Origin of the sequence: Rhodococcus sp. APC 3903 (assembly GCF_030407755.1) — a bacterium.
Classification (GTDB): Bacteria; Actinomycetota; Actinomycetes; order Mycobacteriales; family Mycobacteriaceae; genus Rhodococcus_F; species Rhodococcus_F erythropolis.
Genome location: NZ_JASDCV010000032.1, coordinates 1 through 52,265, shown reverse-complemented (window position 1 = coordinate 52,265; position 52,265 = coordinate 1). Strand labels below are relative to the sequence as shown.

General features: G+C 62.5%; 46 protein-coding genes and 4 pseudogenes. 30 read left to right on the top strand and 20 right to left on the bottom strand.

All coding sequences use genetic code 11. The features are described 5' to 3' along the window. Nucleotides 1–359: pseudogene (locus tag QMA15_RS29370) on the top strand (transcriptional regulator); the annotation flags it as partial. 58 nt (nucleotides 360–417) lie between these two features. Here QMA15_RS29370 and QMA15_RS29365 read toward each other — a convergent pair. The 6 genes from QMA15_RS29365 to QMA15_RS29340 all read right to left on the bottom strand — a co-directional run bounded on the left by QMA15_RS29365 (nucleotide 418) and on the right by QMA15_RS29340 (nucleotide 5,892). After that, nucleotides 418–1,659, bottom strand: a complete 1,242-nt coding sequence (locus QMA15_RS29365) for an IS110 family transposase (RefSeq protein ID WP_290287903.1) — start codon at nucleotides 1,657–1,659, stop codon at nucleotides 418–420. Between the two features lie 634 nt (nucleotides 1,660–2,293). Beyond that, a complete protein-coding gene (locus tag QMA15_RS29360; RefSeq protein ID WP_290287900.1) occupies nucleotides 2,294–2,695 on the bottom strand; it encodes a hypothetical protein in 402 nt (133 codons plus the stop codon). Between the two features lie 94 nt (nucleotides 2,696–2,789). Beyond that, on the bottom strand, nucleotides 2,790–3,425 hold the full coding sequence (locus QMA15_RS29355) for a TetR/AcrR family transcriptional regulator (RefSeq protein ID WP_290287897.1): 636 nt from the start codon (nucleotides 3,423–3,425) through the stop codon (nucleotides 2,790–2,792). Nucleotides 3,426–3,506: 81 nt separating this feature from the next. Further along, the gene (locus tag QMA15_RS29350) at nucleotides 3,507–4,604 is read right to left on the bottom strand and encodes a DUF2637 domain-containing protein (protein ID WP_290287895.1); all 1,098 of its coding nucleotides are present in this window, start codon (nucleotides 4,602–4,604) and stop codon (nucleotides 3,507–3,509) included. Between the two features lie 97 nt (nucleotides 4,605–4,701). Beyond that, nucleotides 4,702–4,989, bottom strand: a complete 288-nt coding sequence (locus QMA15_RS29345; protein WP_064074493.1) for a hypothetical protein — start codon at nucleotides 4,987–4,989, stop codon at nucleotides 4,702–4,704. A gap of 129 nt (nucleotides 4,990–5,118) precedes the next feature. Beyond that, nucleotides 5,119–5,892: a ParA family protein gene (locus QMA15_RS29340; protein WP_290287888.1), complete on the bottom strand. Its 774-nt coding sequence runs from the start codon at nucleotides 5,890–5,892 to the stop codon at nucleotides 5,119–5,121. Between the two features lie 432 nt (nucleotides 5,893–6,324). Between QMA15_RS29340 and QMA15_RS29335 the strand changes: the two genes are divergently transcribed. The 3 genes and pseudogenes from QMA15_RS29335 (at nucleotide 6,325) to QMA15_RS29325 (ending at nucleotide 8,764) form a co-directional block, all read left to right on the top strand. Then, the gene (locus tag QMA15_RS29335) at nucleotides 6,325–7,692 is read left to right on the top strand and encodes a cytochrome P450 (protein ID WP_290287911.1); all 1,368 of its coding nucleotides are present in this window, start codon (nucleotides 6,325–6,327) and stop codon (nucleotides 7,690–7,692) included. 73 nt (nucleotides 7,693–7,765) lie between these two features. Beyond that, nucleotides 7,766–8,047, top strand: a pseudogene (locus QMA15_RS29330) (GAF domain-containing protein); the annotation flags it as partial. Nucleotides 8,048–8,086: 39 nt separating this feature from the next. Then, nucleotides 8,087–8,764: a hypothetical protein gene (locus tag QMA15_RS29325; protein WP_290287918.1), complete on the top strand. Its 678-nt coding sequence runs from the start codon at nucleotides 8,087–8,089 to the stop codon at nucleotides 8,762–8,764. A gap of 69 nt (nucleotides 8,765–8,833) precedes the next feature. On the opposite strand, the gene QMA15_RS29320 is transcribed toward QMA15_RS29325, so the two are convergent. From QMA15_RS29320 to QMA15_RS29310, 3 genes are all read right to left on the bottom strand, one after another. After that, nucleotides 8,834–10,117, bottom strand: coding sequence for a replication protein (locus tag QMA15_RS29320; protein ID WP_290287909.1), 1,284 nt, complete (start codon nucleotides 10,115–10,117; stop codon nucleotides 8,834–8,836). Nucleotides 10,118–10,363: 246 nt separating this feature from the next. Next, a complete protein-coding gene (locus QMA15_RS29315) occupies nucleotides 10,364–10,660 on the bottom strand; it encodes a hypothetical protein (RefSeq protein WP_290287886.1) in 297 nt (98 codons plus the stop codon). 98 nt (nucleotides 10,661–10,758) lie between these two features. Beyond that, nucleotides 10,759–11,253, bottom strand: coding sequence for a helix-turn-helix transcriptional regulator (locus tag QMA15_RS29310; RefSeq protein WP_290287884.1), 495 nt, complete (start codon nucleotides 11,251–11,253; stop codon nucleotides 10,759–10,761). 1,039 nt (nucleotides 11,254–12,292) lie between these two features. Here QMA15_RS29310 and QMA15_RS29305 point away from each other — a divergent pair. The 17 genes from QMA15_RS29305 (at nucleotide 12,293) to QMA15_RS29225 (ending at nucleotide 31,873) form a co-directional block, all read left to right on the top strand. Beyond that, nucleotides 12,293–13,486, top strand: a complete 1,194-nt coding sequence (locus QMA15_RS29305) for an insoluble domain protein (RefSeq protein WP_290287881.1) — start codon at nucleotides 12,293–12,295, stop codon at nucleotides 13,484–13,486. A gap of 76 nt (nucleotides 13,487–13,562) precedes the next feature. Then, a complete protein-coding gene (locus tag QMA15_RS29300) occupies nucleotides 13,563–14,198 on the top strand; it encodes a hypothetical protein (RefSeq protein ID WP_290287879.1) in 636 nt (211 codons plus the stop codon). Beyond that, nucleotides 14,195–16,282: a cutinase family protein gene (locus QMA15_RS29295; RefSeq protein WP_290287876.1), complete on the top strand. Its 2,088-nt coding sequence runs from the start codon at nucleotides 14,195–14,197 to the stop codon at nucleotides 16,280–16,282. Before QMA15_RS29300 ends, QMA15_RS29295 begins: the two co-directional genes overlap by 4 nt. A gap of 150 nt (nucleotides 16,283–16,432) precedes the next feature. Continuing rightward, nucleotides 16,433–18,076 (top strand): peptidoglycan DD-metalloendopeptidase family protein, encoded by a 1,644-nt coding sequence (locus QMA15_RS29290; protein WP_290287874.1) that lies wholly within the window; start codon nucleotides 16,433–16,435, stop codon nucleotides 18,074–18,076. 80 nt (nucleotides 18,077–18,156) lie between these two features. Next, nucleotides 18,157–18,804: a hypothetical protein gene (locus QMA15_RS29285; RefSeq protein ID WP_192713714.1), complete on the top strand. Its 648-nt coding sequence runs from the start codon at nucleotides 18,157–18,159 to the stop codon at nucleotides 18,802–18,804. Next, nucleotides 18,801–19,412 carry a hypothetical protein gene (locus QMA15_RS29280; protein WP_290287870.1) on the top strand — a complete coding sequence of 204 codons (612 nt, stop codon included), beginning with the start codon at nucleotides 18,801–18,803 and terminating at the stop codon, nucleotides 19,410–19,412. Before QMA15_RS29285 ends, QMA15_RS29280 begins: the two co-directional genes overlap by 4 nt. Nucleotides 19,413–19,462: 50 nt before the next feature. Continuing rightward, nucleotides 19,463–20,827 carry a ParA family protein gene (locus tag QMA15_RS29275; protein ID WP_290287867.1) on the top strand — a complete coding sequence of 455 codons (1,365 nt, stop codon included), beginning with the start codon at nucleotides 19,463–19,465 and terminating at the stop codon, nucleotides 20,825–20,827. Between the two features lie 80 nt (nucleotides 20,828–20,907). Beyond that, the gene (locus tag QMA15_RS29270) at nucleotides 20,908–21,264 is read left to right on the top strand and encodes a hypothetical protein (protein ID WP_290287864.1); all 357 of its coding nucleotides are present in this window, start codon (nucleotides 20,908–20,910) and stop codon (nucleotides 21,262–21,264) included. Between the two features lie 91 nt (nucleotides 21,265–21,355). Then, entirely contained in the window at nucleotides 21,356–22,066 is a 711-nt protein-coding gene (locus QMA15_RS29265; protein WP_290287862.1) for a hypothetical protein, read from the top strand. Between the two features lie 16 nt (nucleotides 22,067–22,082). Next, nucleotides 22,083–24,374, top strand: a complete 2,292-nt coding sequence (locus QMA15_RS29260; RefSeq protein ID WP_290287860.1) for a hypothetical protein — start codon at nucleotides 22,083–22,085, stop codon at nucleotides 24,372–24,374. Then, complete coding sequence (locus tag QMA15_RS29255; protein WP_290287858.1) at nucleotides 24,374–25,948, top strand: hypothetical protein; 1,575 nt, start codon at nucleotides 24,374–24,376, stop codon at nucleotides 25,946–25,948. The genes QMA15_RS29260 and QMA15_RS29255 overlap by 1 nt, the downstream gene beginning before the upstream one ends. A 17-nt stretch (nucleotides 25,949–25,965) precedes the next feature. Continuing rightward, nucleotides 25,966–27,474: an ATP/GTP-binding protein gene (locus QMA15_RS29250; RefSeq protein WP_290287857.1), complete on the top strand. Its 1,509-nt coding sequence runs from the start codon at nucleotides 25,966–25,968 to the stop codon at nucleotides 27,472–27,474. Then, nucleotides 27,471–28,670: a hypothetical protein gene (locus QMA15_RS29245; protein ID WP_290287855.1), complete on the top strand. Its 1,200-nt coding sequence runs from the start codon at nucleotides 27,471–27,473 to the stop codon at nucleotides 28,668–28,670. The genes QMA15_RS29250 and QMA15_RS29245 overlap by 4 nt, the downstream gene beginning before the upstream one ends. A 28-nt stretch (nucleotides 28,671–28,698) precedes the next feature. Continuing rightward, nucleotides 28,699–30,459 carry a TraM recognition domain-containing protein gene (locus QMA15_RS29240; protein ID WP_290287852.1) on the top strand — a complete coding sequence of 587 codons (1,761 nt, stop codon included), beginning with the start codon at nucleotides 28,699–28,701 and terminating at the stop codon, nucleotides 30,457–30,459. A 40-nt stretch (nucleotides 30,460–30,499) separates the two neighbouring features. Next, nucleotides 30,500–30,823, top strand: coding sequence for a hypothetical protein (locus tag QMA15_RS29235; RefSeq protein WP_290287850.1), 324 nt, complete (start codon nucleotides 30,500–30,502; stop codon nucleotides 30,821–30,823). After that, entirely contained in the window at nucleotides 30,820–31,413 is a 594-nt protein-coding gene (locus QMA15_RS29230; protein ID WP_290287849.1) for a hypothetical protein, read from the top strand. Before QMA15_RS29235 ends, QMA15_RS29230 begins: the two co-directional genes overlap by 4 nt. Nucleotides 31,414–31,693: 280 nt before the next feature. After that, a complete protein-coding gene (locus tag QMA15_RS29225; RefSeq protein WP_290287846.1) occupies nucleotides 31,694–31,873 on the top strand; it encodes a hypothetical protein in 180 nt (59 codons plus the stop codon). Nucleotides 31,874–31,944: 71 nt separating this feature from the next. On the opposite strand, the gene QMA15_RS29220 is transcribed toward QMA15_RS29225, so the two are convergent. Together QMA15_RS29220 and QMA15_RS29215 are read right to left on the bottom strand one after the other, a co-directional pair. Beyond that, on the bottom strand, nucleotides 31,945–32,265 hold the full coding sequence (locus tag QMA15_RS29220; protein ID WP_095972934.1) for a type II toxin-antitoxin system PemK/MazF family toxin: 321 nt from the start codon (nucleotides 32,263–32,265) through the stop codon (nucleotides 31,945–31,947). Beyond that, nucleotides 32,262–32,573 (bottom strand): hypothetical protein, encoded by a 312-nt coding sequence (locus QMA15_RS29215; RefSeq protein ID WP_290287840.1) that lies wholly within the window; start codon nucleotides 32,571–32,573, stop codon nucleotides 32,262–32,264. The genes QMA15_RS29220 and QMA15_RS29215 overlap by 4 nt, the downstream gene beginning before the upstream one ends. A gap of 151 nt (nucleotides 32,574–32,724) precedes the next feature. Between QMA15_RS29215 and QMA15_RS29210 the strand changes: the two genes are divergently transcribed. Together QMA15_RS29210 and QMA15_RS29205 are read left to right on the top strand one after the other, a co-directional pair. Continuing rightward, nucleotides 32,725–33,231, top strand: a complete 507-nt coding sequence (locus tag QMA15_RS29210; protein WP_290287838.1) for a hypothetical protein — start codon at nucleotides 32,725–32,727, stop codon at nucleotides 33,229–33,231. A 189-nt stretch (nucleotides 33,232–33,420) separates the two neighbouring features. Next, nucleotides 33,421–33,945 carry a hypothetical protein gene (locus tag QMA15_RS29205; RefSeq protein WP_290287837.1) on the top strand — a complete coding sequence of 175 codons (525 nt, stop codon included), beginning with the start codon at nucleotides 33,421–33,423 and terminating at the stop codon, nucleotides 33,943–33,945. A 192-nt stretch (nucleotides 33,946–34,137) separates the two neighbouring features. On the opposite strand, the gene QMA15_RS29200 is transcribed toward QMA15_RS29205, so the two are convergent. Beyond that, the gene (locus QMA15_RS29200; protein ID WP_290287835.1) at nucleotides 34,138–35,295 is read right to left on the bottom strand and encodes an SMI1/KNR4 family protein; all 1,158 of its coding nucleotides are present in this window, start codon (nucleotides 35,293–35,295) and stop codon (nucleotides 34,138–34,140) included. A 75-nt stretch (nucleotides 35,296–35,370) separates the two neighbouring features. Between QMA15_RS29200 and QMA15_RS29195 the strand changes: the two genes are divergently transcribed. Both QMA15_RS29195 and QMA15_RS29190 read left to right on the top strand, forming a co-directional pair. After that, nucleotides 35,371–35,907 (top strand): hypothetical protein, encoded by a 537-nt coding sequence (locus tag QMA15_RS29195; protein WP_290287833.1) that lies wholly within the window; start codon nucleotides 35,371–35,373, stop codon nucleotides 35,905–35,907. A gap of 1,110 nt (nucleotides 35,908–37,017) precedes the next feature. Further along, entirely contained in the window at nucleotides 37,018–37,743 is a 726-nt protein-coding gene (locus tag QMA15_RS29190) for a hypothetical protein (RefSeq protein WP_290287916.1), read from the top strand. Here QMA15_RS29190 and QMA15_RS29185 read toward each other — a convergent pair. Further along, a pseudogene (locus tag QMA15_RS29185) lies at nucleotides 37,743–38,261 on the bottom strand (lysozyme); the annotation flags it as partial. The gene QMA15_RS29190 and the pseudogene QMA15_RS29185 sit on opposite strands and share 1 nt — an antisense overlap. 263 nt (nucleotides 38,262–38,524) lie before the next feature. Then, nucleotides 38,525–43,090 carry a MobF family relaxase gene (mobF, locus tag QMA15_RS29180; protein ID WP_290287831.1) on the bottom strand — a complete coding sequence of 1,522 codons (4,566 nt, stop codon included), beginning with the start codon at nucleotides 43,088–43,090 and terminating at the stop codon, nucleotides 38,525–38,527. Between the two features lie 274 nt (nucleotides 43,091–43,364). Here mobF and QMA15_RS29175 point away from each other — a divergent pair, with 274 nt between their 5' ends. The 3 genes from QMA15_RS29175 to QMA15_RS29165 all read left to right on the top strand — a co-directional run bounded on the left by QMA15_RS29175 (nucleotide 43,365) and on the right by QMA15_RS29165 (nucleotide 44,730). Then, entirely contained in the window at nucleotides 43,365–43,811 is a 447-nt protein-coding gene (locus QMA15_RS29175; RefSeq protein ID WP_290287829.1) for a hypothetical protein, read from the top strand. A gap of 196 nt (nucleotides 43,812–44,007) precedes the next feature. Beyond that, a complete protein-coding gene (locus QMA15_RS29170) occupies nucleotides 44,008–44,517 on the top strand; it encodes a hypothetical protein (protein WP_290287827.1) in 510 nt (169 codons plus the stop codon). Nucleotides 44,518–44,535: 18 nt separating this feature from the next. Continuing rightward, nucleotides 44,536–44,730, top strand: coding sequence for a hypothetical protein (locus QMA15_RS29165; protein ID WP_290287825.1), 195 nt, complete (start codon nucleotides 44,536–44,538; stop codon nucleotides 44,728–44,730). 137 nt (nucleotides 44,731–44,867) lie between these two features. Here QMA15_RS29165 and QMA15_RS29160 read toward each other — a convergent pair whose 3' ends face one another. The 3 genes from QMA15_RS29160 to QMA15_RS29150 form a co-directional block, all read right to left on the bottom strand. Next, entirely contained in the window at nucleotides 44,868–45,890 is a 1,023-nt protein-coding gene (locus QMA15_RS29160; RefSeq protein ID WP_290287823.1) for a DUF4192 family protein, read from the bottom strand. 315 nt (nucleotides 45,891–46,205) lie between these two features. After that, entirely contained in the window at nucleotides 46,206–46,523 is a 318-nt protein-coding gene (locus tag QMA15_RS29155) for a hypothetical protein (RefSeq protein WP_290287821.1), read from the bottom strand. After that, nucleotides 46,517–46,702, bottom strand: a complete 186-nt coding sequence (locus QMA15_RS29150) for a hypothetical protein (RefSeq protein WP_290287819.1) — start codon at nucleotides 46,700–46,702, stop codon at nucleotides 46,517–46,519. The genes QMA15_RS29155 and QMA15_RS29150 overlap by 7 nt, the downstream gene beginning before the upstream one ends. Nucleotides 46,703–46,935: 233 nt before the next feature. Here QMA15_RS29150 and QMA15_RS29145 point away from each other — a divergent pair, with 233 nt between their 5' ends. Then, a complete protein-coding gene (locus QMA15_RS29145) occupies nucleotides 46,936–47,442 on the top strand; it encodes a DUF3995 domain-containing protein (RefSeq protein WP_290287818.1) in 507 nt (168 codons plus the stop codon). Between the two features lie 165 nt (nucleotides 47,443–47,607). Here QMA15_RS29145 and QMA15_RS29140 read toward each other — a convergent pair whose 3' ends face one another. Together QMA15_RS29140 and QMA15_RS29135 are read right to left on the bottom strand one after the other, a co-directional pair. Next, complete coding sequence (locus QMA15_RS29140; protein WP_290287907.1) at nucleotides 47,608–48,114, bottom strand: hypothetical protein; 507 nt, start codon at nucleotides 48,112–48,114, stop codon at nucleotides 47,608–47,610. A 137-nt stretch (nucleotides 48,115–48,251) separates the two neighbouring features. Continuing rightward, complete coding sequence (locus tag QMA15_RS29135) at nucleotides 48,252–48,596, bottom strand: DUF6191 domain-containing protein (RefSeq protein ID WP_290287816.1); 345 nt, start codon at nucleotides 48,594–48,596, stop codon at nucleotides 48,252–48,254. Between the two features lie 387 nt (nucleotides 48,597–48,983). On the opposite strand from QMA15_RS29135, the gene QMA15_RS29130 reads away from it, so the two are divergent. Continuing rightward, nucleotides 48,984–51,839, top strand: a complete 2,856-nt coding sequence (locus QMA15_RS29130) for an amino acid adenylation domain-containing protein (protein ID WP_290287814.1) — start codon at nucleotides 48,984–48,986, stop codon at nucleotides 51,837–51,839. A 213-nt stretch (nucleotides 51,840–52,052) separates the two neighbouring features. Here QMA15_RS29130 and QMA15_RS29125 read toward each other — a convergent pair. Beyond that, nucleotides 52,053–52,265 (bottom strand): annotated as a pseudogene (locus tag QMA15_RS29125) (hypothetical protein); the annotation flags it as partial.

The following is a 52,265-nucleotide window of genomic DNA, read 5'->3' as shown; positions in this document are numbered from 1 at the left end:
TGATCCGCGGTCCAGAAGACGACGAGTTCCGGCCCGAGTGGATGTCGCTGGCCCTCGCGGCCTTGTTCACAGGCCGTGTCCCAGCCGATCAGACAGCGGCGGTGAACATCTCGGCTGCAGACCACTGTATCCAACTCCGCGCCACACCCACTGGTGTCGATGTCGGTCTGCCGGACGGGAGGGATGTCGACGCCGTTCTGAGTGCCGACGCCCCTATCGTGCTGGGTCTGGCAGCAGGGGTGCTGACCATCGACGCCATCGCACCAGCCGTCGTCATCGACGGCGACATCGCCGCCCTACGCGCGATCTTCCAAGCGCCCAGTGCTGCGGCAGGGAACTCACCGCCGGCAGTTGGATGAATTCACGCGGAGACACCCTTCTCGTTCGTAATGGATTCATCGCAGTCCGCTTGACCCGTTAGGCAGCGTTTCGGACTCCGGCGCGTGTGGTTAATTCATCAGAGGGGCCGGCTTGTTGGGTGATCGGGGTGTACGTCGATCCGTTGCTCAACATCGCATATAGAACATTGCTCCTGCGCCGAGCAAGGCAGATCAAAGCCGATCGGTGGTTCTTGCCTTCAGAACGCTTGCGGTCGTAGTACGTACGGGACAGTGGATCACGCAGTGCTGCGAACGCCGAAAGGTACATGGCGCGTTTGAGTCTGGAGTTTCCACCGTGCCGGTGGTGTTCGCCTTTGATCGACGTTCCCGATCTATGAGTTCGCGGTGCCACGCCTGCGTAGACGGCGAGATGGCCGGCGTTGGCGAACCGGTCGATGCCCGAAATCTCCACGAGCATCGTGACCGCGGTGCGGCAACCGACACCAGGCAGAGACATCAGGATCGGCCCGTCAGGATGCTTACCCAGTTCGGTTTCGAACTGTTCCGCGAGCTCGGCGCGTGTACGCCGCACCTCGAGCAGGTGTCGTGCCAGCGTACGAATGACGAAGTCAGCCTTGTCCGCACCAGGTACGGTCACCGACTGCTGACCGAGGGCGTCGACAATCTCGTCGGTGATCTTCTTCCACAACCGAGGTGCGAAAGCTCGGGCACTCTCGTCCAAGGTTTGCCGTGTTGCGGCGGTGAAACCTTCGGGCCCGCCGAACTCCGCGAGTAGTCCAGGGCCGACAGGTCGATGCATTTGCCGACCGATTGTGCGTTCCAGAGCGGGATGAACGGAGAGAAGGACCGATCGTATTCGGTTGACCAGGCGGTTCTCTTCGCTGGCAAGGTCTGCGTCGAATCCCGCCAGCAGTCGCAGTCCTTCCACCACGTCGTTCTGTTCGTCGATCCGCAGAAGGGTGTCCGGCAATGTTCGTGCCGCGTCTGCGATCACGAACGCGTCCCGCGCATCAGTCTTCGACCGGCCCGGGTACAGGTCCGCAATGCGGCGCATCCGCAATCCAGGCAGATAGGCAATGTCGACTCCACACTCGCGAGCCACAGCGACCGGCAAGGCGCCGATGTTGCGCGGTTGATCGACAACCACCAACACTCGGCCGTGCAGTGCGAGATCCTCTAGCAGGCAGCGGATTCTGCTCTCGTCCTGTGGCAGATCAGTGCCGCAGAGCCGCTGGCCGTCAGGTGCCAGCGCAACGGCATGATGGGATGTTTTGCCGACGTCGATTCCGCAGAAGACGTCATAGATCGGTTCGCTCACGTAGACACTCCATTTCGGTTGTCAGCGTTGATGGTCACGGCACCGATCCCCGTCACCCACGTTATGCAGACCCCTCAGTGTTCGTTTTGGCCATGCCTCTATCAGCGGTGAACCGGCGCCATCCGATCCGGCGGCGTCACTCGACGAGACCTGCAATCGGCCAGTGGGCGTGTAAGCCATACCGGAACGGACGACCGGCCCCAATGAAGGGACCATCAAGAAGATAACGGGTGGGCTGTCAACCCCGTAGAGCGGAGCGTGGGTTGACGGGTCGGGTCCCCGGCATGGTGTTCTGGGGCGACTTGTACGACGACTTTCTTGACCACTCGGGGCTGCGTAGCGGCAACGGCGCCGGAGGTGTCGTTCGGTTTTTGTGTGGCCGGCGGTAGCTCTGGTTTGTGGTGGTAAATGAGTATCAGGTCGCCACGTGTGACCGATCTGCAAGGGTTGTTGCAGGTCAGGACTTCGGCTTTCGCTTCGGTCTAGTCAGTGTGGCGACCTGATGCTCGTCGCGGTGTTGATGATAGTTCGGGGGTCTGACATTTGGTGAGGGTGTTCGAGGTTAGGTGACCTCAATCAACATTGGGGTCCGGTGGGCGTCGTCGCGTTAGGTGCGACGGTTAGGTGACCTCAATCAACATTGGGGTCCGGTGGGCGTCGTCGCGTTAGGTGCGCGACGGTTTGCGCGCCGGGCTTGTGCGATGGGCGCGGGGTTCGCGTTCGTCTGGCGTTGTTCGCTCTCGAGTCGCGCCAGTTTGTAGCGCTGGATGTTTGTCTCGGACTTGTGCCGTGCCCAGGGGCGTAGCGCGGCGGCGAGGCCGGCCACTACAAGGGGGATGGCGGCGAATGCGAGGCCTATCTGCCATGTTGCGATGGTGTCGGGGATGACGAGGGAGTCGGGTATCGAGATTTCCATTCCCCCGCTACCGGTTTGAGGCCGGAATACGGTACCGATCATGATTCCGGCGACGAATGCGAGGCCGACGGCTGCGAGTAGTGCGATCACTCGGATCTGGATCTCGTTCTTTCGGCTCATGGTGTCTTCTTCCCCCTGGTGGTGCTGTGGTTGTGCAGCTCGCTCCGATTGCTTTCGAGTATTGCAGCGTCCGGTGACAGTTTTCCGTCGCGCTTCATGCGGTGGTGGATTTCAGATGGGCCGTGACGGTGTCTGCGATGCGGGTTGCAAGGTCGATGTCTTCTCGTAGGGTTCCTGATGCATTGGCGGCTCCGAGGGTGCCGGCGCAGAGGTTCCATGCGAGACGGTGTGTGGTGGGGGTGTCGGCGAGTTCGCAGGTGCTGATGGCGGGTTCGATGATGTCGCTGATGGCGTCGACCCAGCGTGCGAATGCTGCGCCGTTGTCGATGGTGGGTTCGAGGGCGAGTTTCATGCCGGCGCGGAGGTTGGTGTCTTCGCCGATGCGCTGTGCGAGCGAGATAAAGATCGCTGCCAGCTTCTCCCCTGCTGTGCTGCTCGAACCGGCCGCCAGTGCTTCGCTGATGGTTTCGTCGAGGGTGTGGTTCCAGTCCGAGATGAGGTGTTCGGCCATCGCTTCTTTGGATGGGAAGTGGTAGTACATAGCGCCTTTGGCGAATTTTCCGGCACGACTGATGGTGTTGATGCTGGTGTGGCCGTATCCGTCGGTGTCGAAATGCCGTGCCGCGACGGCGATGATCGCTTCTCGGGTGATTTTCGCCCGTGGCTGCATAGGTGGTCGGCCGGCTTTACCGTGGTCGGTGCCTTCGGAGCGGTCGGTATGATTGTTCATGGTCACAGGTGCTTTCTGTGGTCATCGGCCCTGACGGTGTTACCGCACTGTCGGGGCCACCCCTTTATGGGTGGGTGTGGGTCAGACGGTGGTGAGTTCGCGGTCGGCGATGTTCTCGGCGGACCGGAGGTCGGGCAGTGGCGGGCTTGTGAATCCTGCTTCGCGGGCTGCGGTATCGAACTTCTCGTATCGGCGCCATGCAGTCGATATTGCGACGGGCGGCTTCGATTCCAGCGCGATCGTCTCCCACGTGAGGTTCGGGTTTGTCAGCTTGCGGACCGCTGTGTCTTTGACGTTCTTCGCGAGATTCGACCGGGCGATGAAAGCCATGAGGCCGTCTATGTCGGCATCCGTGTCGGCCTGTGCTTCTTCGGCGGCGCGGCGGTCTGGGAACCCCGTAGCGGCGTCTTGGAGATCGAGGATGTCGTCGAGGCCTTCATTCGTCATTTCGTCGACGAAAAACGGCTCTGCAAAGTCCGCAATGACGTCGTGCTGGCCGGACTGCGGCTCCGCCGTTGCGGTGCCCTCGTTGCGTTCCGCTTCTAGTTGTGCCGCGATATTTTGGGCAACCCGATCGCGGAGGCGAGGGTTTCGGATCGGCCCCCAGTTTGCGGTCAGATCAGATGCAGCAGTCTTTGCATCCTCACTGTCGGTGGCATTTTCGACGATCGAACGGTAGGCGGCGTAGGCCATTCCGACTGCCTTCACCAAGATCGTGATTCCGTGCGTGAATGCCAAGACCAGGGCCGGCGGAATGATCGCTATGGCCGCTGCAATGGCGGGCGCGAGTGGAATGAACCCAAGGTCTCCCCCACCGTCGATCGACTCCTGTGCAGCGATTGCTGCGTGATAGGCGTGGTAGGCGTTTCCGAGGATGCTGATCACGACGACGCTGACGGCGAGTGCGATGTAGAAGCCTCTATCGCGTTTGTTCATGTTGAGCTTGCTGATGATGACGATGGCGATGGTGGCGCCGAGGATGGCGCTGTCGACGATCGCCGGGAAGATCCAGGTCAGGTGTTCGGGGATCAGTGCTTGCCGTGCGAGGTCGCGTTGTACGGCGAAGGAAAGTACGAATGCGCCGGTGGTGATGCCGAGCGCAATGACGATCGCGAGTGCGAGTGCAGCAAGCAATGCGCCTAGCTGAATACGGGCAGCTCTGAGGCTAAAGTCGGTCATGACTGGGTTTCTTCCTTCAATTGGTTTCCCGGTCTGGAGCCTCGTCGGGTGCATCCGGCGGGGCTCCCTTTGCATTTCAGATCAATCAACGCGATCGCTACCTGGTACTGCGTCCATGCTTTTTGTAGTGGTCGGGGTAGGTCGACTGAATTGCCTGCTCGATGATCGAACGGATGCTGTGTCCGGTTTCGTCTTCGACGGCGTCGATAGTTTCCCGGAAGCTCAAGCCGAGTCGGGTTGAGAACTGGATGACGGGTTCGGCTTTTTCCTTCTTCGGCCGCCCTACCGGCCTGCGTGCGGCTGGAACCTCTGCCGAATCGACAGCCTCGTCGACGGCCGGACGTGGCCCTCTCCGCGGGGCGCTGAGGTCAGGTTCTTTGCTCATTAGTTCATCCCTTCGTTCGGTAACTCATGAGTTCATGCATTGCTGCATTCGTTAGGTAACTCACGCATGAGTTAGTGCATTCACTCATTATTGCACGCGTGCATGAATTAATTAAGTCGACTCACGCACTCATGCGTTAATGAATTCGGAAAATATCTGCTGGTAAGCGGCGAAAACCGGCTCACCCTTGTCGAATTTTCCGTACCACTCGCCGGTCATACGCGACTGGTCGACGATGGTGCGATTCGGAATGATCGGCGTGAGAACGAGGCCCGTTTCCCTCAGTCGCTCCAGCGCTTTCACTGAAACTTTCGTCATCACCGTCTCCTTGACGGCACCGACGACGATGCCTGCCTCACTGAGACGACAGGGGGCACCGATCGCTTCGCGGCTTTTGCGGAACTTTGCGACGGACTCTTGCGCACCTTCAACGCCGTCGATCCCGTCTTGATTCGCGGTTGCGGCGTAGATGACCTTGTCGCTGGCGGCGAGCGCATTTTGCGTGAGCGTTCCACCTTGGCGGTTAGGGCAGTCGATGATGCGAACTTCCGCGGTGTGCCCTTCCAGTGCCGTTGCGAGCCTCAGTTCGGCGTGATCTTCGTAGTCCCTCTCACGGTTCGACAGTGACCTTGAAGACGGAATGATGCGCAGATTGCCGTCCCACCCGCTGTCAATGGCGAGGTCTTCGGCCCACCCTTCCGGGTTTTCGTCGGCCAGGATCGCGCCCACGTGCTGCCACGATTCCTCCGGGTAGCTGCCGATCCATTTGGTGGCTGCACCTCGGGGATCAAGGTCGATGAGGGTGGTCTTCAACCCTGACAGGGCAGCCACCATTGCGAGGGAGACCGCGGTCGTCGTCTTGGTGACTCCGCCAGCCTCGCTGTACACCATGATTGTCGTCATGCATGAATGCTAGCACTAATGCGTTAACGCTGTCAGTAGTTAATGAGTGCATGCATGCATTAATTAACTAAATTGGGCAATCTCGCCGATTTGCAAGATATCGACGCAGGTGAGCGCTCTTTTCGGTCCTCACGGAGAGGACTGATCAAAACCTCGACCTGTGGATGACTGAATGCAAAATACGCAAAACGCAGTTCCACCACCCGCCGCTGCGGGCATGAACAGAGCGAGAATATTGCGACAGGGCCTTAGGCCAAACGGTCTGACGCTGGTTCTTCTGGACCAGCGCAGCGTCTCTTGCCCTAGTCCCCAACGCAGAATCCGTTTCAGGCACCGCAGTCGATGTAACCGTGAGGCACACTCACAAGCATGACTTCAAAAGGGAGTGCCCGTTTGGCCGGCGAGGAGACCCGTAGCGGGGCTTCGCAACAAATGCCTCATCCCGGCTGGCGGCTTCCGTTGCTCGGAGACGTGTTACGCCTCGACCCTCAGCGCCCAGTTCAGCGCGAGGCGCGCTTTGTGCGTGAGTTGGGAGACGTTTTCGAGATCAGCATTCTCGGCCGCAAGGTGGTCGTGGTCGGGGGAGGGGACGCAGCAGGAGAGGTATTCGACGAATCCCGATTCGCCAAGGCGGTTGTGCCGCCGATGAGTACCCTCCGTGATCTGGCAGGCGATGGATTGTTCACAGCCTTCAACAGTGAACCTGCGTGGGCACAGGCGCACAATGTGTTGATGCCGGCGTTCAGCCAGGCTTCAATGCGCAGCTATCACGACACAATGTCCGATTGCGTCGACCAGCTTTGTAACTACTGGACAGCGCAGAGCAAGCACGGATCGGTGGATGTTTCCTCGGATATGAATCGGTTGACGCTCGAAGTCATAGGTCGCACCGGGTTCGGATTCAGCTTTGATTCATTCGCGCCCGGGCGTCACCCATTCGTCGAATCTATGACGCGTGGGCTGTCGTACGTCTCCCAGACCACCAACAGCGTCCCGATCATCCGGGAAATCCTCGGACGGAAGGCTATGCGTCAAAATCCCAAGGACATCGCCTTCATGAAGAACACGGTCGATGAAGTCATTGCATCTCGTCGCCGTGGAGTCTCGCCACCGCAAGATGACCTGCTGCAACGAATGTTTGAGAATCCGGACCCCGAAACGGGAGAATTGATGTCTGATCAGAGCATTCGCAATCAGGTCCTGACGTTTCTCATCGCGGGTCATGAAACGACTGCGGGGCTTCTGTCGTTTGCGCTGCACTATCTTTCGCTGAACCCGGAGATGGCCGACAAGGTCAGAGCAGAAGCCGAATCGGTCCGCGACTCCGACAGCGCGTCCATCCGCTTCGAACAGGTCGCAAAGCTGCGCTACACACGGCGGGTCCTCGACGAGACGCTGCGTCTATGGCCTTCGGTCCCGGCGTTCTTCCGTAAAGCGCGGCAAGACACTTCGCTCTCGGGGTACCCGATAGAAAAGGGCGCCAGCATCCTCGTTGTTCTCCTCGGACTGCACCGCAATCCCAAGTTCTGGGGAAACGACCCGGAACGTTTCGATCCCGATCGCTTCCTACCGGAAGCCGTCCGTGCGCGGCCGGCCCACGCGTACAAGCCGTTCGGGGTTGGAGAGAGGGCATGCATCGGCCGACAGTTCGCATTGCACGAGGCGGTTTTGGCCCTTTCACAAATCGTCACGCGGTTCGACGTCATCCCGAAACATGACTATGAGCTGGCAGTCGAGGAGCTGCTGACTATCCGCCCAGAAAACCTTGATCTCCAGCTCCGGCCCAGGCAGCAGGCATAAAGGAGATAGCACAACATTTGCCGGCCTCGGTAGACTTCCTTCTTCTCAACTAATCGGAAGCGAATGGCGGCTCATGGGAAATTGGCACCTGATCGAAACTCTGACAGCTGACATCGCGACGCTAGTCGCGTCCGGCGACGAAGCCAAAGGTCTGCTGTCTATCCGCAGACATGTGTCACCAGCGGTAGACATTCTCGTGGAACCGATCGTCAAACACGTTCGCGAGACCCGTGAGCCCTTTGATCGAGTGCTTCATTCGAAAAAAGGAAACCAGTCCTGGCGTTTCTATTCTTGGCCCATTATCGGCCCAGACGAAGACGTGTACGGAATCCACATGTGGATCGGAGATCCCGATGAGAGCATTCCCCAACGCCGAAGGACGTGTGGTGTGCGCTTGTCCTCCTCTGATTGGCTGATCCATCAGACCTGGGAGTCCGGCGCCATGTCGGGAACTCTGATTGAAGACTGGACACCAACCGCGCTGTCCTCCGACTACATCAACCGCTCCATCAAGATCGAGAAAGAACAAGAATTTCTCGCCATCACCCTGGCTCCCAAGCCAGGCATGGTGCTCAACACCTGGTGCTCCGTCAGACATGACGAGGGACACCCGATGCAGTGGCAAGCGATCCTGCGCCCAACCGCAGACGCTGCGGGCACCCGGATTCTCTACCACGACTTCACTGACGTTTACCCGCCCTCGGTGCCGTCTCTCGCAGAAATGGGCCTCCAGCAAGGCCTCGAGGGATCCAACGTCCACATCGCACTGTTCGACGCTGCCCGCGGTTCCGTAGTGCTCTGGATAGGTCGACCTCCAGAATGGTTGGCGTGGCAGTACGCACCCCTGAACGGGCCATTCGTGCACCCAGAGGATCTTCCACAGCTGCAAGCCGCAGCAAAACGTGTCAACAGCGGCGAGCCGCCGCAGAGTTCTGGAGTGATTCGGCTGCAAGGTTTCGATGGGCACTGGGTGGAGTCGTCGACGCTCGTACGGACATTCCAATTCAATGACCATCCACCCCACGCCGAGCTGACACTCGTCCAGATCACACCTACCCGAGAACAGGGCTAACAGCAGTGAGGCATTAACGCCACGCGTCAGTGCCTTTGCAATGTCTCAGCGGAATGCTGATCGCTTCGTTCACTCATTCCTATGCGTAATCCAAATCGGTTGCGCCGCGTTTTCGGCCGCCGTGATTTCGAGTTTCCGACGGCGGGCGATGTCGGTCGCGCGGCGGGCGACGACTCGAGCTGCTTGCCGCCCGGGGGAGTCCTCCGCTGCGGCTGATGCGTACCGGCCACGTTCCGCCTCGAATGCGCCGGCCCGGCGTTCGCGTTCTGCTTTTTCCTGGTCAGCGGCGATTTGAGCGAGAACGTGTGGCGCGAAGGCGATGTCCTGCTGCTTCATGAGCCACCGGATGAACGCGATGGGATGCTTCGGGTTCGGCGCAATCCGCGTGGCCTTGCTCCAGGCGTCGATCGTGGCGTTGAGATCCGCGACGGTCCAGCCGTGCACGGCTGGGTCAGTCAGTGCGAGTGCCCAACCTCGGGGGGTGTGTCGTCTAGCCCAAGCGGGAGTTCGAGGGTTGCCGAGCCACCTGGATGCGAGCAACACGCCTTTCCGGACGCCTTCGGCCTTCTCGACCTCCGCCTTGGACTCCTTGCGCCGCGAAGCGGCTCGTTTATCCACAGATCGTTTTGTATTTAAAACCTCTCTACGAGAGGGAAGAGACAAAAGATGACCCCTACGGGGATGGGGTGCCATCTGTATAGATCCGTCCACGTAGACGCGGGTTTTATCCACAGGCTTGCGGGGGTGAAGTGCCCAGACTGACGCCCATCCTCGGCCCTTGTCGCCCACCCGATACGAACCTTCACGCTCGCCCTTTTTCTTGCGCAGTCGGCCGCGGAAGACCTCGGTGGCTACTCGAAGCAGTTTGAGGGCCTGACGGGCACGCTGCACCGTTCTCTCACCCTTACCGGTGCGTTCGATGGTCTTGTCGAGCGAAAGCCGTGATTCGCGGCCGGTGTCGAACTCGGCGACAGACGCCATAACTGTGGCGACGGCTAGGAGAGTTTTGAGGCTGATTCCGCCGCCTGTTGTCTCGACCAGTGCCGGACGGATCGTCTTGTATTCAGCCGCGTAAGCCTCACGGACAACGATTTCGACCCACTGCTGAGCGCCCTGCCATACAGGGATGCCGTTGTATGCGCCGTCGCCAAGGTCGAGCCGCATCTGGCAGTACCGCCGGCACGCTTCCTTCGGCCCGCCAAGGGCCTTGATGAACATGGGTGTGAGCGAGCGGCATTGATGCCCGCGTACGTGCCCGCGGACGGTGCGGGGTGCGCGAGCTGTGCCGTACCGACGCTGTGCGGGACTACTACCGCAGTACGGGCGTTGTACGGATGTGGGCGCGTGCTCCATCACCAAGACACGCGAAAAACCAGTTATTGAATCTGCAACAGGGCGCGATGTACCCTGAGACCAGTCCACCAAGACTGTCCCTTCGGGGAAGCGCAGTACCACCGAGAGCGCGAGTTACCAGCTCAACCTCTCACCCACTTCGAAACCCTCGGCCTGCCCGCCGGGGGATTTTCGATTTCTAGGGGGTTCGTACTACTGCAAAGCGTGTGAAATTGTCACGTATTCTCCTGCCGGAGAAAGGTTTCGCTACGCAGTCAGCGGCAGAACCTCCTCACGGTGCAGCTTCTGATCGAGTCCAAGATCGAACAGGATTCCCTGGTCAAGCTCGACCACGAGTTCAGAGTGACCAGTTACTAGTGCCAAGACATCTGCCACGAGTTGGCTCTCCGAACTAACACCCGTCTTGGCCCGAAGCTCTTCAAGTGCCTGGGCCACGTCCACAGGAAGGCGTGTCGACACGCGAGTGCGGTTGCCTTTACTTGGGTTAGGCATATGCCTCTCCTTTCGATCCTGCGCCTGAACGTGCGCCAGGTTCACCGCCATCTTGCGCCAAGTTGGCGGTTTCGTTCGCGTGACACGCCGCACTGAGTGTTAGATCGCCAATTTTAGGCGTTCGGAACGTGATTTTGTTGCGTGATTTCTTACTTCGACCTTGCGCGTGTCTCGCGCGTCTCCCGACCGCGCTCCCAAACCTCGACCACCTGCGCCGTCTCGACGTTGTAAAGCTCCGCGATCGCAGAGACACGCTGTTCACTCACCGGCTTCATGCCCTTTTCAATCTCCGCAAGCGAGGTAGGTGAGATTCCGAGACGCTCGGCAGCTTGGATTTGAGTTAGGCCGGCGCGCACCCGCAGGTCTCCCATCCGCAATCTGTTGTCCGGAATCGGAACCAACACACTGATCGACACGTCAAGCTCCTGCGCAATCTGCTTGAGCACCGGGGGAGCTGGCGTGGAACGCCCCGTCTCCCAATGGGAAACGGATTGACGGCTGGCCCCTAGGCGTACAGACAAATCGTCTGGTGTCAGCCCCGCTTTGACACGCAACTCACGGAGCCTGTCGGCCCGAAAGCCGCGCACTCCACTCCGTGGCACTTCATCAACTCCTGGGGTCAGATCGCCTGCTTGCTCGCTCATTCTTGCGCCTCCCTGGAGTGGTACCCGCCACTAGCCCGCGTCATCGTTGCGTGTTATTGTTGACAGCAATGCTAGCCCGGAGCGTTAGTGAGCGTAGCGAGGATCGAGGTGAAGGCGCGTGTATAAGTTGCACAGACCGGCCGGTTTGCAATACGCTTCGAGTGCGCTCCCACCCGGGGGTTTCCTGGATCTTGTCGAGGTCGGTTCCAGATGCAGCACCACGCAAGTGGCACAGCCCTATTCAGGCGTGCCCACTTTCTCCCGGGCAGGGGCAGGCATCTTGACTATTTCTCTCACACAGAGCGGCATTCGACCTGCTCGTGACACTCGACTAAACGACGAATACCGGCCAGATACGAATCGGGCCGGTCCTTGTCATGCAAAAAGCCCCAGAGACGGATTTGTGATTGGCGTCGCTCTCCGTCTCCGGGGTCCCTTTCAGCCCACGGTGCAGCACGCACATGGGCGTCCAGACCGCAGGCCACCAAGCCTAAGCGATCTGGTTGAAAACGCAACCAACGCCTGGAGGCCGCCGTGGGTACCAACCCTGCGCAAATCAATTACCGCCGAGGTTTAATCCCGGCAGCTACCGACCCCGGAATCGCAGATCGCGAACTCCGGCGTCACTGCACGCCTGAAAGCGTTGCAGCGCCCTCAGACTCGGCTCACAGTCCAGCGCCTCACCATGCGCTGATCGACGAGGTGGTCCGTGACGCGCCCACCCCGCTCCCCCTGCCCGGGGAGCGGGTGGGTGCACCTACTCCACGCTGCATTCCCTTGTTCGCGAGCGTGGTTCAGTGCTCGGCGAGGACTCCCGGCACTGTCTGTGTGAGCGCCCCCATTCCCAGCTTTTCCCGCGTTTGCCCGATGGGCCACACCGTACTTCCCACTGCGTCAACGGTATTCCGCCGTTTCGTGGACAAGTGTCTGCCCTCTTAGGGCGACACCGATTGTCGAGGCGAAACCTGTGGCCGCGTACGTGCCACCTCAGTCCGCATCAATTCCCCGTATTTACAACCCAATTGGAAGGTTCCACACAATGAAGCACCACAAGTCTCGGCCTACCGGTCGCCACCGCGCACCGTCCGCACCTGTCATCGCCGCCGGCACCCTCACAGCTCTGGTTGTGGCCACTTTCGCAACGGCAGGCATAGCGGTGGCAGCTCCGCAGCCAGGGGTGACAGGGCCTGCACCGGGACAGCCCGGAGTGACTGCGCCCTCGCCCTCGCCCTCGCCTGCACCGGCGCCTGCGCCTGCGCCCTCGACCGAGCCTGTACCCGAGCCTGTCTATTGGGTGCCGCCGCCCGCCGAATACCAGAATGTTCCGTCGCAGCCGCTGCCGAACTGGGACTACGATTCCGGCACCTACACGGCTCCGGCCGACTACAGCGTTGCGCCGATCGACTACGGCAACATCCACGCTCCCGGACCTGTCGAGATCGTCGCGCCGATCATCGCGCCGAGGGAAAAGGGTCGCATCGGTGACTGGGTCTTCGATCAGCCGAACTGGGCTTCCGATCAGGATCTCGCCCGCACCAACAACACCAGTGCGGTCATCGAGAGTCAGGTCTCGACGTTCTACGCCTCAATCGGTATCCCGGTCGATCGCGCGAGCCGCATCGCCGCCGCACAGCTGGCCGGTGGTGCCGGTGGCGCTCTGGCCGGAGCCGCCGCCGTTGGTGTACCCGCAGCCACAGTGGGCGCGTTGATCGGTGGAACCATCGGCGGAACGTCCGCCCTCGGCTTGTTCAGCCCCGTTCTCACTCCGATCGGTGCCGTGCCTGCTGGTGTGGTGGGCACAGCCACCGGAGCAGGTATCGGTGCAGCGGCTCTGGGCGTTCCCGCAGCGGCGATCGGCGCAGTCGGCGGCGGAATCGCAGGAGTTGCAGCCGCAACCGCCTACGGCGCAGGTGAATTGGGCGAGCCTGTCGATGTCAGCGAATACTTCCCCGACGTCGATCAGCCCGCCGTGACCACCCAGACGCAGAACACGCTCGACGAATGGAGCAACTCTGGTCCGATCGGGCAGGCCGTAGCCACCACCGTCCGCGACACCGTCTCAGCTGCACCGGCCATCGATCAGCAGGCCCGCGACTTCGTCGCAGCCCAGCCCGGCGGCGAGCAGATCATCGAACAGGTCGACACCGCACTCACGGACTTCTTCACCAACGCCACCCCAGGCCTGGCTTCCTCGCTGATCAGCGGCGCAGTCGGAGCAGGCACGCAGGCATAGCCGGATTGGCCGGGACGGGCATGCCCGTCCCGGCCATCTGACATGGATTGCCTGGTCGAAGAAGGAGTTTGAAACGATGTTTGGTTCGAAGGGATCCGCCACCAAACCGGCGGTACGTAGCGCGACTGGTGGAACGGGCACCCGTCCGCCTCGCCTCCCCAGCCGTCCTCGTATGCCGCATGCTCGGACACCTCGCCGTCAGGTCGCGGCCGTGACGGCTCTGGCGATCGCGGTGCTGGTGTTGTTGGTCGGTGTCGTCGTGGGCGCTGCGTCGGTCATCGGCCGGGTCACCGACGACGAGCCGTCGAACATCAGCGAGATCGTCAATTCTGTTGCGACACCATCGACTACACCGTCTCCTGAACCTGCCGGATGCCCTGTCTCTGCTGGTGATCAGAACAGCGGCGAGGGTGTGATCGCAGCGTTCGAGCACGCGTATTACACGCTGCGCTCTGCCGATGCAGCGATCGCGCTACTCACCCCTGGCGCCGCTCCCTTCGCAGCGGACATGCAGTCGGCGATAAATACGACGCCGGAAGGAACGACCTACTGCATGACGGTGACCGGCGTTTCGGCCGGAACATACGCGATGGAGCTGAACGAGACCCGCCCCTCCGGCAAAGGCGCGTCGCTGTATCAGCGCATCACCACCGCCGTGATCGACGGTCGGCATTTCATCACCTCCATCACTGATGCAGAAGGAATCCGATGAACATCTCTTCCACCGCCCGCTTCGCGTCGGCGTTCGCCATCATTTCGACGCTGGTCGCGGGCCTCGCGGCCGCACCTCTCCTGGCCAACGCCGCACCGCCGGTCGCGTCGGGCTGCACCAAGTACATCGGTGTGTTCGCGCCCGGAACGACCGAGACCCGCGCCGACGCCGATCCGTCGAAGCCTGCCGGAATGTTGGGCGAGGTGGGGGAGAAGCTCGAAGCGATGTACGGGGCTAACACCTTCCGTGCCATCTATCCGTCGTACCCGGCCGAAGCATTCTTGCAGTCCGGCATGACCTACTCGGCATCGAAGACCGCCGGCGACCAGGCAATGGCGACCGCGATGGAGCAGTGCCCGAACTCGAAGTTCGTCATCGGCGGCTATTCACAGGGCGCGCAGGTCGCCAACGACGTCGCCGTCAACATCGGGGCAGGCAGCGGTCCCGTTCCCGCTGCGTCCGTTCTCGCTGCGGTCATGCTCGCCAATCCGAAGCTCGGTACCGCCGGTTCGCAGGTCGTCGGCCCCAAGCTCGACGGGCAGGGCATCGCCGGTCCGGCCGCCGAAGGCTACGGCGCTCTGTCGGGTCGGGTCTTCGACATCTGCCACCCGGAAGACAAGTACTGCAACACCAACACCGGCAAGGATTCGTTCCTGGCGTCACTGGGGCGGGTGCTGGCCAACCCGCCCGGAACAGCCGCACCGACCACCGCGACTGCTATCTCGGCAACAACTACTCCGTCTGTCACCGGTCAGAGCGCGATCACCCCGACCGACACAGCCGCGAAGCCGGCATCGGTCCCGGCAGCCGCCGGAACTGCAAATACCGGGGCGGCCGCTGGAACAGCGAATGCATCGGAGTTCCTCGGTGCGGTGACCTCGAACTACGGTTACGCGGATCTCGCGGCTGCTCCGGGTGCGGCGTCCGCGTTGGCGACCTCGGTGGACAAGCTGCAAAGCGCCGGCGCTCTCACCTCGACGTCGGCGGCGGTCGATGTCGCCGCGGTTCGTCAGCAAGCGCAACTGCTGGCCGGAACCTTCAAGCCGGTCCAGCAGACACAGGCCTGGATGGCGGCGAATCCGGCCGCTCGAGACGGGTTGCGCAGCGCTCCGGCTGATTTTCCTGAGGCCGCCACGAACTCGGTCGTCGACGCGCTCGACAAGGTCGATGTTCCGCAGGTTCTGGGTGCTGCTGACCAGGTGGTGACGTTGGCGAACAGCATCCTCTCGGGCGGTGGTACCGGTACCGGCGGCACCTACGCGGGCCTGACCGGTCCTGCACAGAGTTTGTCGAACGGTGTGGCTCCGCTGGCGGATACACCGACCGATCAACTCACCACCGCCACGTCGATCCTCTCCGCGATCCAACCGGTGACGATCATCAACCAGATCCTCGGCGTCGTCTCGAGTGTGACCTCGGTGGACTACAACGCCGTCGCGGCCAACCTGCAAATACTTCCCGGTCATCTGTTGGCCGGCAACGTCAAAGAAGCGCACCGGGTCGCGGGGGAGCTGAACAACCAACTCTCGCCTTTGGTGAAGATGGCGGCGGGGGTGGATCTGAAATCGGTGTCACGGATCTTGGCGCTGATCCCCGATCCGTCCGGCACAGCCGCCTCGGCGGCGCTGGTGGCGAACCTGCTAGGCAATGTCGACATCATCCGGCTCGCCCGCGACGTCGGGCAGCTCCAGGAAGTTGCGTGGCAGGTCGCCGAGACCGGGAACGTCCTGGCTCTCGGTCAGCTCCTCCCGATCGGTGTGGATCTGGCGAATGTCGCGCTCGGTGTCCTGACGCCGGGGCAGAAGATGACCGCCGATCAGCTCCATGAACCGGCCGATTCGATGACCACGTTGATGGGTGCGCAGGCGCAGAATTCCGACTTCGTCGGTCTCGGTAACTCGGTTCTGGCGACGGTGACCTCTCAGGATGCGCAAGCACTGACCTCGGTCGTCGATGCCGGGTTCACAGCAGCGAGTTTCCTCGGTTCCCGCGTTCACGAGTCCTACGGGCAGTGGTTGATCGACGGAAAGCGAACCGCCCTGGACGCGATGGTCGACATCTACCGACAAGCGATCGGCGGCTAGCGCCTGGCGGCGGGTGAGCCGAAAACGCTCTTGGGCGAGAGCTTTTGACGTTCACCTCCCCACTCCTCGAACCACGGCTCTCGCGGCCGCGATAGGTCCCTACACGTTGCCCAGGCCAGCACGGCACGACACAACGACAAGGACATGACGATGGGTGATTCACCCAGCTCGAACAAGACCGGCCTCAAGGCCACTGGCGGCGTCGTTGCCGCAGTGGTCCTGATGCTCGGTTTCGTCATGTTCGGTACCGACAACAACCCCAAAGCAAGCGTCGACTGCCTGCCCACCTCGTCCACGACCGGTTCGGTGGCACCGTCTCCGGGGACCAAGACGCAGCCGCTCAAGGCCGGTACCTATCAACTGACGTCGGGTTTCGGTCCTCGCGGTGGTTCCATGCATCGCGGTACCGACTTCGCCGGCCCGCTCGGTACTCCGATCTATGCCGCTACCTCCGGTGTCGTCGCAGAGGCCGGCCCCGCATCGGGATTCGGGAACTGGGTCATCATCGACACCGACGTCGACGGGAAGCGGATTTCTACCGTCTACGGCCACATGGCTGCCGGGGCGATCAAGGTCAAGACCGGTGATCAGGTCACTGCCGGTCAGGAGATCGCCGCTGTCGGAAATGAAGCCGATTCTTCCGGCCCGCACCTGCATTTCGAGGTCTGGGAGGGTGGCCGACTTCCCGACGGCGCCGGGACGCCGACCGATCCCGCACCGTGGCTCGCCGGTGCTGCCGAGCCGGCCGGACCCGCGCCCGTTCCCGCGCCCGGCACGGGTGTTCCGTCTCCCGCGATCGTCAACGCTGCCGCGATCACCCCGCTTCCGGCGGGCGCCGGGTGCGGTGGGCCGAGCTTGGGCGGCGGGGGACTCAAGCCGGGCAGTGTGCCTGCGGAGTTCGAGCCGTGGATCCTCAAAGCGGCCGGTACCTGCCCCGAGGTCCCCGCTCCGCTGCTGGCCGGGCAGTTCAAGCAGGAAAGCGGCTTCAACGTCAACGCCCACAACGACGACTCCGGCGCGGACGGCCCGGCGCAGTTCCTTCCCTCGACTGCTGCGCAGGAAGGCGTGGACGGGGACGGGGACGGAAAGCTCGATATGCGCTCACCTGCCGACGCTGCGATGTCGATGGCGTCCTACGACTGCAAGATGCTCGAGTTGGCGAAAAAGGGGATGGCTGACGGCCGTTTGCAAGGTGAGCTGATTCCGCTGGCGTTGTCGATGTACAACTGCGGCCCCGGAAACACCTTGTCGCAGGGCCAGGTCTGCCAGAACGAGGAAACACGCGGCTACGTCAGCAACATTCAGAAGTTCGCGATCGAGGAATTCACCGATACGTCCGCCCCGGCGGGTCCGATTCCGGGTGGCCCGTCCACCGGCTCGGCCGTCGTCGATGCCGCTCTGCGGTGGCTCGGCACCCCGTATGCCTGGGGCGGCGGCGACGAGAACGGACCCACCAAGGGGATCAGCGACGGGGGAGTGGCAGACAGTTTCGGCGATTTCAACAAGGTCGGGTTCGACTGCTCCGGATTGGTGAAATACGCGGTGGCGCAAGCCACCGGCGGCCGAACGGTCCTCGCCCACTCAGATCAGATGCAGATAGGCGACTCTCGCGGAACCTCGATCACCAACCCCTCCGACCTGCGCCCTGGCGACATCATCCAACCCCACAGCGGCCACATCTTCATCTGGATGGGCGGCGGCAAGGTCGTCGAAGCTCCGCAGTCGGGCGATGTCGTCAAGGTCTCCGACTGGACCCCACCGGCCTCGGGATTGGCAGCGAAACGATTTGCCTGACAGAACATCCCAGACCAGAACATCGCAAGCAGATGACCACCCCGGAATGAAGTTTCACCCGAAGAAAGGTAGATCCGACAATGACGGCATCCGCAGCCACCGAATGGGAACAAGCCGCCGCCGCAGTGCGCGCCGCCGCTGACGAGTTGCGCACCAGCGACTCCTCTGCGATGCGGGCGTGGGCCAAGAGCAACAACCTGCTCTCGCGCAGCATGTGGCCGAAGGTCAAGCGCGAGTTGGTCAAGCAACTCGATCTCGACTACGACGTCCTCCGCGACGCGGAAGCGACCAAGCGCAAGAACGAGATCGCCGAGGCCGCCGCCTCCGCACCGTTGGTGGAACTGTTCGCCGCCGGTGACGAGCGGGGCAGCTTCGCTGTACTCGGACCGGTCGACGACGCTGCCTGGTACGGGACATTTCACAAGAACGACACGGTCTTCAAGGAAGGCAACCAGCGCTCGGCAGACGACTCGGCAGCCGGTAAGGCGATATTCCTCGCCGGCAAAGCACGTGAGGACGCGAATGTTCCCGCTGTGCGGTTGCTCCTGCACATCTCCAATCCGGAGATCGACGGCAACTCCCTCGCCGGCATGGCAGCCAAGCACGGTGTTGCACTCGACCTCGACATCACCGACAACAACCGGGCCGTGGACTGGTGCGAAGAGCCTGGTTACCAGGCGTGGCAGGCGATTCGGTTGTCGGATCTGTTCATCGAGGACGAGTCGTGAAACGCCACCTCGCCGCGCTCGCTGCTGCATCTGCCGTCGCTATTGCCCTGGCTGGGTGCTCGTCGGGCACGGAAGGCACCGCAACCGGCCCGTCCACCACGACGGGCGCACGGGCGCAGCAGTGGTCCCCGAGCGAGACGTCCGCCGTCGAGCCCACACGGCCCGCGGCCACTGTTCCGGAACACGCTCCCGAGCAGGTCGCCATCGTGGACCGCAGCGATCCGGCTGCCGTCGCCGACGCCGTGGTCACCACTTGGTTCACCTGGAATACCGCTGACGATCGCGGACCCAACGACGCGGCCGCCCGCACCGGCGACCTGCTTACAGAACGCTTCCTCGGCGACGTCACCGGAACCACCCCGACCGGAAGCCCCGGCGGTCAGTGGCTCGAATGGGCCGCGAAGGACGCGCAGGTCTGGCCGACGGTCAGCTCTGTACCGAACCAGGGCGCCGTGGACACCGCGACCGCGGTGCACCGGATGTACCAGGTCGAACAGACCGCGATCGCTGCCGACGGGTCCATCGCCGGCGTCGACACCGTCATCGTCGCCGTCCTGGTCGTCAGCCGCGGCGGCCTGTGGGCCGTCGACAACCTCAAAAAGCTATGACCAGCGAGAAGAACGTCCCCGGAACCACCCCCACCCCGAAAGGAACTCCCGTGAGCACTCCTGACCCCTACGAAACCCAGAGCAACTACGACGCTGAGATCCCGGTGAATCTGCGCAGCCAGCGTCTGCGCCGACAGCCTGCCCCCGATCCGGAACCGGCCGAGTCCGTCGAACCCGATCCCGTGGTCGACGAGACCGACACCGAATCGTTCGAGGAAGTCGAAGCCGGTTACGCCGATCCGTACGAAGTCGGACAGGATGCGCTCGCTGCGAACGAAGAACCCGCCCCTATCGCCGAGGTCGGGTATGCCGGGCGACGGTTCGAACGCGAGGGAAACGACATCGACACCAGCCCCGCGACCTGGGGATGGCGTGGCCGCGTCAACGCTGCCGCAGGAATGAAGATGGCACCGAAGCCGGATTCAGCGGAAGTACGGTTCCGGCAATCGGTCACCCGCATTCAACAGACGTTGCCCGGCTGCATGGTCGTCTCGGTGATCAGCCTCAAAGGCGATGCCGGGAAGACCTCGACGACCATTGCCCTGGCGAACACCTTCGGCCGGCATCGCGGTCACGGCGTCGTCGCGTGGGACGCCAACGAATCCACCGGTTCCCTCGGAGACCGCGCCGCCCGCACCACCGATCCGGAGCTCGGTCCGTGGGACGTCCTCGAGAACGCCCACGCGCTCGCGTCATCTGATGCCGTCTCGGGGGAGCTGGGTCGCTACCTGCGCTTACAGCCCACACACGACGAGGTCCTGGCGGCCGACATCTCCACCACGCGAGATCGAGGAATCGGCTGGGACGAATGCGCCGCCATCATGGCGGTGCTGCGCCGGCATCGGAATCTGATCTTCGTCGACACCGGAAACAACCCCGTCGCCCCGAACTGGTTGTGGGCAGTGCAGCACTCGAACCTGCTGGTCGTACCGCTGCCGCTGCGCCGAGACATGGCGAAGATGGCGTTGCAGATGCTCGAAGGAATAGCCGACCGAGGATACGGACATCTGGTCCGCTCGGCGATCATCCTCACGGTCGTCACGCCCGGATCGGACCCGAGCCTGGAAGCGGACATCGAGGAAGAGTTCGGCCGACTCGGCGTCACGAACATCATCCGAGTGCCGTACGAGCCCGCGTTCGCGACAGGGGAGCGCATCGTCTACGACCGGCTCCTGCCGTCGACGACCGAGGCATACACCAACGTTGCCGCTGAGATCGCTGATTCCCTCGCCGCGAGTGCGATTGGCCGCGCCGCCGAATACGCCGACGCATACGCCCCCGAACAGATCCGTCGACCACCGGAAGCGCCGCGCCGTGCTCCTGCGCCGCGCGTCGCGGCGTACCGCGACTTCGACCCTGAGCGATACCGCGAACCACTACCCGAACCCACATCACCGAAAGGCCGTTTGCGATGAAAACCGTTACTCCACAAGCTGTCTCAGCAACATCGACTACCACTTCCTCGAAGGCACCACGATTGCGGCGGGCATTCGCTGTGGCGATCACGCTGGCTTCGACGGCAGTGGTGCTCCTGCTCTCCGCCGGCGCAGCCAGCGCACAAATCGAGAACCCGCTCGAAGGCGTCAAACCAGATATCGGAGTCCTCGGGCCTGCTTTCAACAGCGTGTGGGCTCGTGTCGTCGGTGCCATCTGGGGCGTCGCGCTCGCTGCGAGCGTGGTCAAGCTGATCATGGCGCTCTACAAGATGCGCTCGATGAACAAGGCCGGGATGCCTACGGAAATGGCTGACGCCGGTCAGGAAGCGAAGATCGCCGGTATCGCCGTCGGTTGCCTGGCTTCGGTCGGCATCATCGTCGGCGCCATCCTCTTCGTCGTCGGCGGCGGCAACTGAACATGCCGACGACGTTATTCCTCCGTATCCCTTTGGTTTCCAGAACTTTTGACGAGAAAGCGATCTGATCATGGCGAAAGATTTTTCACAGGTGGGTTCGAGCAGCGGCCCGTCCTTCGCGACCGGCTCCCCGAGCAGCGGCCCTGGATCCGGACTTCCGTTGTGGGTGAAACTGGTGATCGGGTTCAGCGTGATCGCGTTGATCGTCGGCATCATTGCGATCTTCACATCCGGCGGTGGTGACGACTCCGATTCCGGCTCCGATGCGATTCGCGCCGCGCACGGTCCGACCACCACGATCGACGGCGTTCCGGCCGGATACACCCGCGATCAGGCCGGTGCGCAGACCGCGGCGGTGAACTTCAGCCAGGCGAACGGGCAGACCTACATGGGCCGGATCGACGCAGCAAAGCTGCGAGAGGTAGCCGTGGCATCCAACCCGACTCCCGCGCTCGAGTCCGTCATCGACATCTCCAGCGGCCGAACCGACTCGGGAAAGGGCTCCTACAGCGACGTTCCGCTCGTGGTGACGGTCACCGACTTCACTCAGGATTCGGCGACCGTCTCGATCTGGAGCATGGGCGTGAGCCAGAGTCCGGTCAGTGAGGACAGCGACAAGGTCGGCATCCTCACCGTCTACGGAACGAACACGATCACCGTGGTCTGGGAAGACGGGGACTGGAAAGTCCAGGACTGGAAGTTCGTCACCGGTCCTTCCCTCGAAGATGCACAGTTCCCCGCCGAAGACTCGGCGCTCTCGAAGCCCGGCGCGAACGGCTTCTACACGTTCTACGTCAACTAGAAAGGGGGCCTGACTGATGTGGCGCAAACTAATTCTGACCGCGGCCGTGGCATTGTTCGCGATGCTCGGACTGGCATTGCCGGCGACAGCGCAGCCGACTGCTGTCCCCAACACCGACCCGGCTCCCGGCGTGCAGAATGCCACTCAGTCGGGCAAGGAACTCCCCAAAGGATTTCCGGATGATCTGAAGAAATTCGTCGCCGGCACCGAGGAATTCAAATCCGCCTCGTGGTTCACCGGAGTCTGCAAGGACAAAGGCGGCGACATGGGCCAGTACTCGACACAGGTCATGCACAACGAAAACCGGTTGATGTACTGGACGGCAAAGGAATCCGAGCGGATCGCCGCGTGGGCACCGCAGGTGATGATGTCGAAGAACCCGGCTCTGATCGACGCCCTGGTCGCCGCCGGCGGCGCCGGTACACAGATGTCCGGTGTCGACATGGGAGTGGAGGCCAACCAGAAGGCAGCCCTGAGCATCACCGACGAGTCGATCCTCAAGGGCGTCTACCCGGACACCTACCCCCTCAACGAGGCTGCGGACATGTACCCGCCGTCCCCGACGTGCGCAGACGATCTCGCCCGGTGGACAACGAAAACGACGACCACCTGGGGATTCGAGTGGAGCCCGACACCGGACGCGGCCTCACTTACCGAGATGAAGAAGCAGACGAACGCGGACAAGGTTCCCGATGCTGCATGGTCCGCGCCCTGCGGCGGCGGGGACGTCCCGAGTGTTCTGTGCATGCACGCGATGTTCGTCAACTGCGATCGGAGCGCACCAGGTAAGGACCAGATGGCGTGCACCGCATGGAACGCCAGGGTCGGGAAACTGTTCGGCGGCACCATGAACTGGATCGACCAGAACACCAGTTTCAGTGACCGCCTCGGCGAAACGCTCGGCGGGATGATGAAGGCGACACCGGCCTACATGGGCGGCAAGTACATCGTCGACAGCTACACATGGGCGTGGGACACCGTGGCCGGCCCGATCGGCGATCTCGTCGACTTCGTCAAGGACCCGTCCGACGTGATCGACTCCTGGGCCAACAAACTCAAAAGCAGCGCCATCAGCACCACCAACTCGGTGCTGACCGGCCTGGCCGGTGTCGGTGAATTCGACCCCGCCCGAACCGAATTCATCACCGTCTACGCGGTCTCGACCGGTATCGGTTTGTTTGTGTTGGTGCTGATGACGATCCTGGCGATCTACAAATCCTCCGACGGCGGCATGACCGGTGAGGAGCTGGCCAAGTCGCTGTTCGGGTACATGCCCGCCGGAATCATGATGATGATGTTCGCCCCTGCCATGTCGCAGCTGCTGATCTCACTGATGCACGAGATGTCGCTGGCGCTGGTGGACTGGATCGGGACGAGCACCGATGAGGTCATCGGCAACATCTCCTCGGTCCTCGGAACGCTCACCTCAGAGACCCTCGTCGGTGGCTCCATCGCCGCGATCGTCGGATTCGGGTTGATGTTCCTCGGCGCGATGGCGATGTTCTTCGGATTCTTGATGCACGCAGCGGCATTGCCGATCCTGGCGGTCGTGTGCGGTATCGCGTTCGGTATGTGGGTCCACCCCACCTGGCGCAAGAAAGCCCTACGACCGGTGATGATGTTCATCGGAGTAGTGCTCTCGAAGCCGCTGATGTTCGTGATCCTCGCCGTGGTGTTCGCGGTCATCAACATTGCCGCGAAGGGATCGGTCGCCGACGACGGCAAGCTCGAATCTCTCGGACAGCTCTCGTTGATCGCAGTCTGCTTCGTGATCATCGGCCTGGCGCCGTTCTCCATGCTCAAGTACTCGCCGATCCTGCCGACCTCGGCCGAATCGGCGGACTTCGGCGGCGGCGGATCTCAAGTCGGGCAGACCATCGGGTCGGGCTCGCAGATGTTCCAGCAACGCGCAGGCGGCGGACCCGGCGGGGCCGGGTCACACAACTCCGACGCTGCCGGATCTCCCGGCCGCCAGGTCGAAGGCAGCCCGGTCCGCGGCGCCGCCGGACACCAGGGGGGATCTTCGCCCGAACACGAGAGTTCGGCGTCGAGTACTCACGCTGCCGCATCCGGTGGCCACGGCGGCGGCAACCACCAGGGCGGAGGCGCAGCGACTGCGGCGAAGTCGGCAGGCAAGTCCGGGGGAGCGGAGTCGAAGTTGATGGCCGCCGCCGGAAGCACCGTCGGATTGGCGGCCGGAGCTGCGGTCGTGGCAGCACCGATCGCCCTCGCTGCTGCCGGTGCAGCGATGAACAAGGCCGGATCGGCCGCCCAAAGTGCGCCCGAACATGCGGATGGAGACAACTGATGAGTGAGCAACGTACAGCGATCCTCGGCCGCCAAGTTGCACGCCGTGGCCTTCTTCCGTTCCCCGAACCGGTGGTCGCCGCGTGGGCCGGTGCAGTGATCGTCGCGGTGTCCGCGTTGTTCCTCGTCGGACAGAACATCTGGGTACTCGGCTTCGACGTTCTGCTCATCCTCGCGGCGCTGGCATCGACGACGGACATCAACCACCGTGAGTCCTACGCGAGCCGCAAGATGAAAGCGATCCGCAACAAGCAGCGCCGCAAACGCGGTGAGCACGTCTGGGTCTCGCCTACCGACCCCGATTACGGCAACCCCGATCTGGATCCAGGGTGGGCGTTCCCGACGCCGCTGGGACAGACCGCCCCGCTCGATCTCAGCGGCACCGGTCTGGACGATCTGTTCGTGTTGCACAGCCGCACTCCCGGCGACAACGACCAGTACACAGTGCTGATCGCGATGCAGGGTCTCGCCGAAGGACTGCGCGGCGATCAGGCGTGGGCGGTGACCTCGGCCGCGTTCGGGCGCACCCTGGCAGGGTTCGCGAAACGTTCCTCCTTCGTGCGCGGACTCGAACTGATGAACCGGTCGGTGCCGGCGGACATGACCCCGCACGAGAACTGGATGGAAGCCAAGATCGCCGCCGGGGATCCGGCAATGCAAGTCCTTCCAGCGATCCAGTCCTACGGGCAGCTCATCGACCGGGTGGAGCCGTACTCGGAAGGGCACTACTCGTACGCCGTGCTGATCTTCCCGAAGTCCACCGACCTGCTGATGGAAGGTGCCCGGCTCGCCCGCCGCAAGGGTGCCGAGACCATCGCCGGTGTCGCGCAGGTCATCCGCGACGAAACCGAACGGGCAGTGGCATCGCTGACTCGCGCCGGCATGGGCCGCGTGCAGGTCTACGGCGAACAGCGCACCTGCGCGGTCATCCGCTCGTGCCAGGACCCGAGTTTCCCGCTCGATGCCCACAAGGGTGTCCGGTGGGACAACTGCTGGCCGTCCTACGTCAGCCGGGAGGAATCGGTCGAGGTCGCCGGCAAGTGGAACACCCGTGTGGGCACCATCCCGCCGCGGGTCATCGAGCCGGTCGAGCTCGGTCCGTTGTGGCTCGCGGAGCTGCTCACCGGTGTCGAACCTGATCCGGGTGACGACGAGATCTCGGCCGCGCCGACGATCCGGACGGTGATGGTGCGGATGGACTTCGTCGAAGCCGCCCAGGCCCGTACCGCCGCCGTCAAGGACGTCACCGCAGACCGGGCACGGCAGATCGGTGAAGGCCGAAAGGGCAAGGTCACGGACGGATCATCCGAGGTCGCATCCTCGGAGTCCGCGCATCGGCGCTCCGACCTCAAACCAGGCAGCGGGCACCACGGAATGATCTACTCGCTCGCGGTGTCGGTCACCGGCCGCGGTGAAGACGACGCCCTGCGTGCATGCACCCGCGTCGAACAGGCTGCCGCGGACTGCGGTATCGGCGAAATCGAATGGCAGGACAACCGCCACGACGTCGCCTCCTTGCTGACCCTGCCGCTCGGCCGCGGACTCGCGGCCACCAAGTGGACCCGCGTCAAGTAGCGAGCGAAGGACACCTCATGACGAACACGCAGCAGCGCGCCGAATACCGGCGCGGCCACAAGAAAACCAGCCGATGGTCCTTTGCTCCCTCGCTCGGGAAGAAGAAAGTCCAGATCGAGAGTCCGGAAGAGACCGCCGTCGTCGACGCAGTGGTCGCGTCCGACCGGATCGCTGTCCGTCGCCAGCCTCCCAAGCGCAACAAATTGCTGGACCGGTGGGGCTGGTACGAAATCCGCTCCGAAGGTGCCTGGACCTCCACCCGCCAAGGCGAAGCGCTGAACCTGGCCACGATGCGCCGCTCGGTCCGCCACGAGGGCCTGATGACGGGGCTCAACAAGATCAGCCAGACGATGGAAATCGTCGACCCGTTCGAGCTGTACGGAACGGAAATCGAGAACATCAACATCGCCGTCATCGGCGACATCGGCAAAGCGAAGTCCTCGCTGATCAAGACCGCGTTCTGCCTGCGCCAACTCGCCCTGCCGAACAGGCAGGTCGTGGTCATCGACAAGAAGCGCCAAGGAAACAAGGGCGGCGAGTACTCCGGCATTGCCGATGCGGTCGGCGCCCGTTCGATCCGTTTCCATGCCGGCGGCGCAGAGGGAATCGGGGTGCGCCTCAACCTCCTCGATCCGGCGATCGCCAGCGGAGTCGAACGCACCGACGGAGTCGCCCCGGCAGGGCAGGAAGCTCTTGTCGGCGCCGTCATCGAAGACACCATCGGCCGTACTCTGGTCGAAACCGAAGACGCTGCACTGCGTTTGGCATTGGAGGTAGTCAACAAACGTGCCGCTGCGGAAGGCCGCGAGCCGATCCTGCGTGAGCTCGCCGACGAGCTGCTCAACCCGACACCTGGTTCCGGAGCGACGTTCGGTCCGTTGTGGGCGGACGACGCCAAGCGTTGGGGCCTGACACCGGGTCTGGCGCTGCGCAAGCTGTGCGAGGGCGACCTCAAGGGCCTCGTCGACGGCGCCACCTCACCGGAGGTTCGCGAGGCACTCGAGCATCCGTTCGTGCACTTCGACGTCTCCGCACTGCCGAACAAGGGTCCCGCACTGCGGGTGATCATGACCGTGATCAACACCTGGCTCGCCAATGTTCTCGCATCACGGTCCGCACAACACATGCAGACCGTGCTGATCGTCGAGGAAGGATGGCACGTCGCGGACGGATCGACCGGAAAGGTGTTCCGCGAGAACATGAAACTCTCTCGCGGTCTGGGTCTCTCGACGTGCTCGGCGTTCCACCACATCTCCGACCTGCCGACCGATTCACCGGCCCGGGCGCTGATGAAGGAAGCCGGAATCGTCTTCCTCTACGGGCAGGACCGAGTCGAAGACGCCGAAGAGACCGCCCGCATGTACCACCTGCCGCCCGGCTCGACCGAAATCATCATGTCCCTCGCCAAAGGCCACTGCCTCGTCAAATACGGCACCGCCGACCCGATCCTGCTCCAGCACGTGCGTTCAGACATCGAAATCACACTCACCGACACCGACGAAGTAATCAAGGGAGAAGCAGCATGAACGCCAGCGACCGCGAGTGGGAGATGGACGGCGCATACGACTGGCGAAGGATCGTCGAGCCGGACAGCGCTCGGAAAAGCTGGGCGCGGTCCTTCGACCAAAGGCTCGTGAACTTCATTGCCGCAGTCCCTGATTCGGCGGTGTTGCTGGCGCACGAACTCGATCTGAGATCCGCGCAGTGGATGCCGCAGGTGGACTCGCAGAGCGAATATTGGGTGACCAGCCACAGGCAGGATTGGAGCACCCTCGAAACGGGCGCGCTGCCGCCGAACTTCGGTAATCCGGGTGCCATGGTCTTGCGTGTGCAGGATCTGTCGCTGATCCATCTGGGCCGCGACGTCGATGCCGAGGCTGCCCAGCAAGCACTCGCATACACGTTCTCGCACAGCATCCTTCGGTCAGACGGCGGCGACTACGAAATCTGGGCTCTGGAGAGAAGCGCAACCCGTGATGCGCCCGATCTTCTCGCCGCGATCGCTCTGGAGGACATCGGAGCCACCGTGCGCGAGGCACCGGCGCCGGTGGTCGACCTCGCGAACCGGCTCGATCTCGAACATGCCGACTGGATCGGGGTCCCCGATCCGAAGGCAGGCCCGTTTTCGTTCGTCGACGATCCGGCCCACGTCGACGGCTTCGCGGCGGTACAGGCACGCATCCAAGACGAGGCACAACGTCAATGCGCGGTGACGCTCACCGAGCCGCAAGCGCGCGCTGTCATGCAATACGCCCACGGAGTCCAATTGTCGGCGGCGCAGCCAACCGAATGGCCCATCGGAGCGCCGCCGTCGCAGCAGATCGGCGACTGGGCCGAGCACGAGCACACGCGCCGGGTCGAGGCGATCACCGAGGCACAGACGATGCAGCGCCGTGTCGATCTGCACACGGCGATCGACGCCGCCGCCCTTGCTCGTGAAGTCCGTGAACTCACACCGGACTACCCTCGTCCGGCCCCCAACCTGGTCCGAGGTCCCGACACGGCTTCCCCCAACCCCGAGCCGACCGCACTCGTACCGCCGGCAGAGCCTGTTTGGCGCACACCCGAGACAGCGACACCCCACACCCACGAGCACCACGAACTGCCCGACCTCGACACCACAAAGTTTCATACGCACTGGAGCGCAGAGTCCGATCACCTGAGCGCCGGACATCAGATGTGGCAACCGCCCGAGTTCCACCATCGCGGCCCGAGCTTGTGACAACCGACCGGATCGAAGGAGAGAAGCGATGAGTACAACGCAGCGTCCTACCAAACCGATGATCACGCCAGGTGTGATCCCGCTGGCAGCGACCGTATTCGCCGTGATGTTCAGCGTGGTCGGAGGCGGATATCTGTCCGGCGTCCTCACCGGCACCGGCGGTGCATTGCCGTCCGGGATGTACGGCGTGCTCGACGTGTTCAAAGGGCTCTTCCTGCATCCGAGCGATCCGGCGCTGGCATGGCCCGAAGGCTCGCGGCCGGGCGGTCCGGTCCTGACGTGGGGATCCATCGCCGTCCTGGCGGCTCTGTGCCTGTGGCTGGGGATGTTCATCTCGTCGAAGATGACAATCCGCCGCGCTGCGCGCCATGTTCGAGAGTCCGGTTTCGCGGACCGCGCCGAACTTGCCCGCACCGGCGTCAGTGAGAAAGCAGCCGTGAAGAAAGCGAAAGCAACCCGACTGTCCCTCGCGGACGTTCCGGTGCGTCGCATCGTCGCGGAAGCAGAAACCACGAAAATCGCCACGCTCTACAACGGCGGTGACGGCGTGTACTTGCAGTACCGTGACGGGCTGACCTGCACCGGACCGACGGGCGCCGGTAAGACGTGGCGCGTGTGCTGGAAGGGCGTCACCGACGCGGCCGGCTCTGTGGTTGCCACCTCGACCCGCGGCGACCTACTGCGCTCCACATGGGCGGAGCGCAGCAAAGTGGGCCGCGTCGAGGTCTTCGACCCCGAACGACTGACCGCGATCCCCAACCCGATGCGCTGGTCGATACTGGCCGGATGCGAGGACCCCGAAGTCGCCAAACGCCGAGCAGAAGCGCTGGTCCAGGCCATGCCGATGGACGACACCAGCAACGCCGGCTACTGGAACGGCAAAGCCGCGATGCTCATGCGCGGATACCTCTACACCGCGGCCGTCAAGAACAAGAACTTGATGGACCTGCGGATCTGGGCGTCCTCGCGCAACGTCAAACTGGTGCGCGACGTCCTGCTCAAGGACCTGCCGGACTGGCATGCCGAACTCGAACAGGCGTTGGACTCGAAGTCCGACTCCGCCGACGACGTGGTCAGCGCCTGCGCCCGATTGCTCGAGCCGTTGGCGTCCCCGAAGCTGATGGCTGCACTGAACGTCTCGCGCAGCGAATCTGCCGATCTTCATGCGCTGATGACCGAAGGCAAGAACACCGTCTACCTGGTCTCGGAGGGGCACAGCGCATCGGCTGCCGCGTTCACCACGGTCCTGTCGGCTGAGCTGTATCACGTGGCCAAAACCCACGGGTTGACCCAGCCGGACGACAAGATCGACCCTCCACTGCGGATGGTCCTCGACGAGATGAACAACGTCGCAGCGATTCCGAACATGCCGGATCTGATCACCGACTCCGGCGGCCGCGGAATCCAGATCTGGGCTCTCGTACACAGTGCCTTGCAGAACGAGAAGCGCTGGGGCCGCATCGGTGGGCAGCAGCTCTCGACGTCCTCGCCGGCGCGGTTGTACCTGCCCGGTCTCGGTGACGAAAGCGAGTTGGCGGCACTGTCCCGATTGATGGGTAGCCGTGACGAATACAGCAGCCACGATCCGCGTTCGGCTCCGCGCAGCGTTCCGGTGATGGCGCTCAACGAGATTCGTGAGATGCCCGAAGATCAAGCGCTGATGATGTTCCGCAACGTCAAGCCGATGAAGGTACGTCTGCCCTCAGTGTGGGATGTTCCCGAACTCTCCAAGCGAGTGCGTGCGAATCAGGCGGCGTTCGACGAATTCTGCGCGAATGGCACCCGATGACCAACCAATCCTGCGGGTCATCCGAAGAGGGCGGTGTTTTGTGACCGAAGACGAGACATCACTTGCAGACCAGAACATTTCGGAGACACCGTGGTTGAGTGATGACCACTGGAACGCCGGGGACCAGGCCTGGTGGATCCTCGTAACCAAAGACGGAATCAACAGGACGATGGTCGAAATCGTCTCCCCCGAAGAAGGGACCGTCCGCGACCCGAAGGTGACCTACAACGACGGGGTGTTCCGAGCTACCGGCAAGTTCGAACGCATCAGACATCGCGGAGGCTCCTGCGCCCAGTGCGCTGCTTCCGTGCTTGAACTCTCGGGGTCGACGCCCTGCTCCCTCGTTCGAAAGGACCCTCGATGACCATTCCCGAGTACAACCCCGGCCCCGCCGATTGGCGGCACCTCGACCAGGATTCGGCGGCGGAGTTGTGGGTCGAACTTCGCGAATGGACGGAATGGCTGCGTCGTCGCTACGACCTGGGCAATGAGATCAAGTCTTGCTGGTTCAAACACGATCCGATGGTCGAGGAGCTGACGGCGGCGATGTTCGCTCATCGTGAGGTGTACCAGGCGGTGAAGACCCCCTATCACGGCGGCATGGCGGCATGGCATTACCAAGTGCTGTGGCCGCTGGTCAGCCGCTTGTCGAAGATGGGGTTCGGCGAATGCCGCCGAGGCGGTGCGTGCGGGTTCGAGCCGGACGCAGCCGAGATCGCCGGCGACTTCGCAGAGTTCATCGCCAACGAGGTTGCCGAACGCCCCGACTTCGTCAGTAAGGCCGAATCAGGTACCAACGCTGCATCTGCGCTGACGATGGATCAGGTTCTCGACATGATCGACAGTGGCCTCGCGGTCGCCGAAGATCCCTCCGACGATTTCACAGCCGTCGACATCGACGGTGTCCGTTGGGAATTCGACGACGAAACTGAAACGTATCGGCCCGTCCAGTAGCCGATCACAAGCCGAAGTATCAACAGCCCCAATCCTTTCGAGCGGTCTCGCCCACCGTTCGTGCATCCGGGTTGTAGGTTGTTGATGCTTCTCGTGTCCGCCACGGCTGCGGCGATCGTGGGTTGTCCCGCCTGGGGCCTACGCGTCGCACTGTGGCGGACACACCCATTTCTTCATATGCTGCTGTGCAACACAACTCGATTCGGATTGGTGGACTGACATGCAAGAGCATGACCCGCTCGGACAGATGAATTTCCCTTTGATCCGGTCTCTTGCGCGTATGAGTGGAATGTTCCAGCGGGCAGGGTGGGTTGCCTTGGCCATGTTCGTTGTGGCGTTGCTGGCATTCCGCGACGCTCCCACCGAGGGTGCGGTAGCCGCCGGCTCTTTCGTCATCCTTCTGTTCGGTTTCAGCTATGCACTCCAGGCGCTTGCGAGATCGCGATTCACTGACCTCTAGCTCCATGCGCCCTCGCACGGCTGTGGCCCTCGACCGACAAGATCGAGGGCCACAGCCGTTCAGTGAGTTTGTCAGGGGAGTCCGAGTGCGATCGCGAGTGCTTTGTTCAGTTTGACCACGGTCGCAGGGGAGAGCGATCCCGCAGGCCTGCTCGCGGCGATCTCGTCGTCGAAGAGCTGGATGAGGTCATCCGCCAGGATCGAACCAACGAGAGGATCCGCGGCGCCGAGGGGGACGGCCGTCGGAACACCCGGCTTCGGTGTGGTGGTCACGCGTGCGGCGAGGACCGTGTTCAGGTTGCGGTTGCGGACGTTGTTGGACACCACCACCCACGGCTTCTCGCCGTGCCCCATGTCGAACCAGTAGATCTGACCGCGAAGCGCGGCCGTCATTCGCCGTAGGCCTGGTCGACACGCTCGGCGTAGCGATTACGGCGTGTTCGCTGCTCTCCGAGCCCCTCTGCCTGATCCTTGGCAAGCTCGGCATATCCAGCCTCGAGCGCCTTCTCTCGGAGTGATTCCGCCCCCGCGCGCAACAGCGCACGGACAATTCCCGACTCGGAATTGTCACGGACGGTGATGTGATGCTGCTGCGCCCACTCGCGCAAGATGCCCGATTCAAGACGATCGGGATCGGAAAACACGGCTAGCTCGGCCTGGTCGTCACTATCGAGTGTTACTGGCAATCGCTTCACATCCATGTTTCACATTATGACTCACAAAGTGAAACGGCACAACGGTTGTGTCGGACGAAACACTCTGCCCGGCGGGCAGCGATATCAGTCAGTAGTAGGGACGAAGTGGGCGTCAGCTGTCGCCGAGCGTGGTCCCCATCCGCATTGGGAGGTTCACGTGGACGCAGGCGAACTCATCGCGGTCGCCGCTGTTGTGGCGGCCCTTGCAGGTGCCGTCGGGGCATTCCTCGGAATTCTGGTCGGGGAGTCCAAGAGAGCAGAGAATGCGCGCAAAGAGCTTCTGATGACGGCGCGGATAGCGGTGTACGGGCAGTTTCTGGCGGCGACGTCTCGCATTCTGAGCAACGCTTTAGACCGGGCCTCGAACTCAGCGTCAACTCGAGATGAAGCTGCCGCACATGAACTGAACCGAATCATCGCGGAAATACAAGTGATCGGCGGGGTCGGTGTCCGGGCGGCTCTCAAGGACTTCCTTGAACATGTCTCTGATGCCGAACAGTCAGCCGCCGACCACGGCCGCGAATCCCGGATAGCACAGGACATCCTCGCAAGAGACAACTTCTACAACGTTCTCAGGTCTGTGACACGGTCGAATCTGGAGGCGACGATCAAAGCTGATTGTTCGGCACTGGAAGACGCGATGCACACGGAACTGGGCGTGTGAAAGCGAGCCCGCGAAGCCGCCGACACCTGTGACGGGAGTGATTGTCCTCATTGTTCGGGCAATTGATGTTCGACAACTCGCCACGCTCGCGATCATTGTTTCGTGTCGAAAAAGAACAGACTGCGATTCGCATTCACTCTCCAGAACGGGCCTCACCAGTATTGGACTTCGGGGTCGTGGCGAATTTGGGTGAGCAAAGAGGACACCTACATCGCCGCAGTAGGTGTTGGGGCGATCTGGAAAGCATCCCTCCACGGCGACGCGGCATGGAGAATCGCGATGACCAGTGAGCATGCGCGCTCTCCGTCACCTGTGATGGATCCCGCGATCGGCCGGAACATGTGGGAGTTCGAACCAGTTCCCTTCGAGAACGGCATGCGGATGGCCTTTGCCATTGCACCGTTTCGCGGGTCGTATGCGCCGGCAGAACTCGACTCGAAGGAGATACACGTTGGTGTCAATGACAGCTGGGACGAGATCACCGTCGTGTATCTCTGGATGACCGAGCCCGGGATCGAATTTGAGCCGGAGCGTCTCATCGGTGGGCCGTTGTCGCTCGCCAGTGGTCGACAGGTTTGGGTTACAGCGGGCACCGAGCCGCTGCTACAAAAAGAGGAGCACGGCAACACCGGATCGATACTCGAACCCCAGATACCCGGACAGCACGACGTGCGGGCGCCGGGATTTATTGTGCGTGGTTACAAATTCGGTTAGGTAGTCGGCACGTTCGCGCCATCGCAGGCTCGGCAAAGGTTCACAGAAGACGTAGGAACACGAACATGACTGGAGAAACATCTCAGCACCTCCAGTGATGATGTCTATCCGATCCGATACCTACAGCCGCGGACCACGGCACCGATGGGCAGCATGTGTACGAACGACGGCGCCGTCGACAAGGGCCAAGCGCTATTGGGGTGTCCACTGCCACGCAAAGGCGTCATCGCTCAGCTGCGGGATCCAGCCGTCTGCGAAGGGCTGACCCGTTTCCAGGGATTCGGCGAGATCTGAGAGCATCGCACTGATCGAAGTCCACTGCGGCCCAGCGTCGTCCGCGTTCTCGCGGGCGTACTCGGTCACGCAGCCTGATAGTGGCCCTTGCCTTGTGTCGCAGAACAATTCGTATCCGTCACGGTCGGCGAAGGTGATGTAGTCCGGGAGGAACTTTCCGCTGGGGGTTCCTGCCGGCTGAGCGCGATCCGACAATGAGGGAACACTTTCGGGGACATCGGGCAGCTCGTACACTGCCGGGGCTCCGCGGTGATGAGCCAACAGGGCATCCAGATTGAGCATGTCGTGTTGGGGGAGGAACTGCATCCAGGCGCCGGGGGCGAAGCCGTTCTGGACCGAGTAGAGGTCTTTCAATTCGGTTGGCCATGCGATTCCGGTCTGTGCCTCGGCTCGATCTATTTCCGATTGCGTGGCTCCGGGGGCGAATGCATCCAGCGCGTGCGGCGATCCGCTGGCGGAAAACCAGGCGGTAATTCGTTCCCACTGTCGGCGCACATCTGTTGGTTCGGTGGCGCTGCGAGCACGGATATCCGTGGCAGCATCGTGCTGCTCGCCTCCTGGGCGTGAGGGAATTGGGAGCCGTCCTGCGTCGCTGTAGACATCGCGGACTTCCACCTTGTCACCTGACTTGAACAGGTGAATTGGCTCGAACTCTGTCACGGGCCAGATCTGAATGAATGCTTCAGGGTTGGTTCGGTCGGAGTCCCGGTTGCGCACCGATGCGCGGATTCGATAGAAGCCGAGGGGTAGGCGGTCGAGGTAGCCGAACTCCATAATCTTCTCGCGACTGAGCCTCAACGGGGGGAGCCCCGAGACAACGCTCTCGATCGTGCCTTCTTCGATGGTCTCCCACTCGTCGGCCTGTGGAGGACCTGGATCTTCGTCCACCACATCCACGGTGATTCGGACCGGGCCGGCGGTCGAGCTCAGCGCCAACCGGGCGACGACTGGGCTCAGTCCCAGAATTTTGCCGTAGGTATGGACGTAGGGTTCACGCGGTATCGGTCCGAGAACGAATACCGGTGCATCGAACTCGACTGTCGCCGTGATGGCCATACAACCCCTCATTCCTGTCCTAGTTCAGTTTCCCACCATAAATATGACCATGCTGGAGAGTGGAACAATACGTGCATGGGACCACGAAGCAGCACCTCTTCCAGCGATCGCTTGATTCCCGTTTTAATCGGGTATGGGCTGGTCGCGGGCTTGTTCGCCGCTGCGTGCTGGGTATACGTCCGCGGGCCGCGTGACACCATCAACCCTGACGCCGCCCCTGGGGTGTGGACAATTCGATTCGGAGGCGTCGAATCGTCCCCTTCTCCTTTTCCTGCACTTATCATCGGCGCCGCTCTAGGTGCGTTGGCTGCCTATCTTCTTGCCCAGTCTTTACGATCTCAAGGCTACTATTTAAAGCATGGCGCGGACGCGCGAGTATCGAATCTTTTGATTCTTTCCATATTTCTTGGTCTTCTCACCGGATTAGCTGCATATGCAAATCTTGCAGTCAACGCGCCTCGGAGATTTTGGGTCGCAGAAACCACGCAGCCGTTGATCATCGATGCCGATCCAATTTGGCTGACCATCCCAGCGATCGCGGTCGGTTCGACGCTCTTCTGCGGCGGTATTGCATCATTTTGGTGGAGACTGGGCCGAAATCGTTCGCGGTGACGCAGCCCGGCCCGCCTGAAGAGACGTTTTCATGTCAGGCGGGCCGGGGAGTCACTGCCGGGTTAGGGGTTGCCGGCGTATACGTAGAACGGGTCGTAGGCTCGAATTCTATTCTTTGCGTAGAACCACGACAATTGTGCGCCTGCGCTTCTGTTTTGACCGGAGTCGATCAGGCACACGCTGTAGCCCCCCACGGTCGACATGTCACCTGGGGTCATCTGGTTGATTCCGTTGTGTTGCGGAACAGCACAGTTGGCGAAAGTTCGCCCCTGACCGCCGTTGCGACCGCCCTGGTCTGTGGATGCGAATGGGTACTCATCGCAGTCCATGCCAGTCGGGCGAGGACCCGTCACGTGCCCGCAGGATCCTCGACGATTGGCAGCGATGTCCGACTCGGAAGTGATGCGGGTGAGCGGAGTTCCTCCCTTGGCGCCGGGGAGATTCGTTTGCTGAGCGCGACGGACGTGCGCGGCGAAATCTGCATTGCTGCGAACCGACCAAACAGGTCTCGTATCGCGGAATACACATCCGGATTTGTTCCGTAGTCCCGGTTCGCTGTCGCACCTGATTTTCGGCGCCAGCTGTACAAACATCCCTGACCCCTTTGAGGACTTGATACCTATCGTCCACACGATGTCAGTCCATTTCGTGATTCCACCTGCCGAGACGTCGAGATTGTAGACAGCAGTGGATGTGTGCGTAGCTCCAGGGAAGTAGGACAAGGCGAAGCTGTTACTTCCGCTGACCTTGGAGCAAGACGGAATATTGGTACACAGGGCATTTCCGGTGAACAATGCTGTGACTCCGTCGCCGGTGGCAGAGTTCAAGGTAATTGTGTATTCGCTTGTGAAAGTTGTCTTGTTCCACCACAAAGGAATCTTTCGGTCAACGGTGGCATTGACTGAACCGATTATTTTTCCTTTACTGTCGATCAGATCGATATCAGCGTTTTCCGAGATGCACGAGTACTGGGCGCTGCCTTTCCATATATCCGAGGTGTGGGGGATGTTATTGGTGCACCACGCGGGGACCGTACTTGCGCGACTTTGGGCCGGTGCCCCTTCTGGGGTTGCTTCTGTGCTCGGTTCGGGCGTGGCCGCGGGAGGCGAAGTGACCGTCTCGGAGGTGGGCTCCGTTGTCTCCGATGTCGGGGTCACCGATTCCGTCGTCGACTCGGCAACCGAGGTCGAAGTGGTTGTTTCCGAGGTGGGCTCCGTCGTCTCGGACATCGATGTCACTGATTCCGTCGTCGATTCGGCAACCGAGGTCGGGGTAGCCGATCCAGAGGTGGGAGCCGCCGATTGCGATGTCGGTGTCAGCGATTCCGTCGTCGATTCGGCAACCGAGGTCGGGGTAGCCGATCCTGAGGTGGGAGCCGCCGGCTCCGATGTCGGGGCCTCCGATTCCGTCGTTGACTCGACGACCGGGGCAGATGCGGTTGTCTCCGAGGTGGGAGCTGCCGGCTCGGACGTCGGTGTCACCGATTCTGTGGGGACTTCAGGATCAGTCGTGGGGGACGTCGCCTCTGGTGGAGCGGTGCCCGTGACGCGCATGCACCACACGGGCTCGGTAATTTCTTCGACGCGGATCTCGTCGCACTTGGGGGCGATCGGTGGCTGCTCGATTCCGCGGGCTTCCGGGGCTGATTCCTCATTTGTGGAGCGTGCCGCAAAACCCAGCGGAGCTGGTGTCATGTCCTTGGGTCCGAGTTCTGGATCTGTCAACCATCCGTCGTCGCCGCAGGTACCGCAGGCCAGTTCTGATATGTCAGCATCGACGCTTTCGTTGTTGAATCCGTCGGGTTGCCATTCGATGATGCCGTTTTGGAACTGCTGACGAAAACCGTTCCCGACGGGGAATTCGTCTCCGGTCGGGAAACCCCAGGTGCTGGTTTGGAACCCTGATTTGGACCAGGTGTCGTAGATTTCGCCCTGAATGATGTGTGCACCGTACTGCGGGGTCCAGTAGATGCTGCCGCGCTCGAAGTGGTTGAGTGCTCCGCCGGTGACTGCGATCTCACGGGAGGTCGGGTAGCCCAGGGGGCCTCGCTCGTAGTTTTGCTGGCCCCATTTGGTGCGGATGTCGCCACCGATTTGGTTCGCCTTGTTGGTACTCACGCGCTGGTGCCAGTAGATCGAACTCGAACCGAACGCCTGCCAACGACCATTATCTGCCGCGTCAGCTTCTGGGCCCGTGGGGTTACCCCATTTGCTCGGGCCACCGATGGCGATGTATTCCTCGAGGATCTTGCCGCCGACACAGAAATTTCCGAATTTCGGGTCGTCGTTCAGACAGTCGATATGTGCCGCGGCTGGAGGCGCCAGTGCTACGCCGAGACTGGCGAACAGAGTCATCGCCACGGCGGATGTGGTGGCCTTCGCCCAGATGCTGCGGGTTCTTCGTTTCCGCTGTGCTCTGGCTCCTGGCGGAGAAATTGTCGGCAATGACATGCGTGCTCCGGTTCCTGTGAATTGACTGAGCGAACGCTGTGACTTTAAGTCCAGACAGGTCGGTATGTAGTTAGTGTCACTAAAATGACTTTGGTCCCGAAGGTCCGTTTTGCCCTACAAACGCAGGTAAGTGCTTCGAGCGGGACCTGCCGACCCTTCGGGCGGGTCTAGATCCTTGGCCCTCGGCGCTGGTTCTCTTGTTCGACGTGTTGGGCGATGGTGTGGTGGTGCTCGATCGTCGCTTGTTCATGCTCGACGCGGTGTTGCTCTTCGCGGTGCTCGTCCATGCGGTCGTGCAAGGCGTCGATGTCACGGTGGACGCAGTTGAACGGTGCGATGTCCGCCTTGTTCTCGGGGCGGTCGCCGGCGACTGAGGTGGTGTCGGTGATGTCGTAGCGCTCGCGGTATGCCTGGATTTCGGCGGCGGTGCGATCCCACTTCGCTGCCATCTCTGGGTCTTCGGGCCGGGCTTCGAGGTGCTCGGTGAAGCGCAGTTCGGGGTCGTTGCTGCGCTGCTCATCGGTGCTGATGCGGCGGGTGTTCGCGGTGTGTTCTTCGGCGATGTCGGTGTAGGTGGCGTCGAGCTGCTCGGCGAGTGTGGGGTCGACGAGGTGGGCGTCGAGGTCGGGGGAGGCCACCCAGTGCGGTGCAGCTGGGTCGACAGGCGCTGATGCCTGCGGCGCGATGGCGTCGAGTGCGTCGGTGATACCGGTGACGTGGGCGGTGGAGTGCGCGACGGCTTCGATCGTGCTGCACAGGTCGTCGATGTCGAAGCCTGCGTGGGTGACGAGTTCGCGGATGCGGCCTACTGCTGCGTTCCACCTCGGGTCTTCGGCGCGTTCGGCGGCGGCGATCGCGGCGGGGAAGTGTTCGCGCAGGATCTCGTCGTGTTCGGCTGCCCAGCGGGTGTTCGCCTTCTCGGCCGCGCTGGTGATGGCTGGTGCCATGTCTTTGATGAGGTTCGCTGCGGTGACGTCTTCGCCGCGTGCTGCGAGTTGCTGCGCGTGCCAGGAGAGAACTGCCTCGGGTGCGATGCCGGCGAGTGCTGCTTTCCGTAGGTGGCGGCCGAGTCGCTGCGCGCTGGCTTCGGCGAGGATTCGATCTGCCATGGCTGGTTCGAAAGCTTCCCGCACGGGGCGGTGGATGCGGGTGGTGTCGAGTTGCGCCCGGGTCTCGTCGTAGCGGCGGATGGTCGCGCCGATGCCGTCGATGCGCTCGTGTTCGGGGCGGGCGGCGGCGTAGCGGTCGGCGAGGATGCGGGCGTAGTCGTCGAGTTCTTTGTCGGTATTGGTGGTGCGTGGGGGCAGTGGGGGGAGCGTGGTGTCTGCATGCTCGGCTGCTGCTTCTGCTGCGACTTGGGTGGCTTCGATGATGCGGGAGTTCAGGACTCGGGCGACATCGCGGGCGGTGTGGAGTTCGCCTGTTGCGAGTGCGTCGTTGAGGATGCGGCGGGCGCTGTCTCCTCGGTCGTGTGCCTGTCCGAGAGTGGTGCGGAGCGCGGCGAGGCTGCCGGGGTTTTCGGCGGCGATCGTCGCGAGTAGTGCTGCGGGCAGCGCCCGGTCGAGGACTTCGTCGAGCCAGCGATCTCGTAGTCGGCTGTGTGCGGCGTGGTACGCCTCGCGGAGTCGTTCGGGGCTGCGGGCGTGTTCGAGTGCGTCGCGGATCTCGGTGATGGCGGCTTTGTGGCCGTTGTCATTGGCGAGGATGTGGGTGAGGACTTCGCGGGAGTTCGGAGTCTGGATCTCGGAGAGGTGCATCCCTTCGGTGTCTTGGGTGACGCCGGGTTCGACGGGTACGTACAGGTGGTTTTCGGTGCGGCCGCGGGTCGTGGCGACGTAGAGGCCGGGCCGGTTGGTGCTGTGTCCGATGGTGGTGTGGGAGGTGTCGACGGTGATGCCTTGGCTGCGGTGCACGGTGGCGGCGTAGCCGAGTTCGGTGTTCCGCTTCACGTACCGGGCGGGCAGGGTGATCGTGCCCTCGTGGGTTTTACTGCGCAGGTTCAGTGAGCCGTTCTCGTTGACGGCGGTGACGGTCCACAGGTCGCCGTTGCGGACGAACATGTTGCGACGTTTGCCGCCCTTGGTGCGAAGACGTCGGTTGTTCTTGCGGGTCAGGACGATGTCACCGACTCCGGCGTCGAGTTCGTCGGACAGGGTCACGGTGTGTTCGACTTTGGCGGTTCCGGCGGCGCGGTAGTGCGCTTGGATCGCGAGGTTCACTTCGCGGACGTCGTCGCGGGTGGAGAGCATGACGATCGAGGTTTTCCCGGCGTCGATGTCGGCGAGGTAGGCGGTTGCCGCGGCGTCTTTCATTTCGGCGGCGGTGCCGTCGTGGACCCATCCGCGGGCGTAGAACAGCTCCAGGCTGCTCTCTTCGCCGTGGCGCAGAGCGAGGGAGTTCTCGGCTTGTTCGGTGTCTTTGCCGAAGCGCACGACGACGGTGAGTTCGGGTGCGTTGGTTTCTTCGGCGAGCAGTCGCAGCGCTCCGCCGGTTTCGACGGCGTCGAGCTGGTTCGGGTCGCCGAGTAGACGGACCACGGCGCCCTTGGCTGCGGCGATTTCGGTGATGGCGGCGAGGTCTTTGGTCGATGCCAGGGATGCTTCGTCGACGAGCAGCATCGCCCCGGTGGGGATCTCGATGTGCTCGGGGAGTCTGCGCGGTTCGTAGTTCTCGAGGCCGCGCCACGGGTACGTCAGGGTCGCGAGGGTGTGGGCGGTGGTGCCGATTTCTTCGCCCAGGGTTTCGGCCGCGACGGCGGATGGTGCGAGCGCGATGACTTCGTATCCGGCGGCGGTCCAGGTGTCGGTGACCGCTTTCATCGACGTCGTCTTGCCGGTGCCGGCCGGGCCGATACCGACGGCGAGGAGTGTTCCGGCGCCGACGAAATGCTCGGCAAGCTCGCGCTGTCCGGCGTTGAGTGGGTGATCGCTCGTGCGGGCGATTTTCTCGACGACCTTGTCGAGTCCGGCTTGCGTCGCTATGTAGGCGGTCGGTGTTCCGGTGGCGGCGAGCATGGATTGCTCGGCGGCGATGACACCTTCGGAGGTGTGCAGTGCGGCGCCGTGTCGTTCCAGGATGAACTCGCCGTTGCGGCGTCGCAGTACCTCGGGTGCGGCCGGAAGATCGGCGGCCGGCATGTGCACGGACTCGGTCAGAACGTGGGCGGTGACGGCGTCGATTGCCTCTCGGCGGGCGCTGTCGTCGGGGAAGGTGACGGCCGCGAAGTTTGCTTCGACGGCGCTGTGAATGTGGGTGATTGCCCAGCTTGCGCGGACGTTCTCGAGCCGGTCGAGCACGCGGGCGGCTTCGACGTCGACGCTGTCAGCGCCGCGCATGGTGGTCTGGCTGAGAGTTCCTGTGGCGTGGGCGTCTTGGATGTCGCGCCAGTGTTGTGCGAGGCCGTCGACGTGTTCGGGCGTGCCGAGGATCTGGGCGGATCTGGTGACCCAGTTGTGCTGCATTTCGCGCAGGGTTTCCGGTTCTTGCTTACCGGCGCGGGTGTCGAGGTTCGCTTGCTGGTAGAGCGCGTACATCGCTTTGGGGGAGGGCATCCGGCCGTGTGAGGCGCGGTAGTCCGCGACGAGTTGATCGCGGCGAGCTTCGATCTGGGTGCGGCGTGAGGAGAACATTTCGCACAACTCTTGCGGAACTGCGGCCAGCTCTACGATGTCCTGGCGGCCGCGTCCGGTGGAGCGTTCGGTGAGGTCGAATCCGAGTTCGGTGTGCAGCTTCGCCATCACGGTCGCGTTGTAGCGTTGCGAGGCCGGCACGCCGTAGCGGTGCAGGGTGGACCCGTCGAGGGCACGCCATTTTCCGTCGTTTTCGGTGCAGACCTTGATGGAAACGACGGCGTGGGTGTGCAGGTTCGGATCCCCGGCGCGGGAGTCGTAGTGGTTGTAGAGGGTGGCGACGAGTCCGGTGGTGTCGTGCACTTCCTGGCTGGTGGCGCCGGTGCGGGTGAAGCACGCTTCCTGCTCGATCCAGCCGAGGGTGTCGGTGACGGTTTCGTGGTGGATGCGTTCGATTGCGCGGCGAGTGTCGTCGTCGGCGAGTGCCCACATCGTCGACACGCTCTTGGGTGGGGTGAACACCAGGTCGTAGCCTGCGACGGGTTGACGGACGCGGGATTTCTGGGCGCTGATCCATGACCACAGCTCGCGATTGTCTTCGGCTGCGCGGCCGTGCGTCTGCTCGAACAACCGGGTTCCGACGCTCTCCATGAGCGCCGCTGAATCGGCTTTCGACGGTCGGCGTCCGTTGTCGGCGGCGAACTGTTCGAGAGCGGCGCGATGTTCGGTCAGGAGCGGGATGTCGTTGGTGAACTTGGGAAACTTACGCCCGAGCCGGGCAGCTTTGACGGCGGCTTCGGGCTTGGCGCCCGCTGCGATGAAGTCCTCGATCATCGCGTCGGCGTTCGGGTGCATTCCCTCGCCGAACAGTGCCTTCATCTGCGGTTCGGAGACGCTCTCCCCAGTACCGATCCGGTCCGCGGGATCGACCACTACGTCGGCGTCCATGCGCGCCAGGTCGTTCAGCCCTGCGCCGAACCAGGTGCCCGGTGGGGTGCCGTGGGCGGTGTAGTAGTCGGTGAGTTCTTGCCCGTGCTCCAGCTCGCGGTCAGCGGTGGCGACCTGCTTCGTCAGGTACTCGTAGCCATCGCCCGCGTGCAGTACGTGGAGCGTCATCACAAGGCCACCATAGTCGCCGCAGGCGGCCTGGTGGAGGGCAGACACCCCCAAAGTCTGAAATTCAGCAAGAGGTGTGTCTGAATTTGTGGGTCTGGCTGAGTGAAACGAAGTGCATTTGGTGAGGAACGAACTGCTGGTGCTGAGGGAAGCGAAGTGTTTGAAAATGTGGATGAGCTGGATGGATAGATGGTTTGACATGGCGATGTGTGAAAAGGTTCAGTTGAGTTGTGATGGCTGGCCGAAGTTTTTGAGCCGGGAACCGTTAGGTGGGCGGAACAATTGATGGCCGATCGCCGCTGCCGGCGGTATGGTTTGCGGCATGGTGTCCTCAAATTCATCCACGGTCAGCGCGAGGGATCGGGCACGCGCAGCGAATGCCGCCCGTCTCGCGGAAGAACAAGAGCGATTGAAGAAGGTCGAGGACGATCTCGTCCGGTTCTTCAAAGCGCAGGAGTCGCGGGAGAAGATCAGCAACGATGCGCGGGCACGTATCGAGCGCATCCGTGAAGAAACCGAGACAAAGATTGCGGACGCAGATCGTTCCGGTGCAACTGCGATTGCGGATCTCAAGTCCCGCGGTGAAACGGTGGCGAGCATCGCGCAGCTGACCGGCCTGACGACGAGTGAAGTCAACAAGTTGCTGCGGTCGGCCAAGCCGAAACAGAAGTCGGAAAAGGCGCCCGCCGGCAAGGCCGCGGCGAAGGACGATTCTTCACCTGCGCCTGCTTCGCCCTCGTCGACTGATTCTGCCGCGCTGGCGTCGTAGAAGCGATCAGCAAATCAATGCCGGCCTTCGCGGTTTTCCCCGGTTGGGTGTCAGCGACCGATTGTGTGTTGCCTGAGATCGAGCGGAGCGGGAACAGAAATCTCGGGCATCCACATGAGGGATATCGCTGTCCCCGGTTGGGGGAAACCGCGGCCGACTCGTCGGCAACTCTCACAAGCGTTAGGGGTTCGTTCTGATGGCGGACGTCCTAACGCTTCCGGCGCTCGGCGATCCGGAGCGGGAGCGTTTCGACCGGTTCATCGTGCGCGGACCTGGCGAGCGAGATTGCCATTTTTGGACCGGCAGTATTTCTGATGACGGGTACGGAAGATTTTGGTTGATGCGCGATGGGCGGCAGCGAGTTGTGCGTCCGCATCGGTACGCGTTGATGCTCGAACTTGGTCGGCCGTTGACCGATTCCGAGTTCGCGATCCACGAGGTGTGCGACAACCCGATCTGTGTCAGGGCGACGACGAGCATCGCCGGTCGTCCGCATGTAGTTGCGGGCACGCAATCGCAGAATCTTGCGGGGATGAGCGCGAAAGGTCGCGGCGGCGGCCGGGGGCAGAGCTGGCATTGGTACGGCCCGGATCGCGCCGCCCGCGCGGCACGATCGCGTGCGATACGAGATGCGTTGCGGAATGGATGGGATGCGGACGCGGTGGAGTCCGCTTTGCTGCGCACGGACACTCCGACACTGTTTTGACGACCGAAAGGCATGTAGATGACTGAGAACGGCGTTCCGCGTGAGCGGTCTGAGGTGGAGGCTTCTCTATATCAGGCAACGAAGCATGTGAATGTGATTACCGACGCGGATCTCGCGGCCGTTGTCGAGGGATTGACTGGCGAGTCTGTTGCGCGCGAGCGGATCGATTTCGCGTTTCCCGCGCCGGGGACCACGGATCATTTGTTCGATTGATCTTCGGTGCGCCGCATTGCATGGGTGGCGCGCTGGGGAGTTGGCGCAGCGGTTGTTCGGGCTCGATGCCCGAACAACCGCCACTGCATACGGGAGCGGCCCCGACTTCTTCGCGAAGTCGGGGCCGTTGTTGTTTTTCAGCTGTCGAGATTGTCGACGTCGACGCCGAAGGATCGCGCTGCCTCGGCGCTGATCGCGTGGAGTTGCGTGGTGACTGCGGCGGGTGAGACTGCGTGCTCGAGTGCGAAGTCGAGCAAGTTGCGCAGTGGGGTGTCGTGTTCGCCGTTGCCGTCGATTACTGCGGCTTGGGCGGCCTCCAGTGCGATGCCGGTACTGGGCCCGTCGCCGCTGATGTATGAGCAGTACGCCGCGACGGTGAGAATCTGGATGCGGGCGTTGCCGCGTACCTGGCGGGCGATTGTCGCGAACGCGTGGGCAGCGGCGTGCTCGTTTCCGTTGGCGGTGAACATCAGGGCATCGCGTGTGGTGGGGCTGATAGTGGCGCACAGTCCGACACGGGCGGCCAGCTCGGCGTCCGGGTTGCCCCGTGTGCGGATGAGTGTCGCGAGTTCGGTGACGGCGAGGCGAACGAAGTCCGGTCCCTGCGCGTGCAGCGCTGCGTGTGCGGGTGCGGTGTCCGCTTCGACGGTAACGGCGTAGCGGGCGGCGATGTCCTCGCGTGAGGCTGCGGTGGTGCGACCTTGTTCGACGGCGTTGTGAATGCTCAACGTGGAGGCGTTCGGGTCTTCGGTGAGTCCGGTCGCGTACGTGTCGAGGTCGGTCCACAACGCTCCGGCTTCGAGCGCGGTGACGTGCAAGGCGAGCATGTCGTGGATTCCGGCGTCCCGGAATCCCTGGCGCAGGATCGCGATCTGATCGAGCGCGATGACTGCGGCGGCGTCTTCGGCGACGGCAACGCAAATCGTGGCGGTGGTGTCGGCGCGTGCAGCAGCTTCGAGGTACGGGGCCGGATCGAATTCGGCGCCCTCGCCTGCGGCGGCGTCGGTCCGCGCGACAAGGGCAATCTGCTTGGTGGTTCGGCCGTCGACGATTTCGTCTTTGAGCATGATCACGATGACCGATGCGGTCGGGATGAATCCGAGCATGGTGGGGATGGAGGCAAGTACCTCGGTGGCGGTGTTCAAACGGATGCGCTGCATGTCGTTCCCCTCGCTGATGAAAGTGACCGGGCCGGGTGCCCCGCCAATTTTTTTCGCCTTCTGGCAAAGGAGAATCGCGTCGGCATGAGGGGGCCGGAGTGCCACCCCTGGGCCGAGAAAATTTCGGCGGGAGCTTGCGAGTGACGAAAATTTCTCGGAGCCATCGGCCGGCGCCGCCGCCAGGGGTTGCGCGCAGGTCACCGCCGACGAGAATCGGAAGGCCAGAAGGAGAACAAAAAGATGCTCTTCATCAGGACGCAGCGAAGCGGAGTTCATTTCGGGGGACACCGAAGGTGGCCGGCCGCCGGGCAGGCGTCACCTTTGCGCCGGCCGCGTGCAGTCGCGGCACTCCCACTGACCACCGACGCGGGTACAGGTGCGGCTCTGCTCGCACAGCCAGCACCGTTGATTGCGCCGGGTCAACAACTGCGGTCCGGTCGCGGCGGGCCGCGCGGGTTCGGTGGTCTCGGTGCACTCTCGCTCGGATACGGGCCTGATCATGTCGCCGAAGATGCGGCGGCACTGCGAGCAGATTTCTCCGTCCTCGGCCACGATGTTCGAGCCTCCCGCGAGAACGCATCCGGTGAACATCTGCGGATCCACCATCGTCTCTGCCTTCGGGGTGTTCACCATCGGAATCGGATTCCGTGTGGTGCGGCGGCGCGCTCGACTCGGCCGTAAACACGATTCACGCGTGAGGGTGCGATCTGTCCGGCGTCGTAGGCGCGGCGGGTCGCGACGGCGAGCAGGGCGACGGCTTCGCGGGCGTTCACTTCGTGCGCGAGGGTGAGCCACCCGATTTCCGCTTGCATCCCTACCGCGCTCGTGGCTGCGCTTCTGCGATCTGTGTCATGACTGCCTTCCTTCAGGAACTCTCGGACCGACTGTCTCTATATACCGGCTTGGTGCCGGTGTCCCGCAAGATGACGGACAAGACTGGACAGAGTAGGACAGTGTTTCTCGGTTGGGCGCGCGTAGCGTGATCCGAGTTATGAAACGCATAACGCCCGCTTGGGCGTTATGCGAATGCGAACGGGGAGAGTGCATGGCGGAAAAATTACTTCGGGTGCGGTGGGGTCGTCTAGCAACTGGTTGGGCGCTGATGTTCGCCGCCGCACACTTCTACTGGGCACTCGGCGGTCAGGTCGGTTTAGACGTGTCTGCCGGGCCAGAGCTGGCCGCTAATCGCCCGTCCTGGTTCGTGGCCGGCGGTCTGTGCGGCGTCGGACTCTTGCTGCTGGCGGGTGCTGGCGTGGCAATGCTGCTCGACGGAGCCTCGTCGGTCCTACCTCGATCAGTACGTGGGGCGCGATTGCTTGTGTCCGCTGGAACGCTCGCCGCCGCGATCACGCTTCTACGTGGTGTCGGCCTGGAGCTGCTGATGATCACCGGAGTTGTCCAGGCAGGTGAGGGCATCACCGAGGCGCAGATTTCTTGGACCTGGATGGTCTGGAACCCTTGGTTTGTACTAGGAGGCACCTTCTTCGCCGCCGCGACACTGCGTTTTTGTAGGTATGTCAGAGTTCCAGCCGAGGGATGCTGCGGTGAGTAAGACCGCGAGCAGTGGCCCGTGCCCGGCCACGTGATATGGCAAGCGGATCCCAGTTCGCCTGGCGGGTAGGCAATGCATTCGGGTTGCCGAGAACCATGCCCTCATGCACTTCGGACAGTAGCGGACGGTCAAGGATCGTCGCAGCACATGCGATTCCGCTGACCATCACACCAGTGACGCCGCTGCCGTACCGGGTGCTTTGACCGACGACGTGCAAGCCGCGGACACCGGTTGTGGTGTCCGGCCTACGCCCGGGGCGCCCCCACTCGGCCAAGCCGAACGGAGTGCCGCCGGCGTCGTCTGGAAGATGCCGGCAGCAAACGGAGGGAAGAAGCTCCGGGCAGGCACGATGCCAGCGACTGGGACCAGTTGAAAACCCGTCGTTTGGGCCAAGTGCGCGGTGACTTCGTGCAGTTGCGGAACACGATCGGCAGGCATCGCGATCCGTCGGGCCGACGCGCGGTATTGCGCGCACGCCAACTCTTCGTGCAGGCTAGACAGCTTGCCGAAAACGGTACGCCATAGATCGTTCTCTTCCGGCGTGTACTCAACTTCTGGAACCGGGGTACCAGCACAGTAGTCGAGGGCAAATTGCACGCGCTGCGCCCTGACATTCTGATAATTATTGACATGGAAGCAATCGTTCATGTCCAGGTTATCGTCCACCTGGATCGTCCTCTCGTTCGCATTTATCCCTCAGCGCATAGTGAGGAACCAAATCCTCGAAAAGCGGAAAGTAAACTGATTTCCGCAGAGATGTCAGAACCGAAACAGTACGAAAACGATGAGCTACTGTCTCACTTCCTCTGTTACTGCTCGCCCGGAAGCGCGTCATCGCCACTACGGTTGGGCTCGACGGAAAAAGTGATTCCGTTCACCTCGAACGACGATGCTGCCGGAGGGGCACCGCTGGTCTCGTCGTTGCGAAGCATCAGCACCTCGTCCCGGTGATCGAGTTCGATCCGTTTGGAACCCTCGAACACGGCGGTGTATTCGTCGAATGCGGTCGCTGAAAAAGACCGCCCGGAGCGCTCACGGAACCAGGGCACGAGACCGCGTCGCCCGAGCCAGAGCAAGCCACCTTCGATTAGGGCAAGTCCGATCAGCAATAAACCGAGGGCTGGTAACGCCAACCCGACCAACGCCACGGCCATATGCCCCCATCCTCAGCTTTGAATTATTCGCTGCACCCCTACGCTAATCGCTGCTTGCTGCGATCGGCGGGGAACTACGCGTCTCGTTCTGTCCAGTGTCGTCCCGAATCTTGCGCGGCGTCCCCGCGCATTCGACCATGTCCAACAGTGAGATCAATTGGCCCACCCGAACCTCGGGCGAGATCGGCCACGCGATGATCGGTTGGGAAGTTAGATGAAGGTTTCGCTCGGTAGTGGTCGATGTGTCGTCATGCCCGATAATCGCTCGCCGCGACGATCGACATGTGTCCGATCGGAAGGTAAGAGTCCGCTCAGCTCGCTTCCTACCGAAATTCGAACATCACAACTTGCCGGTGAATCTATTTCGCCTAACCGTGGGGAGCTGCAATGATTCCTCTGTCTCATGCACAGCGGCGAATGTGGTTTCTCAATAGACTTGAGGGGCCCAACGCGGTCTACAATATGCCCGTCGTGCTGCGAATTCACGGCGACCTCGACCGCGTGGCATTGACCGGCGCAGTCCGTTATCTCATCGACCGGCACGAACCTCTACGCACCGTATTCGCGGAACAGGACGACGTTCCGTACCAGCGGATCCTCTCGACGGCCGACATCGACTTCGAAGTGACGATCGTTGATATCACCGACTCCGAACTCGAAGATCGCGTCGCTGAAATCGCGAGTCACGTCTTCGATCTGTCCACCGAAGTCCCAATTCGCGCCGCACTGTTCGGACTGTCCGAACATGACCATGCACTTGCCCTAGTCATCCATCACATCGCGGGCGATGGATGGTCAATGGGTCCGCTGGCCCGAGACCTGGCGGCCGCGTATGTGTCACGCTGCACAGGACAACCGCCGATGATCCCCGATCTACCAGTTCAGTACACCGACTACACATTGTGGCAGCAGGAGTTGCTCAAAGGGGAAGACAACCCGGACAGTCTGGTAGGAGAGCAGATTGCATATTGGCGCCGCGCCTTGGTCGATCTGCCAGACGAACTGCGCCTACCTACTGACCGTCCTCGTCCTACCATCACTACAGGCCGCGGCGGCAACGTGCCGTTCCGAGTCAACGCCGATCTGCACCGCAGTCTGCTAAGCGTTGCGGGGGCGAACGACGCTACGCTGTTCATGATCGTGCACACCGCGGTGTCAACGCTATTGACAATGCTCGGCGCTGGGACCGATATTCCCATCGGAACGCCGATCGCGGGACGAACCGAAGAAGACCTGCACGATCTCGTCGGATTTTTCGTCAACACAGTAGTGCTCCGCGTCAAAACAGGCGGCGATCCGTCGATACGCGATCTGATCGCCCAGTCCAGGAATACCGCGTTAGCGGCCTACTCCAATCAGGACCTTCCGTTCGAGCGATTGGTGGAGATCCTGCGGCCCGATCGAGCAGTTGATCGGCATCCGCTGTTCCAGGTGCTGTTGGCATTCCAGAACAACGCACTGCCTCGGCTGGAGTTACCGGGATTGGTCGTTACTGGGGAGCAACTCTACACAGGTACCGCGAAGTTCGACCTTGCGTTCAGCATCGGGGAAACCTTCGATGTGGATGGAAGCCCGAACGGGCTTGACGGCTCTGTCGAATACTCGGCCGACCTGTTCGACCAGGCCACCGTAGCAACTCTCGGACGTCGGCTCGAGCGGGTGCTAGCGGCCATTGCGACCGACCCCGGGTGCCGGATCAGTGAAATCGAAGTGCTGGAGCGAGACGAACGTCAAGCCGTGCTGCACACGTGGAACGACACGAACGTGTCAGTCGACGAAGTGGGGTTCGCCGAGATGTTCGCCGCCCGTGTCCGTGCCACGCCAAACGCACCCGCCATCATCAGCAGTGCGCAGACGCTCGACTACGCCGAACTTCACGCCCGTGCATGTCGGCTTGCTGGCATCCTCCGTAGTCATGGCATCGGACCAGAATCGGTCGTGGCACTGATGCTGCCACGGTCGGTGGATCTGATCATCGCTGTTGTAGCGGTAATGGAGGCGGGTGCAGCATATCTGCCAGTGGACCCAGACTATCCACAAGAACGGATCGAATTCATGATCCGCGATGCACATCCGGCATTGCTGCTCGTGAACTCCGACGACACGCATCAGGCACTCGACATCTCGGTTGCAACAATGTCGGTCACGTCGATATCGGAGCTAGACGAGACATCACAACCTGACTTCGACGCTGATCTTCTGACCCGTCGAAAGCGCACCCGCCTCGATACCTCTGCCTATGTCATCTACACCTCAGGCTCCACCGGCGTCCCCAAAGGAGTCACCGTCACCCACACGGGTATTGCCTCCCTGGTACACGCCCAGATCGACCAATTCGGTGTCGGTCCGGGTTCTCGGGTGTTGCAGTTCGCCTCGCCCAGCTTCGACGTCGCGTTCTGGGAATGCTGCATGGCGCTACTGTCCGGCGCAGCTCTGGTGGTACCTACTGCCGCCGAGGTCGTGCCGGGCCCCACACTCACGCGATTGATCCGGGAAAGTGGTGTCACACACCTGACCCTGCCGCCGTCTGTGTTGGGGGCGCTCCCCGCCGATGGCCTCCCAAGTGGACTCACGGTGGTGGTTGCTGCCGAGATCTGCCCAGCCTCTCTGGTAGAGCAGTGGTCGCCCGGACGGACGATGGTAAATGCCTTCGGGCCCACCGAATTCACTGTCATCGCCACTATGAGTGAGCCGTTGTCGGGCTCGCACAAACCACCCATCGGGGTGCCGTTACCCAACGCTCGCTGCTATGTGCTCGACGCTACCCTGCGGCCCGCACCGATTGGCGTCACGGGCGAGCTGTACCTCGCCGGCGCAGGCCTGGCCCGTGGCTATCTGCGTCGGCCTGGCCTCACTGCGCACAGGTTCATTGCTTGCCCGTTTGCGCTTCCAGGTGAGCGTATGTACCGCACCGGAGATCTAGCCCGGTGGCGTTCGGACGGGCAGCTGGAGTTTGCGGGGCGTGTTGACGATCAAGTCAAGATACGCGGATACAGAGTCGAGCCGGGCGAGATTGAGGCGGTACTCAGCACTCACCCAGCCGTACGCCAGGCTGCGGTGGTTGCCCGCGCTGATCGACCTGGGGACACGCAGTTGGTCGGCTATCTCGTGCCGGACGAGCGCGGCATCGCAACTATCGCCGCCGACCAGCAACTCTACGAGTGGCGTGCGGTATACGACACGAGCTATTCGATCGCGGGAGGCCCGCTCGGCGAGGACTTTGCGGGCTGGAACAGCAGGTGATCTTGCCGGTCAGTGTCTCGAGGATCTCGGCGGCTGCCATTCCTGAGGGTGTGATCGCGGGATACGCGGTGTCGATGGTGTTGCTGTACATCGTGTCGGTGCGCAGCTCGTCGGTCGTTGTGCTCATGTCGTTGCCCTTTCGTAGACTTTCGGGTGCGACACCGGGCGGGCTCCTACCGCCCGGTGTCGCACTGCGTTTGTGGGTGCTGCCGTCTATGCGGCTGCGGTGTCCTCGGCGGCGGCGTCCTCGGTTTCGTCGGCGTCGGGTTCGAGTGCCTCGGCGAGGGTGTGAACGGTCGTCAGGACTGCGCGGGCGGTGTCGGTGGTGACCTCGAGGTCTCCGTTTCCCCATCCGGCGATGTAGCCGATGCTGTAGTCGGTGGTGTCGAGTCCGAGCAGTCCGGCCAGGACGTAGGCGACGGATTC

Coding starts and splice junctions, on each gene's coding strand:
- QMA15_RS29360 (WP_290287900.1), bottom strand. CDS start 2,695: ATGAGCCGAAAGAACGAGATCCAGATCCGAGTGATCGCACTACTCGCA.
- QMA15_RS29355 (WP_290287897.1), bottom strand. CDS start 3,425: ATGAACAATCATACCGACCGCTCCGAAGGCACCGACCACGGTAAAGCC.
- QMA15_RS29350 (WP_290287895.1), bottom strand. CDS start 4,604: ATGACCGACTTTAGCCTCAGAGCTGCCCGTATTCAGCTAGGCGCATTG.
- QMA15_RS29345 (WP_064074493.1), bottom strand. CDS start 4,989: ATGAGCAAAGAACCTGACCTCAGCGCCCCGCGGAGAGGGCCACGTCCG.
- QMA15_RS29340 (WP_290287888.1), bottom strand. CDS start 5,892: ATGACGACAATCATGGTGTACAGCGAGGCTGGCGGAGTCACCAAGACG.
- QMA15_RS29335 (WP_290287911.1), top strand. CDS start 6,325: ATGCCTCATCCCGGCTGGCGGCTTCCGTTGCTCGGAGACGTGTTACGC.
- QMA15_RS29320 (WP_290287909.1), bottom strand. CDS start 10,117: ATGGAGCACGCGCCCACATCCGTACAACGCCCGTACTGCGGTAGTAGT.
- QMA15_RS29315 (WP_290287886.1), bottom strand. CDS start 10,660: ATGGCGGTGAACCTGGCGCACGTTCAGGCGCAGGATCGAAAGGAGAGG.
- QMA15_RS29310 (WP_290287884.1), bottom strand. CDS start 11,253: ATGAGCGAGCAAGCAGGCGATCTGACCCCAGGAGTTGATGAAGTGCCA.
- QMA15_RS29305 (WP_290287881.1), top strand. CDS start 12,293: ATGAAGCACCACAAGTCTCGGCCTACCGGTCGCCACCGCGCACCGTCC.
- QMA15_RS29300 (WP_290287879.1), top strand. CDS start 13,563: ATGTTTGGTTCGAAGGGATCCGCCACCAAACCGGCGGTACGTAGCGCG.
- QMA15_RS29295 (WP_290287876.1), top strand. CDS start 14,195: ATGAACATCTCTTCCACCGCCCGCTTCGCGTCGGCGTTCGCCATCATT.
- QMA15_RS29290 (WP_290287874.1), top strand. CDS start 16,433: ATGGGTGATTCACCCAGCTCGAACAAGACCGGCCTCAAGGCCACTGGC.
- QMA15_RS29285 (WP_192713714.1), top strand. CDS start 18,157: ATGACGGCATCCGCAGCCACCGAATGGGAACAAGCCGCCGCCGCAGTG.
- QMA15_RS29260 (WP_290287860.1), top strand. CDS start 22,083: ATGTGGCGCAAACTAATTCTGACCGCGGCCGTGGCATTGTTCGCGATG.
- QMA15_RS29255 (WP_290287858.1), top strand. CDS start 24,374: ATGAGTGAGCAACGTACAGCGATCCTCGGCCGCCAAGTTGCACGCCGT.
- QMA15_RS29250 (WP_290287857.1), top strand. CDS start 25,966: ATGACGAACACGCAGCAGCGCGCCGAATACCGGCGCGGCCACAAGAAA.
- QMA15_RS29245 (WP_290287855.1), top strand. CDS start 27,471: ATGAACGCCAGCGACCGCGAGTGGGAGATGGACGGCGCATACGACTGG.
- QMA15_RS29240 (WP_290287852.1), top strand. CDS start 28,699: ATGAGTACAACGCAGCGTCCTACCAAACCGATGATCACGCCAGGTGTG.
- QMA15_RS29230 (WP_290287849.1), top strand. CDS start 30,820: ATGACCATTCCCGAGTACAACCCCGGCCCCGCCGATTGGCGGCACCTC.
- QMA15_RS29225 (WP_290287846.1), top strand. CDS start 31,694: ATGAGTGGAATGTTCCAGCGGGCAGGGTGGGTTGCCTTGGCCATGTTC.
- QMA15_RS29220 (WP_095972934.1), bottom strand. CDS start 32,265: ATGACGGCCGCGCTTCGCGGTCAGATCTACTGGTTCGACATGGGGCAC.
- QMA15_RS29215 (WP_290287840.1), bottom strand. CDS start 32,573: ATGGATGTGAAGCGATTGCCAGTAACACTCGATAGTGACGACCAGGCC.
- QMA15_RS29200 (WP_290287835.1), bottom strand. CDS start 35,295: ATGGCCATCACGGCGACAGTCGAGTTCGATGCACCGGTATTCGTTCTC.
- QMA15_RS29195 (WP_290287833.1), top strand. CDS start 35,371: ATGGGACCACGAAGCAGCACCTCTTCCAGCGATCGCTTGATTCCCGTT.
- QMA15_RS29175 (WP_290287829.1), top strand. CDS start 43,365: ATGGTGTCCTCAAATTCATCCACGGTCAGCGCGAGGGATCGGGCACGC.
- QMA15_RS29170 (WP_290287827.1), top strand. CDS start 44,008: ATGGCGGACGTCCTAACGCTTCCGGCGCTCGGCGATCCGGAGCGGGAG.
- QMA15_RS29165 (WP_290287825.1), top strand. CDS start 44,536: ATGACTGAGAACGGCGTTCCGCGTGAGCGGTCTGAGGTGGAGGCTTCT.
- QMA15_RS29160 (WP_290287823.1), bottom strand. CDS start 45,890: ATGCAGCGCATCCGTTTGAACACCGCCACCGAGGTACTTGCCTCCATC.
- QMA15_RS29155 (WP_290287821.1), bottom strand. CDS start 46,523: ATGGTGAACACCCCGAAGGCAGAGACGATGGTGGATCCGCAGATGTTC.
- QMA15_RS29150 (WP_290287819.1), bottom strand. CDS start 46,702: ATGCAAGCGGAAATCGGGTGGCTCACCCTCGCGCACGAAGTGAACGCC.
- QMA15_RS29145 (WP_290287818.1), top strand. CDS start 46,936: ATGGCGGAAAAATTACTTCGGGTGCGGTGGGGTCGTCTAGCAACTGGT.
- QMA15_RS29135 (WP_290287816.1), bottom strand. CDS start 48,596: ATGGCCGTGGCGTTGGTCGGGTTGGCGTTACCAGCCCTCGGTTTATTG.
- QMA15_RS29130 (WP_290287814.1), top strand. CDS start 48,984: ATGATTCCTCTGTCTCATGCACAGCGGCGAATGTGGTTTCTCAATAGA.